Here is a 57,671-nt window from a genome sequence, read left to right as displayed (position 1 = left end):
CGGGGTCCAGCTCCAGTTGCTGCATGCAGGCTACTGCCTGCGCTGCAAAGGCCTCGTTCAGTTCAATAAGGTCGATGTTCTGGATGGTCAACCCTGCCCGTTTCAGGGCTTTGCGGGTGGCTGGCACCGGGCCCATGCCCATACAGGCCGGGTCTACGCCTGCTACTGCCATGGCTACCACGCGGGCCAGGGGCTTTAGACTCAGTTGCTTCAGCAGGTCCTCTCCTACCACCAGGGCGGCGGCGGCACCATCGTTTATGCCGGAGGAGTTGCCGGCAGTTACCGTGCCTCCTTCCCGGAACGCGGGCTCCAGGGAGGCAAGCTTCTCCAGTGAGGCCAGCCTGGGGTGTTCGTCGGCAGAGAAAACATGCGGCTCGCCTTTGAGTTGTGGCACCGGCACCGGCACAATCTCGGCGCTGAACCTGCCTGCCTGGGCCGCTGCCCTGTATCTAAGCTGTGACTGGTGGGCGAACTTATCCTGGGTTTCACGTGAAATAGCGTATTTTTCTGCCACATTCTCGGCTGTTTCGCCCATGCTGTACGGGTAATGCAGTGCCGACAGCCTGCCGTTGGTGAAGCGCCAGCCAATGGTGGTGTCGTACACTTCGGCGGTGCGGGCAAAGGGTGCGGCTGCTTTTGCCATTACGAAAGGGGCCCGGGTCATGCTTTCTACGCCTCCTGCCAGGTAGGCTGCACCATCGCCGCAGGCTATGGCACGCGCAGCATCTATAATAGCCTGCAGGCCGGAGGCGCACAGGCGGTTTACGGTTACGCCCCCAATCTCCTGCGGAAGCCCAGCCAGCAGCAGCGCCATGCGCGCCACGTTGCGGTTGTCTTCTCCGGCCTGGTTGGCGGCGCCCAAGATAACATCTTCCAGCAGGTGCGGGTCCAGGAGCGGGTTGCGGAGCAACAGCTGCCGGAGCACATGCGCCGCCAGGTCGTCGGGGCGGACGGTGCTCAAGGAACCTGCAAACTTTGCGACGGGCGTGCGGACCACGTCTATGATATAAGCCGTTTTCATCAATATAAAACCACAGGTAACAGGACACAGGACATATGCTTCCGGAAGGTCGGAAAACACGTTTTCAAGACTTCAATAACTTACTTACACTGATTCATATATCAAACTAATTTGGCCTCTGCCGTTAATTTTATTTTCCGGTTAAGACCTTCAGGGGAATTTTGTCTACTTTTGCGTGATTTTGAAAGTTAAGTTTACGCTATTATGATCCAAAGAATCCAATCTGTTTTTCTATTCCTGCTGGTGCTGTCCATGATCTCTATATTGTTTATCGACATCTGGTCTAAAACAGACACTACATCCGGCCAGACGGTTACGCTCACTGCCTTTTCGATAGACACCCATTTCCTGAATAACGAAGGTGAGCCTACCAACACCGGCAGCACACAGTCGCAGGGGGCTATTGCCATTGGTTTGCTGGCTATTGCTGCCGCCGTAATTGCACTATACGAGATTTTCCAGTTCAAGAGCCGCCTTACCCAGATGAAACTTGGCCTCTTTAATACGCTGGTTCTGGTGGCGCTGTTTGGCACAACCTTTTACCAGGCCAACTATGTGGCCAACACCATGGTAGCCTCCGATGTTTCGGGCACCTACGAAGCGGGTTTTTACATGCCTGTGCTGGCCCTGCTGCTCAATGCGCTCTCGAACCGCTTCATTAAGCGCGACGAAGACCTGGTGCGCTCTGTAGACAGGCTCCGGTAGCCTGCCGTAGTGCCACATAAGCCTTGCTTTAAAGGGCTGGGCTGAGCCTGGTGATTTCTGAATTATTCTAATGAAATTGCCCCTCCAGCTGATCTGCTGCTATCATAAAACAGGAAAGGCCTCTGCTCAATAGCGGAGGCCTTTCCTGCTTTACCCGGATGTAAAAGCAGCTGTTTCTGAAAATCCTACGACCTATGTTCTGCTTTACCGTCTGCTGTTGATGAATTTTTCCATCTCCTGTATGCTGGTATCAAATTTAAAGGCGTCGTACACATAATAGAACCGCTCTTTGTCGCACACCTGGCTGTAGGCAAACTTGGCAAATTCTAAGCGGGAGCTTTCGTACTCAAACTCGTCGAGCAGCAGCTTCAGGTCTTCTGCGGTAATGCTGTTGCTGCGAACAGCCTCCCGGGCTATGGCCAGTTTGGTGCTTTCCTGGCTTCTGCCCCTGATGGATTCTACCAGCTTATCGAAATCGTAGCGTGTGATGACGTTGTGGCAGTAGTCCTCTTCCTCCTGGTTTTGGGCTGGGGGATCCGGCTGCTGCGGTCTGCTATATTCCTCGGGGTAGGTATCTGGTTGGTCGGGCTGTGGCGGCACCGGGTTGCTCAGCGGGGGCCTGAGCGGTACATCGCCTAACTTCCGTATGCGCACTCTGCCACTGCGCCCGCCTACCAGCAGCACAAAGCTGGACTCATAGCCAGCGGGCAATATAACGGTGGTGCCGGTCCTGTAAATACCAAAGCGACCTCTTATCTTAAACTCCACCAGGTGCTGCCCCGGCTGCAGGTTTGCCACCCGCACCACGTTCCGGGCCACCGGGTTCACCAGCCTGCCGTTCAGGTACATCTGGAACGGCTCTCCCTTTTGGGTGCTGAAGGTTACAGCAGAGGCCTGCGCCCATACCGGCAGCGCCAGTAGCGCAAGCAGAAGCGGAAGTAAAAGCTTTTTCATAGCAGTACAAGGTTTTAACTCATACTGATAGCAAGCCAATTATTATGCCAAATCAGCCCTGGCTATTTCTTCCGCTTCAGCAGAAAAGCGGCCTGGTCGCCCCTGTTCTCGGCGTTCAGCTTATTGGCTTGCCTGCTGTATTTTATTTTACGGTATTTTCGTTTAAAAAAGGTGGAGAACGTGCGGCGCTGCTTCTCCTGAAGCGGAATATCCTGCCTGTATTTCTCGCTATGCAGAAATTGCGCGGCCGTAGAATCGTACACCACATCCACTAACTCCAGCCCTGCTTTCTGGGCCAGCACCTTTATGCTTTCGGTGGAGTGCAGGAAAAAGTGCCGGGGAGCATCGAGCTGAAACCAGTCGGTGCGGTAGTGCTCCCAGGCATAAGACGAAACAGTAGGGATACGAATTACGCAGGTGCCCTCAGGAGCCAGAAGCTGCTCCACTGCCTGCAGGTTATCGAGTGGGTCGGGTACGTGCTCAAAAGAATGGTTGTAGATAATTACATCCCACTGGCCTTCTATGTCGCCGATAAAGCTTTTCTGAACCCTGAAGCCATTTGGGTATACAATGGTAGCGGGAATAAACGGATCGGCCCCCATCACGTTTTTCATGCCGAGTTCATACAGCGGGTAAGAATAGCCTCCGGTGCCGCAGCCCATATCCAGCAACCTGGTGTGCATATGCATGGAGAGCATACCCAGCACCTCGTACTGACCGGCCGGAAACATGGCTTTAAATGCCTGATTAAAAGAATCTTGTGTAAACAAAGTGGACTGGAAACGCTTTTTTCTAAACTTTCCTTTTATGCCACTATAATAATTATTTTCGGGCCTTACGTGGCCATTGTAATCCTGCGGATAGTAGGAGGCAATGTCGGCGGGAATTTCTGCGATCTGTAAGCATTTGCAGGCGGCGCACTGAAAATAAGTAAAGGTGGTCCGAAGGCCAAACATCATCTCACGGGCCTGATAAGTGGTGTTATTTTCTGAGTTATCGCAAATCCTACAAGTCATTCTCTTCCACATTAGTCTTGATAATCGGCACAAGGTATGGATTAGTGAAGGAATTTATAGCCTCGGAGCCAGTATTCCTGCTAAGGGAGCTTAGATTTAAGTCTTACCCTATGCTTCTGACCACAATTACAAAGGGAGCCAACCTTGCCACAAAAAGCCATCTTACATGGCAGGGTATTAATTATTTGATTGAATTAGGCACTTAGTTAATAGCCAATAGTGCCTTCTTTAAAAAATTACCAAACTACTGGTTTTGAGGACCACCCTCAATGTGTATATTGGTTTAACACTGGCTCTGAGATTTTATGTTAAATATTTGATTTATAGCTATTTGAATCTTATTAAACAAGTGCCTAATTCAATTATTTGAATTGAAATGGTCCTTCAGAGATATTTTCACCTGCTGCTGCTCCTCGATCTCAAAAGCTATAATTAGCACCAAAATTCAAGGAATTAATAATCCTTCTGAACCTGGGAGAGGTTTGATCCCAATCATGCTCGAAGGAGTTTTTGCCTGTGATGTTATGCTTAAAGGGAAGATACTCCACATAACCCTGTATGCGCTGGCTTATTTTGTACCTGAAGCCAAGCCCTGCCGTAGCAAACACATCCATTCCGGCTTCCTTTACCCAATATGTTGTGGTGCCTGTGCTACGTGTTTCCTCGGTTTTTGCTTTCGACATACCGTAGGCGGGCATTAAGGTAGCAGTAGCATATACGGGGAAACGCCTGAACGCCTGAAACAAAATGTGCTGCATCGACAGTGATAAAGCCACTACATTTGTGCGTGCATAGTAGTTATACTTTACAGAATCCTGGGGTTGCCTAAACAAGTCATTCTTGCTTGTGCTGCCTCCATAACTAAGCCCCACTTGCAGGTTTATCTTATCATTCACACTATAACCTAAATTCAGATACACAGGGGCAAAATAACCCGTGTGCACATTACCTGGCGATTTTTGCTCCTTATAATAAATATGGTAGTCGATGGTGGTGAGCCCGAGGCCTGCATAAAAGCGGTGTGGTTTGGAGCTAGCAATATTGGATTGGGCCGGGGCCTGGAAAACAAAAGAAACCAAAAATAGGACAAAGGAAATAACTTTCATTGCTGCTTGAATCCAAGTAATCTTATAAAACCTAAAAGCTCACGGGCACTACAGATCCGTGAGCTTTTAGGTTTAAAATGGAGTTATGAGTAGCCGTGCAGGCTGCGGCTATGGGTAATAAAACTCGCCGTGGCTGCTCCTGATGGTTAGTTCGTTGATGGTGCTGCCTTCTACGCGTCCTATTACCTGAGCTTCCACGCCAAAAGATTTGGAAATGGCGATCAGGTCGTTGGCATACTGCTCCGGCAGGTATATCTCCAGCCGGTGGCCCATGTTAAAGACTTTGTACATCTCTTTCCAGTCGGTGTGGCTTTGCTCCTGTATCAGGCGGAACAGCGGTGGCGTTGGAAAGAGGTTATCTTTAATAATATGCACATTTTCGGTGAAGTGCAGTACCTTGGTCTGGGCGCCGCCACTGCAGTGCACCATGCCATGTATGTGCTGGCGGTAGCCCTGCAGTATCTCCTTCACAATAGGCGCATAGGTGCGCGTTGGCGACAACACCAGTTTGCCGATCTCCAGGCCTGTTTCTTCGTTTACGTCGGTAAGTCGGTAGTTTCCGGAATATACCAGGTCTACAGGAAGCTCCGGGTCGTAGCTTTCCGGGTACGATTTGGAAAGGTAGCGGTGGAACACGTCGTGGCGGGCCGAGGTAAGGCCGTTGCTGCCCATGCCGCCATTGTACTCGTCTTCGTAGCTGGCTTTGCCATAAGACGCGAAACCTACAATTACATCGCCTGCCTGTATGTTGTGGTTCGAGATTACTTCGTCGCGGCGCATGCGGGCTGTTACGGTGCTGTCTACAATAATGGTGCGCACCAGGTCGCCTACATCGGCGGTTTCTCCCCCTGTGCTGTAGATGCCAATGCCATTGTCGCGGAGCATCTGCAGCACTTCTTCGGTGCCGTTTATGATGGCGGCAATCACTTCGCCGGGTATCAGGTTCTTGTTCCGGCCGATGGTGGACGACAGCATGATGCGATCGGTGGCGCCCACGCAGAGCAGGTCGTCAGTGTTCATGACCACGGCATCCTGGGCTATGCCTTTCCAAACGCTCAGGTCGCCGGTCTCTTTCCAGTACATGTACGCCAGCGATGATTTGGTGCCGGCACCGTCGGCATGCATAATGGCGCAGTAGTCCGGGTCGCCTGTCAGAATATCAGGTATAATTTTACAGAACGCTCTCGGGAAAAGGCCTTTGTCAATGTTTTTGATGGCGTTGTGCACGTCTTCTTTAGATGCCGAGACGCCACGACGCAAATATCTATTTTCCATAGTGCTGCATGGTTTGCCTGTAAATTTAACAAATCCTTTGCAGGAGAGCGGTAATTAAGTTAAAATTTATGACGTTGCCACCACTAGCAGGCAAGTAACTTACTCCTGAATTATTTGAATGAAAATGCCCCTCCGGAGCCTTCTGCTGCTTCTGCTCCTTGTTTGCCTCCGTTATACAAGCTACTGCATCGCACAAAAGCAGATCGGCAGCCTGGGTTTGCCGGGCTGCCGATCTGCTTTTGTATAGAATTGTATCGGGAGTTTACTCCGCTATCCGCACTACCTTAAACTCGGTGCGGCGGTTGCGCTGGTGGTCTTCTTCGGTGGTGGCATTTTTTTCAACCAGCCTGCTCTCGCCGTAGCCTCTGGCTGTAATGCGCTCCTCGTCAATTCCCTTAGAAACCACGTAAGCCACCGCAGACTCAGCCCTGCGCTGCGACAGGTCCAGGTTATAGGCATCGCTGCCGCGGGCATCGGTGTGGGAGCTCAGCTCGATGGAGATACGGGGGTTGTCGATCAGAATCTGCACCAGCTTATCCAGTTCCAGAGCGGCATCTTCCCTGATCTCAGCTTTGTCGAAGTCGTAGTAGATGTTTTCGAGTACAATCGGCTTTTCGCGCACGATCTCGTTCAGCACCAGCGTCGCCGTCAGACGCACTTCGTTTACCTCCTCAGTCAGTTCGCTTTGCGGCGGCATTTTGCCTACCGTGCTAATGCGCTGGCGGGCCGTAAAGAAGCCTGATTTCTCGGCCACCACAGCGTAGGTAGAGGCGCTGTCGAGGCTGAAGGTAAATTTGCCGGCGGCGTCGGTGCTTGTTTCGCGGAGCCTTGTACCGCTCTCATCCTGCAGCACTACAATATTGTCGGGCACGGGCACTTGCTGGCGTGCTCCCTCGCGGCGCAGGAACAGGGTACCATCCACAAAGAAATCGACCCGCTTCTTAACCGACCTGCTGAAGGCATAAATATCGTCGCCACCTTTGCCACCCTCACGGTTCGATGTGAAAAACCCGTTCTCCACGTCTTTGAAAACAATGCCGAAATCGTCGCCGGTAGAGTTGATGGGTGGCCCCAGGTTTACGGGCTTGCCGTCTACGATCCGGAACAGATCGAGCCCTCCCAGGCCGGGCAGGCCATCGGAGGCGATGTATAAGGTGCCATCGGGGGCTACGTGCACAAAGCTCTCGTTGCCCGGCGTATTGATGTCGGGCCCCAGGTTTACGGGCGCTGAAAACCGGCCCTTCTCGTCGAGGGTAGTTTTATAGATATCGGTACCGCCCTGGCCGCCTCTGCGGCTGGATGAAAAGTAAAGGGTTTTGCCATCCGGCGAAAAGGCCGGAGAAGAGTCCCAGGCGCGGGAATCGTTGATGCTCAGTATTTTGGGTTCCGACCAGGCACCTGACCGGAACGAGGAGGTAAAGAGGCTCACGTTCCGGCGGCCTTTGCGGGTACCTTCGTTGCTGCGGGCGAACACCATAATCTGTCCGTCGGCCGTAAAGGCAGGCAGGGCATCATGCATGCCATCCAGGTTCACGCCTTCGAACTTCCGCACTGAAGTACCGATGCCAGCCAGCGAATCGCTCAGGTTGGCCGCATAAATATCGATAAAGCCTTCGCCGTTGCCCATGTAAACCTTTCCGGCGCCTCTGGTAGAAGAGAAAACCAGCTCGTTGTTCAGGATCAGGGGGGCAAACTCAGAGCCTTCAGTGTTCAGCGTCTCCAGGTGCTCAATCTCAAACTCCGGGTGCTTTTTAAGGATGTCGGATAAAGCAGCATAGTTCTCCACTTCCTGCGTGGCCAGGGCTTTTAAGGGGGCGTTGCGTGCCACCTTCAGGTATTCCTGCAGCTGCCGCTGCGATTCCTCGTACTTGCCGTTGGCTTTCAGGGCCATGCCGTAGTGGTAGTTAAGGTCTTCTTTCCGGAAATTGGCTCCCTGCGCGGCTCTGTAAAAAGGCTCTGCCTGCTGGAGCCGGTTCGACAGCCGGTAAGCCTCCGCTATTTTGTAGTTTACCTCACCCTTCCTGTCGGTCTTGTCCAGGGCCTGCTTATAATACTCAATGGCCCGCTCGTACTGCTCCTGCTCAAACCGCTTATCGCCCTGGCTCAGGTAGCGACCGGTTCCACAGGCGCTCAACAAAAGTAGTAGCAGCACAAAAACAGGCAGTCGCTTCAGGCCGGAAGCGGACAACAGGAATGATTGTATCTGAAGCATGAACAAGTCCGTTTGAATTAAAAATACCGGGAAAGCCAACTACTGCTTGCCGGGCGTGGCCAGGCAGACTGGAGGTCTCCTAAATTATTCACTAAAGTATCGAAGTATAATGAATTTTCACTTATCTCGCCAGCAGATACTTTGTCTTTTATCTGGCTGAGCGGCACGAGTTGTACCTGGCCGTCCTGTAAAAAAGCAAGACGCGTACGGTCAAAAAATGACACCCCAAAGTGCTGTTCCAGTTCGCGCACAAATTTCACGGAGCTGTCTATGGAGCATCCGCTGGCAGAGGTGGCACTCTCGTTGTTGGCCAGCACCAGGAACTGGTTGTGCAGCAGCGTAGCCGATGCTTCGAGGCCTGCGCCATGGCTACTCCACTCAGTAGCAAAACGTTGCAACATGGGTTTTATTTCAGCCTGCTCTTGTTCTGTAAGCGGCCTGTCGGCCTGGTAAATCCAGAGGCGGGCATGAGTTGGCAATTGGTCGAATGGGATATACATATTACTTGCTTATACTACTATATATTAATACCTGTTGCAAATTTACCACAGGTACCTTGTTTTGTTTTGTGTTACCTGAAATAACGAAAATTTTACGTGGCGTCGTTTATGGCCAGGCTATTTTTTCAGAGATTCTCCAGATAGTTTTTTGATACCAGATGTCAGCTAACAGACTTTTCCGGAAGCTGGTTTTCAAGGTTTGATCTGCTTCGCTTAGACGCTTGCAGGAGCTGCGCACGCTGTGAGGTCTTACCTGATTTCAACAATCAGCAACTAACAATCTGCAATTAAATTATTCTAATGGAAATGTCCCTCCGGAGCTTTCTGCTGGTGCTGCTGCTTAGCGGCTCAAGCCTTCTGCCTGGGCAATAAGCTCTGCGATGTCGAACACCTTTACCTTTTCTTCCTGTTCTTTGTTCTTTACGCCGTCTGTCATCATCACCATACAGAAGGGGCAGGCGGTGGCAATTACACTGTCGCCGGTACCCAGCACGGCCAAGGCTTCTTCGGTGCGCTCTATGTTCACGTCTTTTTTGCCGGGCTCCGGCTCTTTAAACATCTGGGCGCCACCGGCTCCACAGCATAAGCCATTGGCGCGGCTGCGCTTCATTTCTACCAGGTCGGCATCGAGGGCGGCGAGCACGTCGCGGGGAGCTTCGTAAATGTCGTTGGCGCGGCCCAGGTAGCAGGAGTCGTGGAACGTGATGCGGCGGCCCTGGAAGCTCTCGCCCTTCGCCACGCGCACCTTGCCCTCGTTTATGAGCTGCTGCAGGTACGTAGAGTGGTGAATGACTTCGTAGTTGCCGCCCAGGTCAGGGTATTCGTTTTTGAGCGTGTTGAAGCAGTGTGGGCAGGCCGTAACGATCTTCTTGATGTTGTACCCGTTCAGCACCTCGATGTTGGTGAGGGCCTGCATCTGGAACAGGAATTCGTTGCCGGCCCGTTTGGCAGGGTCGCCGGTGCAACTTTCTTCGGTGCCCAGTACCGCGTACTTAATGCCCACATGCTCCAGTATCTGCACAAAAGCACGGGTTACGCGCTTGTAGCGGTCGTCGAAAGCACCTGCGCAGCCTACCCAGAACAGAATCTCCGGCTCCTCGCCATTGGCAGCCATCTCGGCCATGGTAGGCACTTTTACTAGTCTTTTGTTTTCCATTTTTCTTGAGATGCTAGATACTAGATTTTAGATTCTAGACTCTTATTGTATCTAACTTTAACTTTCATACATTTTAATTGATATTTACCTCCTGCTCTTTTACACCCACTAGCCCTAAAGCCGCAAACAAGACGGTGAACTTACATTTAAAGTTATACTGTAACAGACTCAGACAAAAATCTAAATATCTAATATCTAGCGTCTATAATCTATTTAGGTACATACAGCTCTTCGGCCCAGTTAAAGCGGTCGGATGGGGAGAAGGCCCAGGGGGCGCCGTTGTTCTCGATGTTGGTGAACATGGCGTTGAGCGAGGCTGGTGCGGCAGACTCCTCCAGCACTAGGTAGCGGCGCAGGTCCATGATCGTGGACACCTGGTCTATGTTTACGGGGCACGACTCGGTGCAGGCGTTGCAGGTGGTACAGGCCCAAAGCTCTTCGGGTGTAATGTAGCCGCGCAGCAGAGTACGCTCCTCTTCAGTGGTTTTTACACGTTCTGTGCCGGCGTCTTTGCCGTATTTTGCCGGATCAAAAATTACCGGCGACTCGCCTTTCTCCTCCACCCGGTCACGGGTATCCATTATGATTTTGCGCGGCGAGAGGAGCTTGCCTGTAATGTTGGCCGGGCACACGGAGGTGCAGCGTCCGCACTCGGTGCAGGTGTAGGCATCCATGAGCTGCTTCCAGGTGAGGTCCTCCACATCTTTGGCCCCGAACCGTTGAACGATGGGGTTGCCGTCAGCATCTGTTTCAGGGGCTGGTGGCTGGTAGCTGGGGTCCAGCATAGCTTTTATTTCGTGCGTAATGGCCGGGTTGGTGGTGAACTTGCCTTTGGGTAGCAGCTTGGAGTAGTACACATTCGGGAAAGCCATGATGATGTGAAAGTGCTTGGAGCTGGGCAGGTAGTTCATAAAAGCCAGGATGCCAATGATATGGAACCACCAGCCTGCCCGCTCGATCACGTGCAGCGACTCAGGGTTACTTCCGAAGATATTCACAAACATTTGGCTGATCGGGTAGCTGCCTGCCACTTCGCCGCCTTCCAGCTGCACCAGCTTCAGGCCGGCTATGTTGAAGGTGAAGAGCGCCAGCATCAGCACAATTTCTATCACCAGAATCGTATTGGCATCCATCTTAGGCCATGCCCGCATCTCCACACCACTAGCCAGCCGGGGAACTTTGGTAACGTTGCGCCGCCACAGGAACATAACGCAGGCTACAATCACAAGCGCTGCCAGTATCTCATTGATGAACATAAGAGCACTGTAAAGCCCGCCCAGGAAACCAAAGGCCCGGTGCGTACCAAACACCCCGTCTATCAGAATTTCGATAACCTCGATGTTGATGACCAGGAACCCGACATACACGAATAGGTGCAGCACAGCCGGCAGCATGCGCTTGAACATTTTCTGCTGCCCAAACGCCACCAGCAAGGTCTTGTTGATCCGCTCGGAGGGATTATCGACTAGGTCGGTATCACGCCCCATCAGGATGTTTTTGCGGATCTTACGGATCTGCCATATAAACAGCCCTATGCCTAAGCCTGCAATAATAATGAAGATGATGCTCTCGATTTTAAACACGGCAAATTATTCGTTATGCATACTAAGTTAGAAATAAATATGACCCGATCTTTACAATAAACCGGCAACAGCCACTTTTTTAAAAATTTTTCAGCCGATTGTTTGCAACTTAAAAGTTCCTTGCTACTTTTGCATACCCTTACGGAAAAGGGTGACACAACAAGAGCTGGTGATGTAGCTCAGTTGGTAGAGCAAAGGACTGAAAATCCTTGTGTCGTTGGTTCGATTCCAATCATCACCACAGAGACCCTTGTCAGAAATGGCAAGGGTTTTTTGTTTTTAGGCCCTCTGCGCGCGCTACCGGGCTATTCTACCTCTTCAGACATCTTATACGAGACATTTTGCCATTGGCAATACCGAGGATAAATGCAGCTACTTTGCCCCATTCTAACGCAGCTGCTGTCTCGCTGGTTGTCTCAGGAAAAATGTTGCGCGGGCTGTTGCAGCAACTTATTATTAGGAACCAGAATTCCCGGCGCATAAGGGTTGCTTCGCCATCGCCTCCGTCTTTCCTGCCGGGCACAGGGTAAGGCCGTTTTAATGGCAAACGCAAACATCAACAGCAGAAAACACCTCCGGAGGACCTTTTTTATTCTGATAATTGAGGAGCAATACGCTAACAGCTTTCAGACTCGCTACAACAGCAGCGCATCTATGCGGTGGGCGTGCACCATGTTTTCGCAGGGCGACCAGGCGAAGATCGTAAAACGGCCGTCCTGTGAGGCTACCAGGGCCAGGGCATCCTGCTGGTCGTGCACAAACTGCGCCGCCGACAGATGGCGGGTGCCGCCGCTCAGCGTTGGGTTAACCACTACGGCTTCGCCACCCACAATGGGCTCGGTCATGACGATCTGCTGTACAGGCTCTTTGCCCTCCGGCCGGCCGATTTTAGCTCCGAAGGCAAGCAACTCGTAGGCATCGCTGATGATGGTAGCCCCATCTACCGCCGTTAGGCCTGCCACTCCGTCTATAGCACGGCGGAGGGTGTCGTACCAGGTAGCGCCATCACGGCTGTCTTTGTCCTGGCGGGTCAGGTCGGTGAGGGCAGAAAACGCAGGGGTTACCGAATAGCTGATCGGGTGCATAATGGACTTGCGCCAGGCCTCGGTGCCGGTCGGCACCACCAGCAAAGAACCTCCGCGCCCATGGCTCCGCATGGAGATGGCCAGCTGCACCAGCACGTTTACGGAATCGCTCCACGAGGCAGCCGACGACAGGTCGAGCAGCGAGGAGAGCAGGTTGGGGCAGTCGGGCAGGGTGGCGCTCTGCTCGTCTATCACTTTTACCTCCTCCCCTCGCAGCACCGCCACATTGGCAAACTTGCTGAACCCATCGAGGCGGCGGTGCTTTATAACCAGAAGTCCCGGCTCCACCACCTCCAGCACAAAACAAAGACTGGGAATATAGCGCGTGGCTCCCCAGAGGTGCAGCCTGCCCTCCGCGTGCCATACGCCCAGGTGGATACCAGGCCGCTCTACTGCCGGCGCCAGCTTTGTAAGAATATCAGGGGTAAGCGGAAAGGGCTTCTCGAACAGCAGCGGCTGGCCGGCTTGCTCAGGCGACAGGTAAGCCAGCGAAATTATAGGCGAAATACCTTCTTCGTGGCGGAGACTTGCCCAAAAGGCAGCATTGGCCAGCGCCTCTATCACGGCTGCCTCGGGGCCATGCGCCAACTCCCGCTCCTCCTGCTGCTGAGCTGCCCCAATGTGGTTGGCAAAGTGCTTCTCGATGGTTGCTGCCACTGTTCGGGCCGCCTGGTAGGTTATGTATTGCGCCATATGGTTTGTTTTGCTGCTTGCAGATGCGGGATCTCAGATACCATACTTTTTTCTGAACCAATAAGTTAGTTCAATATTAATTGATCATGCATGGTCTTCTCTCTCAGCGTCTTCAGATTTCCCGGACAACTATCTAACCATTAAACCAATTTAAGTAAACAATGCATCCGTACATTCACTAAATTCTTCTAATCAAAATGGCCCTCCAGAGGCATTTCAGGCCTCAGAACACAGGACACAGGATTTTCGTATCACGCGTAGCACGACATAAGGCTATTAATTAACTGTGTTTACTCCCTTAAGCTCCCGGTCTCCAAACCAACAATCGGCAACCTACAACCAAATTATTCTAATCAATACGCCCCTCCATAGGTGTCTGCTGCTGTTTTTATTCGGCGGACTTTACTAGGATGCACTTTACATACTACCTGTTCAGCCCACACGATGCGCATTTGTCGTTAATGAGTCTTAGCTATTTGCTCAGGTAAGCCGCCGCTGTCATTACCCGTTTAGTTTATAATAAAAATGGACGACTTGCTCTTCGTTTGCAGGATTGGTTGAGCGGTAAAAATCAATAGCATAGGCATCGACTTTGTCTGCCTGAACAAAAACTTCTTCAAATCCATTTTGCCGGCAGTAAGTATTGGTAAATTCTATTAACCTTTTGCCAATACCTTTTCTTTGATACTCCCGCAATACGGCAAGGTCGTAAATGTATGCCAGCGGTTTTTCAGAGTAATATTGCTCCAGTACATACACTGTCAGGCCGGCAACAATCTTGTTGTCGGCTTTTGCGATAATGGCCAAAAAATTGTCCTTCAGCAGGAGGTTCTGAAGGTGAGACAGGTTGGGCCGCTTGTAGCTTTCCATTTCAAAAACGTTCTCAAAAACTGAAATAAGCTGATTCAGTTCGTCCACGTTTCCGTGTTGTAATATCTGTATTTCTGTTTCCAACATGAGCTCCCCGTTTTACGATATGTTCTTCGTCAGTCTTCTATGGCTTCAATACCTTGCTCTTTCAGTTTAGCTAATTCGTTTTTCATTGCCTTAACTTGCTCTGCTGGGTGCCCTTGCCAAATAGTAATTTCGCCAACCACTTTAAACGGGTGTTTTGAGCGGTAAGACAAGGTCGGATTACCCGGGAATTTTTTATTCGTTAAATTGGGGTCATCTTCCATAGGGCCTGATGCCTCTACCAAAAATATTCTTTCGCGCCCCTCGCCCAGCGCAAGTTCTGCTCCCCAAATCGCAGCATCTAAAGTTGCTGTCAGGTAAATATAGTTGGCTTTGCGCTGTTGCCCATAGTTCGAGTTGACACCAATTTCAATATAGTCCCCGATTTTCAGGTCTGCCTTTGTTCCGTGGAAATAGGTCTGAACAAAAGGACTTTGAGCGTTCCTGTAATCACTTTCGATATGTCCCACTTTCTATATTATTTATGATGGTTGATTTGCCATATCTGCTAACACCTGCTTACAGGCAGTGTGCCCGCAGCTCCAGCAGGGCGGCTGAGTAGCCCAGGCGGTAAGCTTTGTTAAAGTGCATGCAGGCAGAGTCCTGCTGCTGCTGCACCATCTCTGTCTGCCCGAGCAGGTAAAACACGCGCCCGTTGCTCTGGTCTTTCTGCAGCACCTCCCGGTAGTCGGCCACCGAGGCCTGGTAATCGCCCAGTTTGTAGTACCCGAAACCACGATAGGTAAGGGCGGTCGCCCATTTTTCGCCACTGCTGCTATGGCTGAGAAAGGCGTTAAAATCCTTTATGGCGATTTCCGGCTCTTTCAGGTAGAACAGCCGCACCTCGCCCAGCTCCAGATGCGGGGCGTACAAGGTGCTGTCCATGTTCAGGGCCTGCAGCAGATCGGCCTCTGCCTGCCGGTAGTTCTCCAGCTTCAGGTGGCACTTGCCGCGCATATAAAATGTCTCGGCCTTTACGTCTTCCTGAAAAAGAATGGCGCTGTTGATGTCCCGCACCGCTGCCCGGTAGTTCTCGTACACGTTCATCTCCAGGCTGGCCCGGGTCAGGTAGGCGTCTGCGTGCTTGGGCAGGAAATGGATGGCATCGGTAAGGAGGCTGTGGGCGCTGCTGTACTTCCCGCCTTCTATGTAGCTCAGGGCTGTTTTGTACTTGTCTTCGCCTGTTACGTGGTCCATCACCACTTTCAGCAGCAGGCTGAAGAGCAGGATGCAGGCCGTGAACGTGATGGTGATGTAAAGGTCTTTTCTGGAGAAGCGCCTGCTGTGCGCCGGCCTGTTATGATAATGCCGCTCCGACACAGAGGCGGGCGGCCTGGTATAATGGTAGCGGGGGTTGTAATACGGGTGTTGCCGCTGCGCCATTCGCTCCCGATCGCGCTGGTACTGCAGCTTCTGGTCGTACCGGGCACGCCTGGTGGGGTTAGAGAGGGTCTGGTAAGCCGCACTGATCAATTTAAAACGCTCTTCGGCCTGTGCATCGCCCGGGTTCTTGTCTGGGTGGTACAGCACAGCGAGCCGTTTATAGGCCAGTTTGATTTCCTGGGCCGTGGCAACGGGACTCACCTCTAAAACCGTATATAAATTGAAATCCAATGAAGTATGTCTAGAAAAGTTTAATCTTAAATTTAATATATTCGGTCAATATAGCGCAAAATCCGTACTACAATCAAACTGACTAAAGTTTACGGAAAATTTTTAAATCTAATCGCGTATACTGATACAGCATCAAAAACAGCCTGACACTATGATTGATAAAGACAACGGCACTCGAGAAAAAAATCCGAACCTCATCGAAAACTTAATGGGCTATATCGATACCAGGATCGATATAATCAAGCTTGAGATACAGGAAAAGCTAAAAGCGTCTTTTGTAGGCTTACTACACGCCGTTCTATTAGGTTTTGCCGCCTTTATGAGCCTTATTTTTGTGAACATCTTTATAGGGCTCCTGCTCAACCACCTGCTCAACAGCTCGTTCTGGGGCTTTGGCATCGTAGCGCTTTTTTACATCATCATACTGGTAGTGCTCGTAATTGGCCTCGACAAGAAAGTGTTCACGAGCTTAGCCGACAAGACCTTTGACAATACCATTTACAAAACTGATAAAAGAGAAAATTCAATATGAGCGAATCAAGCAATCCATTGTTTAAAAGTGAGCGGGAGCTTTTGGAGCGGCAGAAAGAAGAGTACAAAAATGCCCTGATGGGAGATGTAGATCATCTGAAAACACAGTCGCAGGAGATTGGCAGGAAAGTAGCGCTGGCCGGCGGCGTGCTGGTGGCCGGGCTCCTGCTGAGACGCATCTTCGGCGGCGCTAAAAAAAAAACTAAGAAACTGAAGACCGGCTATGCAGAGCCATATGCTGCCTACAGCGCCACTCCGGCAGCTGGTGTTGCAGGCCCCGGCACCATGCCCCCTGCCGGCGAAGCTGATGTATATAGTATGCCTTCTGCACAAATGCTGCAAGTGCAGCCACAGACCCCACCAAGCACTGGCATGGCCAAATCTTTTCTAAACTCAGAGCTGGTGCAGGTTATCACCCAGCAGCTGGCAGCCCTGCTCATGGTTTATATCTCTAAAAAGGTGGAAGAATACTTAAGTAGTGTCTCTGAAAATAACGATATTGCGGCTAAACCCATTGAGGTGACTGAGATCGAAACTACTGAGTATATTTATCCGGAAAAGGATGCCCTTTGAGAAACTTCAGAAAGCAAAAATAAACACATCGGGGAGAAAGCACTTTGCAGTGCTTCTCGACCCTGATAACCTGGACGAATCATCCTGCCTGCACCTGCTGGCTTTAAGCGAGGCCAACCAGGTAGACTACTTCTTTATGGGTGGCAGCCTGGTTACTACCCAGAACCAGGCCTCGCTTATCAGGCTGATAAAGGAGAACAGCTCCATACCGGTTATACTTTTCCCCAGCAACAGCCTCCACATAGATCAACAGGCCGATGGCATTCTGCTGCTATCGCTTATCTCGGGCCGCAACCCCGATTTCCTGATCGGCCAGCATATTCTGTCGGCCCCCATTCTTAAAGCCAGCCAGCTACAGATTTACCCCACCGGCTATATGCTCGTAGACACGGGCCGCCAAACCACCGCCTCCTACATGAGTGGCACCACCCCGCTCCCCTACGACAAGCCTGCCATTGCGGCCTGCACGGCCATGGCCGGCGAGATGCTGGGCCTGCAGTACATTTATTTAGACGGTGGCAGCGGTGCCCAGCAACCAGTCAGCGCTGCCATGATAGCAGCCGTGCGCGAGGCAGTAGATATTCCGGTGATTGTGGGTGGCGGCATTAACACGACCGAAAAGGCACATGCCGCCCTGGCAGCCGGTGCCGATGTGCTGGTGGTAGGAAACTACATAGAAAAAAACCCCGGCTTTTTGGCCGAGGTTTCTGAAGTTGTCGCTTCTTATAACAAAGTCGCCTTAAACGCTCATAGCTGATTCGCGACGACGCATCTTACCGGCTGGGATACCGAACATCATTTTAAAGCGACGGCAGAAATAGGCGGTGTCTTTGTAGCCTACATCCTTACCAATCTCCCGGATGCTCTTCTTGGTAGTACGCAGCAGGAACACGGCACGCTCCATACGCTGGTACTCGATATAATCCTGCGGATTGATACCTGTCAGCATTTTGAAGTATTGCCCTACGTAGTCTTCCGAAACGTTTGCTACGTTAGAAAGCACCTTGTTGGAAAGATCTCCTCCCAGGTTCTCTTTAATGTAGTTGAACAGATCGATCAGGCGCGGATCTTTGAAGTACGTGCTGTTTGTTGCCAGCTGCTCCACAAACATCTTGTTGCGCAGAATATGACGGATGATCTCTACTACAATGTTCTCGGTGTAGATGTTGATCAGCCTCTCTTTTCCAGGCAGGTCCTGCATGTTCTCTTCCACCACCTTGATGACCAGGTTGGCCAGCTTGTTGTTGTTGGAGATCAGGAAAGCAGGAACGTCTAAGGAAGCAAAGAAGTTAACGGAATCAAATACCTTCGCTTCAAAGCTTACGTAGCTGTGGCTCTCTTCGGCATCACCGATCAGGTCCAGATCGTTATTACTCTTAAAGAATTTCTCTCTGTTGGTAATCAGGTCGTCGTTAGAGATCGTACGTCCGTCTGTAGAACCATACGTTACTCTTGTGCTACGGCCTCCCGGAATAAACAGCAGTTCCCCTTCTTCTACCATTTGCTCTTCGTTACCGAAAAAGATACTTCCTTTATGAAGTAATATTAAATTGTTGCCGACATCGTAGGCGTTGCGGACCGTAAAAGGCTGCTGCAACACCAGATTCTTAGCTTTAATAAATCGCACCCCAAGCGATTCAATAATTTTATTGTAATCTTCCATGTGTGTTACCAACTAACTTTAATACTATAAACCCTTATATTATGGGGTAAAGCTAAGATTTATCTTTATAAAATTCAAAACAATTTTTATTATTTTTAAAAAATAATTTTAAATTCAGGAAACACTATTTATGCGTTAAATATAGCGAAAACGATGTTTTGACGTTATATCTATTTTAGCAATTCTCTCGAAATTACTATTTTCTGAATCTCAGAGGTCCCTTCGTAAATTTGTGTAATTTTAGCATCCCGCATCAGCCGCTCCACATGGTATTCTTTTACGAAACCATACCCGCCGTGCACCTGCACTGCCTCTACTGTGGTTTCCATAGCCACCTTAGAGGCAAAGAGCTTTGCCATGGCCCCGGACGTGCTGTAATCCTGTTGCGTATCTTTATGGAAAGCCGCCTTCAGGCATAACAGGCGAGCGGCCTCAATGTTTGTGGCCATGTCTGCCAGCTTAAACTGTATGGCCTGGTGCCGCGCAATTTCCACCCCAAACGCCTTCCTCTCCTTGGAGTACTTCAGGGCCAACTCATAGGCTCCCGAGGCAATGCCCAAGGCCTGCGCCGCTATGCCAATGCGCCCGCCAGCCAGTGTAGACATGGCAAACTTAAACCCAAAGCCATCGTCGCCTATCCGGTTTTCCTTTGGCACCTTCACATCCGTAAACATAAGCGAGTGCGTGTCGGAGCCGCGAATACCCAGCTTGTTCTCTTTTTTTCCTACTACAAAGCCCTCCACATCCCGCTCCACAATAAAGGCATTGATGCCATGATGCTTTTTCTCGGGGTGGGTTTGTGCCATGACCAGGTACACCGAAGCGGTGCTGCCGTTGGTGATCCAGTTCTTGGTGCCGTTCAAGAGATAATGATCGTCCATTTCTATGGCCGTGGTGTGCTGCGAGGTGGCATCGGAGCCTGCCTCCGGCTCCGACAGGCAAAATGCCCCGATGATCTCGCCGGTCGCCAAGCGCGGCAGGTACTTCTGCTTCTGCTCCTCTGTGCCATACTTTTCAAGGCCCCAACACACCAGCGAGTTGTTTACCGACATCACGACTGAGGCCGAGGCGTCGATTTTAGAGATCTCCTCCATGGCTAGCACATACGAGATCGTGTCCATGCCACCACCACCGTACCTCGGGTCTACCATCATCCCCAGAAAACCCAACTCCCCCATTTTGCGGATTTGCTCAGCCGGGAACTTCTGGTGTTCATCGCGCTCAATAACACCGGGCAGCAACTCCGATTGCGCAAACTCACGAGCAACAGCCTGTACGGCCAAGTGCTCTTCTGTTAATTGAAAGTCCATACCTGTGTAACTAGTTAACTATCATTAATTCGTTTTCGAGAGTAATATCCTACAACAGCATACACTTGATCTGCGCCATTTGTTATGCAAGCCGAGTAATTAAAGTTAAAAAATTATACGCTTGCATACGCAATTACAGCCTAGTGTTTTTTACGACTGCACAAAAAAAGCGCCTTCTGCTCGGGGCAGAAGACGCTTAAACTTAAAGCTAAGACTGAATTCAGTTACTCGCGCCGGCCAAGCAGCAACGAGGCGTAGTAAAGCAGCGTTGCCAGCGAACCCAGGGCAGCTACCACGTAGGTCATGGCGGCCCACTTCAGCGCGTCTTTCGACATGGCGTACTCCTGCTTAGTCACGATGTTGTTGGTCCCGATCCAGGCAAGCGCCCGCTTACTGGCATCAAACTCCACTGGCAGCGTAACAAAACTGAAAAGCGTGGTGAGGGCGAAAAGGCCCACCCCAATGGCCAGCGGAATAGGGGTTGTCTGCAGCATGAAGATACCGATCAGAATGATCCACTGCATGTAGCGTGAGGCAATGCTCAGGGCAGGCACCATAGCGGAACGAAATTTCAGGAAGCTGTAGGCTTTGGCGTGCTGCACTGCGTGGCCACATTCGTGCGCCGATACAGCGGCGGCGGCGGCGCTGCGCGCCTCGTACACATACTCGCTCAGGTTCACGGTTTTGTCGGCAGGGTTGTAGTGGTCCGTTAGCCGGCCGGCCACTGATATAACGCGCACATCGGTAATGCCATGGTCGGCCAGCATCATCTCAGCGATCTCACGGCCGGTGTAACCAGACTGCAACGGAATTTCAGAGTACTTCTTAAACTTGCTCTTTAAACGCCAGCTAACCCACATACTGGCCAGCATAAAGACGATTACGATCACATATATTCCCATAACTTTCTTTAATCTTTATTTAATTTTACTTGATCCTCTATTTTTTTAACGATGCTGGTGGTGGAGTAGCCTTTTACCAGCGGCACGGTTTCAACCGCCCCTCCTCTGGCTAGAACGACCTCGTGCCCCACTATATTTTCAATGCTGTAGTCGTCGCCCTTCACCAGTATATCAGGCTGCACAGCCTCTATCAGTTTGAGCGGCGTATCATCATCGAAAAGCACTACAGCATCCACAAACAATAAAGATGCCATAACCCGCGCCCGTGACATTTCGTCCTGCAGCGGGCGGCCTGGCCCTTTTATACGGCAAATAGAAGCATCTGTATTAAGGCCGAGCACCATTTTATCGCCAAGTTGTCTGGCTTTCTCCAGGTAATCTACGTGGCCAAGGTGTAGGATATCGAAGCAGCCATTGGTGAAAACTATTTTCTGGCCCTGGTCGCGCCAGGTTTGCAGCAGGTGCTGCAACTGTGGGAGAAGCACTATTTTATCGCTCGACTTCATGAATTGGTGTGTTCGTTTCGTTTTTTTGTGCTGCCGGCCTTACGCGCTGCAGCATCGTGACAATAAAACTAAGCACTCCCATCAGAACAACCAAAAGTGTTTGGGAGGTATGGGCCAGCAGGGCATAGGCCATGCCTGCCTCCTTGGGCACGCCATATAAAAGAAGCGTTGTCTGCACGGCCAGGTGGTATACCCCGATGCCTCCCTGCACGGGCGCAGCCATTCCTAAGGTGCCTGCCACCAGCACCGAAAGCCCCGCGGTGGCCGACAACCCGGAAGTGGCCGGCAAGGCATAGAAAACAATAAGCGTGGTGCCATAGAACATGAGCCAGATAAAGAGGGTGTGGCCCCAGAAAACGGGCTGGTTCTTTATCCTGGTTATGCTGAAGATGCCCTGCAGCATACCTTTCACAAAAACCACTGCCTTCTGAAAATAGAAGTTGTTCCGCAGCCTGCTCAGGAATAAAACCCCCACTACCATGGACCCTAAACCTAGCACCAGCAAAAGCAGGAGCAGGTACCAGGAATCCAGACTTCGCTCCAGGCTTTGATACTGGTCTGTAAAGAGGCCTATAAAATAATGAACTACTTTGTCGAGCTCGAACAGAAACGTGAGCCCCACACATACCAGCAACATGAGCATATCGATAAAACGCTCCGCGATCACCGTCCCCAGGGCTTTGTTTACAGGAAGGTTATCTGTCCGCTTCAGAATACTGCATCTGATGACCTCTCCCATTCTGGGCAGCACCAGGTTTGCCAGGTACCCCACCATCATGGCGTGGTAGGTGTTGGCGAAAGACGGGGAAACGCCTGTAGGCACGATCTGGAGCTTCCAGCGGTGCGCGCGGCTCATATAGGCGGCCGCCCCCATCGCCATCGACAGCACGATCCAGATATAGTTTGCCTGCTGCAGCTCCACCCACATCCGTTCAAAGTCCAGCTCCCGCAAGGCATACCACATCAGAAAGACAGATATACACAGAAAAGAACTGTACTTTAAGATGGACAACAGCCTGTTCATGCAGTGGGCTTATACGATTCGGTTGTGCTGGTCAGGAAACACCAGGGTAGGCTTATGACTTTTGGCGTCAGAAAAGTTTATGGAACAATACGATATAATGATAACCACATCACCTACCTGTACTTTGCGGGCAGCAGGCCCGTTTAAACAGATAGTGCCAGTGCCTCTCTCTCCTTTTATAACATAAGTTTCGAAGCGCTCGCCGTTGTTGATATTAACGATTTGCACTTTTTCATTTTCCACGATATTGGCGGCATCCATCAGGTCTTCATCTACTGTGATGCTGCCCACGTAGTGCAGCTCGGCCTGTGTAACCCTACAACGGTGGATTTTAGACTTTAAAACCTCAATTTGCATGGCTTTATCTTTAATAAAATCCAAAGGTAGGGATTATGCCGGAAAATTACTATCAGACAGCAGCTCCGTCTGCAAGACAATATTCACGGCTTCTCCTGAACCGGGGTAGCCCCGAGGCATCCGTAAAAACACCTCCGGAGGGCTGTTTTCATTCAAATAATTGCCGGTGGCTGGTTTTCAGCTGTTAATGGCTTAATGGCTGGTTTTTTGATTTGAAGATTTGAAAATTTAGGAATGGAATCTCCAGATTCTTAAAGACAACTCTTACCTCTTAGAAGATCTCTGCATCCTGCGTCTTTTTTGCCTCTGGAGGGGCATTTTCATTAGCATAATTTTTTCAGGCCAGTTGCTGGGGCTTCACTATCATGTTGTCGATCAGCCGTACCGGGCCCACGTGGGCCGCAATGCAGAGGGCCACTTCGGCGGCGGCAGGGTCAGGCACAGGCTGGAGCGTTGCCGGGTCTGCTATCTCGAAGTACTCGAGCTGCAACTCAGGCACCCCCGCCAGGTAAGTCTGCACGTCGGTTTTTATGGCAGCCACAGATTTTACCCCGATCTGCTTCTGCGCCAGTAGCAGGGCCTGGTGCAGTTGTGCGGCATGCTCCCGCTGCTGCACATCCAGGCGCTTGTTGCGCGACGACATGGCCAGGCCGCTCTCCTCGCGGATGGTCGGGTAGCAGACCACCTCCAGGTCAAAACTCAGCGCCTTTACCAGCTGCCGCACCACCGCCACCTGCTGCAGGTCCTTCTGCCCGAAATAAGCCTTGTGCGGCTGCACCAGATGAAAAAGCTTGCTCACCACCATGGCCACGCCGTTAAAGTGCCCCGGCCGGTGCGCGCCCTCCATTACCTCCTCCAGCACGCCGAAACTAAAGTGCAGCAGCGTTTGTTCTGGATACATGTCGGTGGCGGTGGGCGCAAACAAATAGTGGCACCCCACTGCTTCCAGCGCGGCTATATCCTGCTCCAGCGAGCGCGGGTATAGCTTATAGTCATCGGGGTTGTTGAACTGGGCGGGATTAACAAAAACGCTGCAGATGGTAATGTCGTTTTGCAGGGCTGCGGCACGGATCAGTTGCAGGTGCCCTTCGTGCAGGGCCCCCATGGTAGGCACGAAGCCTATGCTTTTACCGCTGCAGCGCAAGGCCTGCACAATGGAGCGAATAGCGCTACCCTGCTTTATAACTTGCATATAAAATAGTATTTTATTTTAAAAACGGAAATAACTTCAAAAGTAAGTTGCAACAGATAAAATTGAATATTAGAATAAAATTTGCTAATTTTGCACGTCCCATTTCTCTTGCATAATAATTTTTAACCATATACTCATGTCTAAATTGCGAATATTATACGCCGCCACAGAAATCCTTCCTTTCTTGCAAACCACCAAAGTAGCAGAGTTTTTAGAGACTTTGCCACAGGGTATGCAGGAGCGGGGAATGGAAATCCGCATTTTTGTTCCAAGGTTCGGCATTATTAATGAGCGCAAAAACCGGTTGCATGAAGTCGTACGTCTTTCCGGCATCAATATCGCTGTCGGCGATGACGAAAAACCACTTGTAATTAAAGTCGCTTCCATTCCGAATGCCAAATTACAGGTTTATTTTATTGACAACGAAGACTATTTTCACAGAAAATCCGTTTTTGTTGACAAGAATAACAAATTCCATCAGGATAACGACGAGCGGGCCATTTTCTTCTGCAAAGGCGTGCTGGAGACGGTGAAGAAACTGGGCTGGCAGCCCGACATTGTGCATTGCAACGACTGGATGACGGGGCTGATCCCGATGTACCTGAAAACGACGTACAAGAAAGACCCTATCTTTAAAGATGCCAAGTCTATCTTTACAGTTTATAACCACGAGTACAAGCACAAGTTCAGCGCTAACCTGATGGATAAAGTGAAAATGCTGGATATCGATGAGAGCATGCTCACCAACCTGCAGTCCGGCGACCTGGACAGCTTTATCAAGGTGGGGATGGAGTACGCAGACTCTGTTATCAAGACAAACGAGAATTTCAGCGAGAATATAGATGCCTTGTTCACTGAGTTTATGCTTACCAAGGACATCAACACCATCAGCGCCGACGACAACTTATTAGACTCTTACTTCAACTTGTATAATGAACTTAGCCGTTAATAGGTACCTTCTTTTCATTTTATCCTTAGTTGCTTTTACTGCCTGCGAAGACCCTTCTGAAATTGGGCTTGAACTGCAGGACAACAACCGGATCGGAACTGATTTCACAGATACTATCACCATACATTCCGGCACAGTTCTTTTAGAAGACTCTATTTCTACCTTCAGGCTAGCACCTTTTCTGGCTGGTTACTATGCCGATCCGGTACTGGGCACCACCAGGGCTACCACTTATACTGAGGTAGGCCTGGGCGGCACGGATCTTACATTTGGCTCCAACCCGCAGCCGGTATCGATGGTACTGACACTGGACTACACCTTAATATATGGCAACCCGAACAGCGACCTGACCCTGAACGTGCACAGGCTAACGGATGGCTTTAGCAGCAGAGGCTCCTATTATACCAATACTACATTGGCGTACGAAGCCGCTCCTGTTGGCACCGGAACTTTCCGGCCCCGGATTTTCAATCTGGAGAACAGAGACTCGGCAGAAGTGGTGCGGATCGAGATGTCGCTGGATTTTGCCCGGGAGATCTTATCCAAATCCGGCACCAGTGCGCTTTCTACACGAGAAAATTTTATCAACGAGTTTCTGAAAGGCTTTGCGATTGTCTCTCCCAACACCGAGGGGGCCAGCATTATTGCCCTGAACCTGAGCTCATCCCGCACCAGCCTGGCCTTACGCTACAAAGTAGATGCTGACACAACGGTCAAAGAGCACCTGTTCCCCCTGGCCGGCGCCGACAACAGAAACTTTTACAACGTGACGGCAGACCGCTCCGGTACCACCATTGCTTCTCTTGCAAAAGAGGGTTACGTGCCATCTCACGAGACAGATGGGGTAAGCTTTGTGCAGGCAAACACGCAGTTGCTCACCAAACTCACGTTCCCTTACCTGGAGGAGTTCAAGGCACAAACCAGCAATGTTGTTATAAACCGGGCAGAACTTATCCTGCCGGTTCAGAATGCCTCAGCGGCTACATTCCCATTGCACCCTGGTTTTGTGCTGTATGAGACAAACCATACTAACCGTATTCTCAGGAACACAAGCGGGGTAGCCTTAACAGTTCAGGACTCCTATTATATAAACACGACCAGTGCCCCTTCCTTTGCAAGTTATATAACTACCAAAAACCACTATACCCTGAACATAACGCCCTATATACAGGCGCTTCTGCTGGATAAAAAACCGAATAACGGCTTATTACTGGCCACAGGAAGAACCAGCGCACCGGACCCTCAAACCGGTGCACGCCAGATAGTATCTGACTCCCGCCCTTTCAGAACTATGATCAGCAACACTGACGCAGCTCCTATTAAGCTGTTGGTCTATTATTCAAAACTTAATCAATAATTTGTTTGAACACCGGATTTACGCTTGTAAATTTGGGCTGCTTTTATTTAAATTTATAAGAATTCATGTGTGGAATTGTAGCATATGTAGGGCATAGAGAAGCTTGTCCTATCATTATTAAAGGCCTGAAGCGCCTGGAGTACCGCGGTTACGACAGTGCAGGCATCGCCTTAATGAACGGAACCCTGAGCGTGTATAAAAAGAAGGGGAAAGTAAGTGAGCTGGAGGCATTCCTTCAGGACAAAGACGTTCACAGCAATATCGGGATGGGCCACACACGCTGGGCAACCCACGGTGAGCCGAATGATGTAAATGCGCACCCACACTTTTCAACCTCCAAGAAGATTGCCATCATCCATAATGGCATCATCGAGAACTACGCAGCGCTCAAGACGCTGTTAATCAGCAAAGGGCACACATTCAAAAGTGAGACTGACTCAGAGGTTTTTATAAACCTGATCGAGGATATCAGAGAGAACAACCATTGTACGCTGGCCGAGGCCGTAAGGCTGGCACTGCACGAAGTGGTGGGCGCTTATGCCATTGTGGTCCTTTCTAAAGATGACCCGCACCAGTTAGTGGCCGCCAGAAAAGGGAGCCCCCTGGTACTTGGTATTGGAAAAGGCGAATACTTCCTGGCCTCCGATGCCACACCAATCATAGAATACACCAATGACGTGGTTTACCTGAAGGACTATGAGCTGGCGGTGATCAAAAACGGCGAACTTGACATACGCTCCAGAGAAGACGTAAAGCAAACGCCTTATGTACAACGCCTGGAAATGGCACTGGAGTCTATTGAGAAAGGCGGCTACGAGCACTTTATGCTGAAAGAGATTTTTGAGCAGCCCCGCTCTATCTTAGACAGCATGCGTGGCCGTATGATTTCAGCCAGCAACCACCTGATGATGAGCGGCATACGCGAATTTGAGAACAAGTTCGTGAATGCCGAGCGGATTCTGATAGTAGCCTGCGGCACTTCCTGGCACGCCGGCCTGGTGGCAGAGTACCTGATAGAGGACTTTGCCCGTATTCCGGTGGAGGTAGAATATGCCTCAGAATTCCGGTACCGGAACCCCATCATTCGTGAGACCGACATTGTAATTGCCATTTCCCAATCAGGTGAAACAGCAGATACGCTGGCGGCCATAGAACTTGCTAAATCAAAAGGAGCTACTATTTTCGGCATATGCAATGTAGTTGGTTCTTCTATTGCCCGCACCACCGATGCAGGTGCTTACACACATGCCGGCCCCGAGATTGGAGTAGCCAGCACAAAAGCCTTTACTGCGCAGGTAACGGTGCTCACGCTGATTGCCATGATCATAGGGTCTAAGCGAGGCACCCTGGAAACATCCAAGCTTCATGGGCTGATGGCCGAGCTGGAAAATATCCCGGCAAAAGTAGAAAGAGCCCTGAAACTTGACCAGCAGATACAGGAGATAGCGGAGAAGTTTAAGAACGCGACCAATTTTATTTACCTGGGCCGTGGCTATAACTACCCTGTAGCCCTGGAAGGCGCCTTAAAGCTTAAAGAGATCTCTTACATCCATGCCGAGGGATATCCGGCCGCCGAGATGAAGCACGGCCCGATTGCCCTGATAGATGAGCAGATGCCCGTAGTGGTAATTGCCACCAAAGATGGCTCTTATGAAAAAATCGTATCGAATATACAAGAGGTGCGGGCACGTAAGGGTAAGGTTATCGCTATCGTGACAGAAGGCGACACCACCATTCCTGCCATGTCTGACTTCGTAATAGAGATACCGGAAACCAGCGAGCACCTGGCGCCACTACTCTCTGTAATTCCGCTTCAGCTTTTATCCTACCATATTGCCGTATTGAGAGGCTGCAACGTAGACCAGCCACGCAACCTGGCTAAGTCTGTAACAGTTGAGTAAAGCTTAAAATTATTTATGTGAAAAACGGATACCTGAAAAGTATCCGTTTTTTTTATGCCTGCCTCTGATGAAATTCAAGGCAGAAGTTGAAACGATAAGACAGGAAACCTGCTTTTCTCTATACCAGCATCCGCTGAAATTATTCGAGTGTATAGCAGATGTAGGAGTAGAATATTCTGATACCTGTTGGCTTCAACTGTCTTTGCTGCTGCTTGATCCGGTGCCCTCAGGCCGCATTGTTTCATTAGCAGTAGTCTTGCGGCTGGGGAAGACGCCTCAAGCCAGCGACTGGGACTTACTCGATAGCTAGTTCTAATACCGGGCAATTGCTAATGAATGAAACCAATAGTGGCCCTAAACATGCCCTTTATATGTTATGCTATCAAATTATTCTAATCAAAAGTGCCCTCCGGAACTGCCGCCGCTAGGACGGGTAGCACAACGGCACCTCCCTGCCACACTGCCTTGTTGCTTCGGCTAACTCGAAATCAGAAATACATTCTAATGCCCTGTTATACCACCAGCAATTGGTTTATTTGCTATAAGTTTTCGTGCGCTGTCCCCCGACCAGCGCACTTCGGGTAAATCAGCAATTGGTCTGTTTCATATAAAGAGGGGTTGTCAGGGGGCAGCCCCGGGGATAGAGGCTAACAAATGAAGCAATAGCAGATTAATACATCGGCATCTAAAACCCTGGCCGGAGGCATACCAAGCACATGTAAATACAACCAGTCGCATTAGAGACGGAGCCGGACAACAGCCGAAGAACTCGCTGGAGGGCAATTTTGATTAGAATAATCCGGAAAGCCACGAGTCTTCTATCAGCCCCGGCCTCCATTGCCTGCTTCAACTAAGTGCAATCAGGATTAACGGTCGGCCCCTTTAGCAGCAGGAATACGCTCTGGAGGGGCATGCTGATCTGAATAATTGTCCCGAAGCCAGACAAGCTACCCACTATCGGACATCAGGCCGTTTTTGCCTGATGCAGCACCATCGTTTTAAGTAAAGGGCATATCTTATACCGCTCATCTTTTGTGTCTGCATACAGGGCCTGCAATATTTGGTACACATTTGCCAGCCCAATCTGGTCTGCCCACTCAAAGGGCCCTTTGGGGTAGTTGGTGCCCAGCCTCATGGCGAGGTCAATGGCATCTATAGTGGCAATGCTTTCCTGCAGTGTGTAATAAGCCTCGTTTATGATCATGCAGAGCACGCGCGGTGTAGCCATTCCTACCCTATCAGTAGTGAGCAGAAATGGTGTTTTCAACCTTTCACAGGTTCTCTTAAGCACATCAGCATCAGCTGGCCGGAAGAGCATCACCTCGAGCGAGGGCCTGTTGAACAGCGAGGGCAGCCCATTGAACCCGATGACCGTATTTCGTAGGGCCTGATTCTGAAGCAACTCTGCCAGCTGCACTGTAACGGCATGGCAGAAAACGACCAGGCCCGGATGTGCCGCATAAACTGCCAGCTGCTCTCTGTCATCAGCCAGCAGGAAATCAAACACCACCTCAGCCCGCTCCAGAAGAGGTGCCAGCCTTTCGTAACTCTCAACAAAAATTGGCTCGTGCCCGGCTATCGGATCCGGAAACTTTGCTTTGAATTCTACTGCCATTTCAGGAGTAGACAGAACCAGTACCTGCATAAAGATCAGAATAGAGTTTAAATATGGTGTGCACTTTGAGTCGGGTTAAGGCAGGAGCATTAAGGCAAAGAGAGCAGCGTCCCTGGCGCCTTGCCAAATTAAAAATCAGAAAGATGGAACACAAAGATGGAACACTTTTAATGCTGCTAAAAGGCATATCTGCCATAACTCCTAATTTTCAATTTTGATAAGCACAAGTATCCTGCCTGCAAGCAGCAACTACTAAAACAGGAGGCTTGCGTTGCACCAGCAATTATCTACAAACACTGAGTCTCAGCACCAGATCAGCCAAAAACCCGCAGCTTGGCTGTCCATTTTTGGGAAGCAGCGAGCCACATTGGCACTCATAAAACATATTATTGAATTATCAAAACATCCTCGCAATAATATTTTACCATGCCATACTCGAAATAAGTTAAACATTTATATGAATTAACCAATTATCGATTAAAAAAATGATTTGTGGCACTATTATGCTAACCACCTACAGCGGTTGCTTATGCTGCTACAGGCACAGCTTCCGGTTTAAATGTCGTAAACCCTAAAACCGTTTTCATCATGAAGAAATTATGTTATGTTTTTGCCATGCTTTTATGCTTTAGCACAGCATCTTTGGCGCAGGAGACCGCTAAAAAGCTATCTGCCGAATCTGCAAAACAATGCACAGAATTGACTAAACTGATGGCGAAAAACCTCTACCTGTATGACGCTGAGTATCTAAAGCTAAAGGATTTGAATGAAAAAACCATGCTGAAGGTGCAGGAAATTTATGCGCAGTACCTGGATGCGCCACTCCGGCAGGAAGCCAAACTAAAAGAAGCCACCACCGAGTTTGAAAACGAGATCAGGCAGATGCTGGATGAGCAGCAAAAGGTTGCGCTGGCCAGTTACCAAATTGATGCCTCGTTATGGCTGAACACGCCTGCAGCTATAAAAAGCATGATGACTGCTTCAGAGGAAAGATAAGATTACACCAGCTTAACTGTCAGGCCTGTTTTCATGCTGATTTACTGGCTTATGCCCTGAACAAGATCCTCCTACATAAAGCACTGGTGCGCCTGCAGGTGGCTTGGTGGTTATTGCTCATCTGCCCAATGGAATAACAAGGTCCTTAGAACGGCTGCGCCCAGGGGCCATGTGTCAAAACCAGCTGCTCTTAGTAAGCTTGTCTGCAACAGGTACCTCTGGAGGGGCTTTTTGATTGGAATAATTGCCTCAGACGGCCCCTTCTCTATCTTATCCGGAGCAGTTGCCATACGGCTAGGCTGTCAGAATGAATTTCTGTACATTTGGATGAACGTGATTTTAAAACCTCCTATTCAACTATCATGGCACACCAAATTATTAACTCCTCTAAGGCTCCTGCTCCCATTGGTCCTTACAGCCAGGCAACATTGGCAAACGGAACCCTGTATATTTCCGGACAAATTGCGCTTGACCCTGAAAGTGGTCAGCTCATAAACGACACGATTGAGGCCGAGACCCACCAGGTAATGAAAAACCTCAGCGCTATTTTGCAGGAGGCCGGATTTGGTTTTGAGCATGTGCTAAAATGCTCCATTTTCGTGAAGGACTTAAACAACTTTGGTCGCATAAATGAGACCTATGGCAGCTATTTCAGAAGTAACCCGCCTGCCAGGGAGACTGTAGAAGTGAGCAGACTCCCTAAAGATGTGAATGTTGAGATTTCCTGTATAGCCGCCAAGTAGGCTATGCCAACTTTCGCTCTTTCACTAATAAAGCTGGAGGCAGCCATGGCTGCCTCCAGCTTTTACTGTTACGAACATCCGCAGCTGCTTCACAAACCGGCAGTTCAGCTGTAACGTTCGCCAAATTAGAAATGGTGGCAGTGAGGCTTTCTGGCAGCCTTACAAACAGTATACCTTTCAGTCAAACTGGAGGAGCACCAGGGCACTGTTGCCGTCAAACCCGGCTTATTTAAAAGAGAATACCCGCTATAACTGTTGCTGCAAATTAGCCTGAACTCACTTCCATGGCCGGGCCATAGAGCAGCACGCTATGAGGTTGGGATACCTATTCTGAACCAGGAAGCTATCTGAAGACGCGGGGATGTGCTGTACTAAATCCCCGCCTGTAAGTTACTCACCAGCACAATTAACAGGTCGATTTCCTAGTTAAAAGAGAATTTGTGGCAAGCCAGAAAAATATACTCCTGATTACGCCTAGAATATTCCAAAAAAAACCTATCTTTATCATATCTATAAATATGGTATCGAAAGAGTGCCCCCGTTATTAATTTTTGTGTTATGCCAGTAATTAACGTTAAATGGGATTGGGAGATTAACAGCAAAACTAGTTTCTGGAGTCATGGCATAAGGGAGCTCTGGTCCTACCGGTATCTATTGGCAGGATTGGTCAGGCGCAATTTCCTCGTGAATTACCAGCAAACAATCCTGGGGCCCTTATGGATACTGATCCAACCACTTATTACGCTGGCCACCTATTTTTTCGTTTTCAATAAACTGGCAGGTATTTCAACGGGCTCGCTGCCCCCTGTTTTATTTTATTCCGCTGGCATTATTCTCTGGAACTTCTTTAATGACAGTTTTTCAGGCACATCCGGCACCTTTAAAGACAATGCCAATATTTTCAGCAAAGTTTATTTTCCGCGGATAATAATGCCCGCCTCTGTTATCTGCACACAGTTCTTACGATTTCTGATACAGCTGTTAATGCTCCTGGCCCTAATAGCCTTCTACTATATTTTTTTGGATTTGCCCTTGTCGCTGAGTATCTGGTCATTGGCTTTTCCGGTAGCTATAATAGGGGTTGGCGCTTTTAGCTTAGGCCTTGGCCTGCTTTTCTCTGTATTCACCGCCAAGTACCGCGACCTGGTTAATATTGTTGCCTTAGGCATACGCATGTTCATGTTTGTAACACCCGTTATATATCCTTTGGGTTTTGTTTCGGAGAAGGTGCGCTGGATCGTTCAGCTAAATCCATTGTCCTCCTTATTTGAACTGTTCCGGTTGTCCTTGTTGGGAGAAGGCTTCGTTACAGTTCCGCAACTACTCTACAGCTTCGCCATGATATCACTGACTTTAGCAGGAGCTATCCTATTTTTCAACAAACAGGGCGATAAGCTCATAGATATAGTTTAATTAAAAGTTACGCTACCTGACCAGGTCTCTGAGAGCCATGGTCTGCTTATTTTTTACAGACTAAAGTCTCTTTCCAAATTTTAGCATCATTATGTGGCAGCCTTGCAAGTGGCTTGTACACCGTTTTTTAACATCTGGACATTTACTTTTGCGGCGTTTAAATTTTATATTTTTAATCGAACACCCCATAACTATATAAAGATTTATTATATTGTTTATAATTTTACTGCTTTCAACTCATAGCTTTATATATAGCTTTATCAAATAACCGTTTTTTAGAGTAAAACACCCGGGGCCTTTCTTAAACAGTTACTTGTAGACCAGCGTGCTTTTTAATTTGCGAACTGTACATGAAATTCTATTTGTCCGTGCGCACTTACGTGAACGCGTGTACACGATATTAACGGCTCACATAAAAAGACAATCTGCTGCTAACCTGGCAGGCAGAGCACACTCGGGAGAAGGGGCAATAAACTGCAGATACCCCTATGGTGACAATTTTGGCAGAAAAGGCACAAGAAAAGTTCCTGCCTGCACAAGGCGTTATTATAATAACTGGCTACTAATTACAGGAGAACACAGGGGCACCTCTAATTTATTGAATACATAGCTTATGAAACTTGGTATAACAGTAGTTATTTGTACCTACAACGGAGCAGCGCTCCTGCCTGAAACAATACACCATATTGCGCGCCAACGTGTACGTCCTGAGATTTCATGGGAATTCATTATCATAGACAATGCCTCCACAGACAATACCTCCGAAGTTGCAGCCTCTGAATGGGAGAAAACCCAAAGCCAAGTTTCCTTCTCTCTACTGTATCAGCCCAAACAAGGCCTGACGTATGCCCGGGAGCTTGCCCTCGAAAAATCTCAATTTGAGTTCATCATCTTCTGCGACGATGATAATTGGCTGGCACCGGATTATATCAACAGGGCCTATGACCTGATGCTGCAACACCCTTTAATTGGTGTGCTGGGCGGTTACGGCGAACTGGTGTTTGAGACTGCCCCTCCCCCTTGGGCCGCTAAATTTAATTTATTTGCCAGCGGCCCTCAGGCACCAGCGTCCGGAAAAGTTTCCCGCAATGTGGTGTATGGAGCTGGTTGTGTTATACGCAAGTCTGCTTACAACATCCTCATCAGATCCGGATTCAGATCTATGCTGACAGACCGCTTCGCCAAAACCTTGTGTGCAGGCGGCGACTATGAGCTTTGCTATGCCATAGCCCTGGCAGGATACGACATCTGGTATGACCACAGCCTCAGGTTTAAGCACTTTATGCCCAAAGAGCGCGTATGCTGGGATTACCATATCCGCTTTTTCAGAGACGGGGCGCAAAGCTTCGAGGTATTAATTCCATACCGGATAAGGGTTAATAACGGCAGTGAAAGCCTGTTATCCTTTAACCTTAAATTTTTGGCAATATTTTTTTCCTATATCAGGAAATTACCACCCCTGCTCCTAGAACAGATAAGAGTACCAGCAGCATCTGAGGAAGCCAAGGTCAATAAGTTGAAGCTGATCTCATTAAAATCAAAGATCATGACCCTAACAAGATATGCTGCCATGAAAGAGAATTTCTTTAAACTCCTGAAATTTGAGCAGGCGGAACTTAACCTGTTTAGAATAGAGAGGAATAAATGGGACTCTGCCCCAATAAGAGCACACAATATAAACAAAGCAGATCAAGCTGAGCATTTTTAGATTAAACCTATGGCACATAAAACTGCAGCAGCAGCAGCAGAAAATTTCTCTGGAGGGCCTTTTTTATTGAAATAATTTAGAATCAGGCTATCTAACCCTCTCAGGCCGCCCCCGCACTTTTCACTTGACCGCACTTGGTGCAGCAGCAGAAACCTCATGAGGGCCATTTTGATTGGAATAATTACTTTGATGTTCGCCATGGCCCGTTTGGCTAACAGCCATTTTTAAGTGCTCCCTGCTTACATACTAAATTGATCGGACTATGTATGCCTGAAAGCGAATTAACCGGTTGCTGCCGTTCCACAGCTTTCATTTCGCAGAACCTTATAGCGCACCATCCTATACAGGTGGTTTACTGGTATCTAACCCCGGTCACATCCTCTGTCTGCAGCTAATTTGGCACTTTGTATAATGCACGGCCTAAGGCTTTCAGGAATGTTTCCCCGGCCATAGCGCGCTGAATCCACGAGTAAAAACACCTGCAGGTGGCAGGTTTCTGTCGCAAGCCTTTGCCGAAGAAGACCTTAGCAGCTGATCTACTTTATCTTGAGTGTATTAAAGGTTCGCACATCAAGTTTGCGCTCACAAAAAGTACAAGCCTCAGCGGCCCAAGCTACGTTTTATGATTTTACAATATTTCTTCTCAAATATAACATACACACAGAAACTTTTTCCAACATTTTCGTTTAATAAGATACTTAGATATAATTCTTCTATATCAATAATACTCTATCTACTCCTCTGCTCTACTGGCATGTGGAAATGTCTTGCAAGTTGAGTTTATACATTGATTGCTCGATCTTAAAAATTGCTCTTACTACTACCTCACCACTATGAAAAGAATAATAAACCTGATAGCCCTACTATGGAATACCCTTAACTTGGCAATTCATAGTCAGTTTTCGCATTTACTTTTCCTTAGTCTTCTATATCCTCCCTACAATATTTTTATAAACTTTGCTTAGTCAGAACACCAAATTTTCTTGTAATCCTGATTAGAGAATACCAGGAAAGCATATGTTCCGATAGTAGGTTTATAGTGCACGTTTATAATAATCCTGAACAAAAAAATGATAACCGTCAACGCAAATCGCTTATAACCTAGCTTTAATGACTAGTGCGCATACTGGCTTAACCAGTGTACAATTAACATTTATTTAATTATTTCCATAATTATTTTTGTTAAATTCATATCATTTTGCTATATTCATATTTAATATCTTTTTTTTCTGATTTATATTATGAAAAATGTTTACTCGATTACGATGGCCTATGGGCTACTAGGTTTTCTGATTTTTTCATCCTGTACCAGTTCAAAAAATGCTATATATTTTAACAATATCCGGGATTCGGAATATTCAGACAATACAGAAATTTTGGAGCCTGTTATTCAACCAAACGATCTGTTAAACATATCCGTTAATAGTCTGAACCCAGCCGCATCGGAGATATTCAATGTATCAAGCACTTCAGTTATCCGGAATGCCAGTGCCACAAGCTCCATGTCGCAGGTTGCAGGCTATCTGGTTGATCCTGAGGGCTATATCCAATTTCCTTTTCTGGGAAATATTAAAGCGGCAGGCCTTACAAAAAAAGCTTTTCAGAATGTCATAAAGGAGGCTATTGTTGATAGGAAGCTATTGCTAGACCCCATTATAGATGTCCGGTACCTGAACTACAAGGTCTCTGTGCTGGGTGAGGTCGGTCGCCCTTCGGTGCTCACCGTTCCAAACGAAAAATTAACCCTGCTGGAAGCTCTTGGGCTGGCAGGCGACTTAACTATTTACGCAAGCCGGAACAACATTCTGCTAATAAGGGAAGAGGGGGGAATAAAAAAGCTTACAAGGCTCGATCTGACATCTGATGAGCTGTTTACGTCGCCCTACTACTACCTGAAATCCAACGACATCATATATGTTGAGCCTAATAAAACGAAAATTGCAGGTGCCAGCGCTGCCAGGCAGTGGCTTCCTATTGTGCTGAGCAGTTTAACACTAGTGGTAGTAAGTATAGATCGGTTGAGCAGGTAAATTTTAAAGATATGATCAAGGCTACTCCAGATAATCCGCATTCTGAAAACAACTTCTTCTCCGAACTGGTCTATAAGTTTATTCCCTACTGGCCATTATTCAGCATACTTATAACACTGGCTGTAGCAGGGGCATGGACTTACCTGAACTACTATGCGATCCCGGAATACGAAGCATCAGCATCATTATTAATAAAAGATGAGAACAAGGGAGTTAGTGACTCAAAAATGGTAGAGTCGTTTGATGCATTTATTACCAACAAGGTGGTTGAGAATGAAATTAACGTGATCCAGTCGCGCACGTTAATGAAGCAGGTTGTAAACCAACTGGCACTTTATGCGTCAATTTATGAAGATGGCAAATTTAAGCCCACCAGCGCTTATATGTCCTCTCCGATAAAGATAAAGCATCAAAACCCGGAAATCATCCAGGACACACCACCTGTATACTTTTCCTATAATAGTGAGACTAAGCGGGTCCTGATTGATAACCAACAGTACCCGCTTGATGAGTGGGTAGAAACCCCTTATGGAGTCCTGGAATTTTCAGCAAATAAAAACTTAGCAATTCCGGTTGAGAACCCGCTTTATTTTCTGCTGAAAAACCCCAGAGATGTCACAGATCAACTGGTTGGCAGGATCAACATATTAACATCAGGAAAGCTCTCTACCGTTGTTGATTTAAGGCTGAGGGATGAAGTGCCACAGAGAAGTGAAGATATATTAAACCACCTGATACTTTCTTATAATGAGATGGGAATTCAGGACAGGAATGAGCTGGCATCTAACACCCTCGACTTTGTGGAAAGCAGGATAAAGGATGTAGAGAAGGAATTAGAAGAGTTGGAGAATGAGGTCGTAAAGTATAAATCTAATAAAGGAGCAGTTGACCTGAGTGAACAGGGAAAATTGTTTTTGAGCACCCGGGGAGAAAATGACCGGAAAATTGCTGAGATCAGCAACCACCTGTCCGTGCTGGATAAGATAGAAAAGTTCGTCCTCTCCAGAAACAATACATCAGGCAACATCCCTTCTACATTAGGTATTAACGACCCTGTTTTATCTCAGCTGTTACAGAAACTGCAGGATCTGGAAATCCAGTACGACAAGCTGAAAAACACGACAGCAGAAAACAACCCCATTCTTATTGCGCTCAGAGAAGAAATAGGAAAAGTAAGGCCCGGCATTTTAGAAAATATACGAACACAGCGTGTTAACCTGAAAACAAGCCTAGGCAACTTAAATTCCTCCAATAAGATATACAACTCAGCTATTCAGTCTATTCCTCAGAAAGAACGTGAGTTGCTGGAAATAAGCCGGCAACAGCTTATCAAGAACAACACTTATAGCTTCCTGCTGCAGAAAAGAGAAGAAACGGTACTGGCCTATGCACCTACTGCAGGAGGAAGCAGAGTTGTAGATATGGCCCAGTCTTCTTCATTGCCCGTAAGCCCAAACCCTTTGTACATATACTTAACGGCTTTTATCCTGGCAAGCACCCTTAGCATAGGTTTTGTGCTAGGAAAAGAGTTTCTCAACAGCAAGGTACTTTTCAGGTCTGAAATTACCGAATGCACAAGCGCCCCTATCGTTGCTGAACTTGCAGAAGTAAAGTTTAAGAAAGGTGAGTTTTTTAAAGCCTCGGCAGAACCTTCTATTGTGGAGCAATTCAGGCAACTCAGAACCACCATGGGGCTGTATGGGCGCAACTTTACCAAAAAGAAAATTCTGGTTACCTCCAGTATACCAGGCGAAGGGAAAAGCTTTGTGAGTGCAAACCTGGCACTGAGCCTGGCTGCTTCCGGGAAGAAGGTTATCCTGCTTGATTTCGATTTAAGGAATCCGAACACCTCGCTGTTATTTGAGGTGTTTAAACAGCAGGGTATAATAGAATTTATAAAGGGATCGGCAGAACTACAGGATATTATACACGACACGGCCTTTAGTAATCTAAAAGTAGTATCCGCAGGAGCTAACATAGGAGATCATACAGAGGACTTACTTAATGGAAAACTGGAGAACCTGTTCTCCTATCTGGAACATGAATTTGATTATGTTATTATAGACACTCCCCCAATTTACCTTGTTTCTGATGCTTATTTACTTACGGAGTACTGCGATGTTTCGCTATTAGTGATTCGGCACGGCTTTACTCCGAAAAGTGTCGTGCAGCGCCTGGCCCAAAACAATGTACTACAATCGCTGCACCAGGCAGCCATTGTCTTTAATGGAATTAAACCCAGAGGCTTTATCTATCGAAAATACGGGTATGGCTATGGTTACGGATTTGAGAACAAGTATGGAGACAAAACTTACAGAATGAGCAACAAGTCCTTAAGTGCAAATTAATAATAGTTTATTACCGATCTCCCACTGTTTCTATTAAAATAATAGATAACATACAATTGATAAGGCCACTCCTCTTACATCCGGCAAAGGTCCGATAAAGCAACTGCTTTCACCTTGAAGGTTGTACTCTCTGATTTCCTTCAAAAATTCATGTCCCGCCTACAGTATGTGAGTGAGATAGGCGAAGCCGTATCCGAATGCCAAATAATACATAATCTTTAATGTATGAGCCAAAGATGGTATGCTGTTTATACAAAACCTCGCTGGGAAAAAAAGGTAGCTAAAACACTTTCCGTTAGAGACATAGAAAATTATTGCCCGCTAAACAAAGTAGAACATCAGTGGAGCGATAGAAAAAAAGTGGTTTATCTCCCGCTTTTTACCTCCTATGTATTTATCCGGATTACAGATAAGCAACTGAGTCTGCTAAAAAGTATAGATGGCATTATTAGCATAGTTACCTGGCTGGGAAAACCTGCCATAATTAAAGATGAAGAGATTATTGCCATTAAACAGTTTCTTAAGAACCATAGCAACGTGCAGGTAGAAAAAAACAACGTTGCGATAAACGATAAAATAAAAATAACGAATGGTTCCCTTGTAGATCAGGAAGGCACTATTGTAGCCCTGAAGAATAACCTTATTGTGGTTTCGCTGCCATCGCTGGGGTATGTCATGTATGTAGAAGTAGCGAGAGAAAGCGTAGAAAAAGTAACGTCGGCACCTACATAAAAAATTCAGTAATTATCTAAAAAGCGCTCTTTTACGCTTTTAATAAGTTATCCGGTAAGAACAAGCCGTAGCGTATGCTTCTTCTGGTATCGCAAAATGCGTTTAACTTTTACTTTCCTCAATCTAAATAATCATGAAAATAGGGTTCTTTTACAGAAGGCTGGATCAGGGGGGCATCCAGCGTGTCATCATTAATTGCGCAGAGTACTTTTCCAGAAATGGACATGAAGTGAGTATCATCCTTATGAAAAATGAAGGAGAATATTTAAACACTATTGACCAAAACATTAAAATAATTCCTTTTAGAAGTACCAAAAAAGCCTTATTATTTGATTCTTTTAAATACATCTTAATAAAAGAAAAATTTGATATACTATTTACAGCCTCACCTCCATTTAATATTCTTGCTGTAATATTCAAGCTTTTAGTTAGCACGAAAACAAAGATTGTTATTTCAGAGAACAATAACACTGTATCCTTATTTAAGAATGGACACAAGGTTACCGTCTCTAAACTTTCCTTTTTTGGCATTCCGATATTTTATAGATATGCCGACTGTATCGTTTCTGTTTCGAAAGGACTTTCCTCCAATTTATCATCTTTAGCACTAATTCCTGAGAGCAAAATCAAGACAATTTATAATCCTGCGTACACAAATCAGCTCACACAGCACATGCATGATGAAGTTGACCATCCATGGATTCTGAAGAAGGAGATGCCCGTACTAATAAATGTTGCGAGATTGGCGAATGCAAAAAATCAAAAACTATTAATCCATGCAGTTGCCAGAGTTCTGAAGTTCAAGAAAGTAAAGTTGTTGATAGTTGGAGAAGGTCCATTAAGAAGCATGCTGCAAGAGGAAATCGACAAATTGGGCTTACAGGATAGCATAGATTTAGTGGGTTTTCAGCTTAACCCAATAGCATGGATAGCTAAATCCGATGTATTTGTTCTTTCTTCCGACTATGAAGGCTTTGGGATGGTTGTAGTCGAAGCCTTAGCCACGGGCATTACTGTTGTCACAACTAAATGTGATTACGGGCCTTCCGAAATTGTCAACGAAGGTGAATTCGGTTATTTGGCCTCAGTAGGAGATGAAGAAGATCTGGCTAACAAGATAATGTACGCACTCGAGAACCCGCTGGTAAAAGAAGATCAAATAAGGAGAGCAAAAGAATTTCATGTAGACACTATTATGCTTAAATACGACGAGTTGTTCTCAGATTTAACCGCCACTCAATAATTATTATAGATAAAATATTTTCAATCAATCAGTGGACATGAAACTCTATAAAAATTATACTGTATTGATTTTACTTCTTGCTATTGTTTTAAACTGGGTAGTGGAAGGCAACAATTTCATGGGTAAGGTAGACATGAACCTGGGACTACTTCCTAAGTTTTCTATTGTTGTAATTGAGTTCCTCCAGGTTGCAATTCTTATTAGGATCTTAGTATTGTATAGTAAGGTCAGGTTTATAGTATCTACTCTGGCAGCAGTTACCGCTTTCTGCATTTTACAACTAGTTATCAATAAAGCCATGGGGGCTGAGGTATCTGTTTGGATATCCGGCATAAGGTATTATTTTTCATTTTTGCCGCTTTTTCTCTTAAGTTATCTGTTAGCCTACAAAAACTGGCCTATAAAAAGAGAGTTTAACTGGTTATTAGTTTTAATTGTTCTCCAGATTCCTGTTACTATTTACCAATATCTAAATGCCCCCAAAGTTACTATCCTGATAGACAGGCAACTATTGTTTGACATGATCTCAGGTACAATGGGAGGCACTGCCTCTAACCTGATGTCACTCCTGATAGGTTTTGGCCTGTTATACGCCTTAATCAAGCTTGTAGAAAAAAAGGAAATCAAATACTTACTTCTTTCTCTCCTGTTGCTTGTTCCTTCAATTCTGGCAGAGGCAAAGGGTATGCTAATTGTAATACTTATTGCCTTAGGCTATCTGGCTTTCATATTCAAATTTAACATTACCAACATTCTTGCATTGGGAGTGTTAGCAGCGGCGATGGTAATTGGCTTTTCTTATATCTATATCATACTTGGATACGGCAACACCTTAACAGCATCTTTCCTAATTGATTACGCCAGTAGTGAGTCAGGCAGCGGCCGGTTATCAAGAATAGACTCTGTAGTACATAGCTTTAACCTGCTCTTGCAGAATGACACACTACTTTTGGGAATGGGAATCGGGAATGCCAATAAAAGCCCGTTAGGCCATGATGGACAGTTCTTTGATTTCTATACAATCAGACATAGCGTTGATATCCTAATTGCGGAGACGGGGTTACTAGGCATAACATTCCTAACCGCTGTACTGGTAAAGCTGATCTGGATATCAATGCATTTATTGAAAACAGAGACTATAAATCAAAATAAAGATCATTTACTAATCGTGAGAATTTTTCTGGGCTCCATCTTCATTTTTATTTATGGCCTTTTTTGGGTGGATGTTCTTTTCCGTGTCCAGTTTATGTATCCCTTTGGAATGCTGGCTGGTTACATTATCGGCTTGTACCACAAAGACCGCTTTGACCGGAAAGCAGCTGCGGCCGACAACAACCAGGCGCAGGCTAAGCGCAACAGACCGGCTATCGCACCCTTAGAGCAAGTGCATTAAAGTATTTTACGCATTACCAGCTACATCAGGGGGAGCAGCAGAGCAAAAAGCCTCCGGAGGGCCATATTCATTTGAATAATTGGCAGCTGGTTGCGATTAGATCCTAACCAGACTAAAAGGCAGGAGCATGGGGTTTCCCTCTAATAGCTCAGCACCTCACTGCCTCGCACTACACAGACTTCTAAGTTAACCAGGAACATGAGGCTTTTAATAATTACTCCATTCAAGAATGAAGAAGGATCGATAGCTAAAACGATTGAGTCTATATGTAAACAGACATTAAAACCTGAGGGATGGATATTGGTGGATGATCAGTCAACAGATACTTCACCCACTATAGTAAAGGCTTTCAGCCAGCAGACAGCATACATACATTACTTTTTAAAAGCTGATGAGGGGGCCAGAGCTACGGGTAAAAACGTGATTGACGTTTTCAACTTCGGACTATCAAAGGCAGAAGCACTCGGAATAGAATGGGACGTTGTTTTAAAGCTCGACGCTGACCTGATAATAGAGCGAACAGATTACCTGGAGTTTATCTTAAATAAGTTCTCAAGTTTTCCAGCCTTAGGCATAGCAAGCGGGGCCACCTATATTCTGAAAGAGGGCAAAAAAGTAATAGAGTCCAAACATAAATGGCATACCCAGGGTCCTAACAAATTCTACAGAAAGCAGTGCCTGGAAACCATGGGAGGCCTCAAACCCTTTAAAGGATGGGATGGCATAGACGATGTTCTGGCCAGGCACCACGGATTTATCACCGAAAAATTTTTTGAGCAACTTATCTGGCACCTTTACCCAACCCAGACTCGAAGTGTGGAAGGCGGTGCAAAAAGCGGGGTCAGGCGGGAAGCTGCCAGTTACCAGAACAGGAACTACCCGGTTTACATGTTTCTGCTCAAAGCGGCTAAACTCACTAAAGCGAAGAAGTTTCAGGAAGCCTTTATCTTTCTTTTCTATGGCTTTAAACTCAAGCTCCTTACAAAGCCATTGGTTACCAAAGAAGAAGGGGAAATAATCAGGGAATTTCTAAAACAGAGGTTTTTTGGCGGTTTTAAATACACCTCCTGACACACGAGTTCACTTTGTTGTGCTGTAAACCAGTCATGACCCGTTTACATACTTATAATTTTTTTCACTCCACTGCATGTAACAGAGCTATCCTGCAGCCAGCAGACAAACTCTGTTTTCCTAATCGCTTGCTTTAGTATTATTTTCTTCACACTTGGCTCAATAAATTATGCTATTCGGATACAACGTTTACCTGAAGAATAGAAACCACCTGATAGAAGAGTTAAAACAAAGAATTGCTGAAGGGCAGACATCTACTATTATTTCTCTGAACACGCTCAAACTGCACCAGGGCTCTAAAAACAAGGAGTTGCGGGACCTGTTTCAGGCAGGCACATATACCATTCCCGACGGGCAGTCTATCGTGTTTGCTGAGTACCTCGTCCATGGCAACAAGATCTCCTCTATTTCTGGTGCAGAACTAATGGTTGAGCTAATAAAGGAGTCGGATAAGGAAGGGCACAGAATATTTTTCCTTGGATCTCCTGAGGCCTTACTTGGCAAGGTAAAAGATAAAATCGGCCGTGAGTATCCGGGGCTTACAAATAAGGTTTGCTTCCAGCACGGGTATTATGCCAAGGAAAATGAGGCGGAAGTCATCGAAAAAATTGCTGCGTTCCGACCTGATTTCCTTTTTGTGGCCTTCGGTTCTCCCAGAAAAGAAGAGTTTATAGTGAAGTATAGCAGCATGCTCCATGCAAAAGTAATTATGGGTGTGGGCGGAAGCTTTGAGTACTTCGTCGGCGATGTAAAATTAGATCAGCTTTCCAAGAAGCTAGGTTTAAGATGGTTTATCAGAACACTACAGGACCCGCGAAGATTGGCAAAACGATACGCTGTCTGCAACACGTACTTTCTGTTCGCTCTTCTGAGAGAGATATTCAAAAACAGAATTCTACACATAAAGGCCTGAGACTTTTAAAACCGAAGTCAGAGCTCTGTTCCAGTAAATCCAGGCACCAGGATATTTTGTTCCGCACCACCCAAAAGTTGCTGATCAATTATTCTAATGAAAATGGCCCTCCGGCAGGGCTCAGAGCTCCTGCTGCAGCATATAAAAAACTTACTCTTACATGAATTAGAATAACAGCGCTTTATGGAAATCACGATCGTTGCAGGAGCACGCCCAAACTTTATGAAAGTTGCTCCTATCATCAAAGCTATTACCAGGGCTAATCATACCGATAAGCTAATCTCATTCAGACTAGTACACACAGGGCAGCACTTTGACAACAAAATGTCTGGGAGCTTCTTTGAAGAGCTTGGTATTCCGGAGCCAGACACCAACCTGGAAGCAGGAGGAGGCACTCAGGCAGAGCAGACTGCTGCTATCATGGTTAGGTTTGAAAAAGAGCTTCTGGAAAACCGTCCCCAAGTTGTGTTAGTAGTAGGAGACGTAACCTCTACAATGGCTTGCTCTATCACAGCCAAAAAACTGAACATAGATGTAGTGCATGTAGAGGCAGGAATTCGTTCAGGAGATTTAACTATGCCAGAAGAAATAAACAGAATGGTTACAGACAGCATCACGGATCATTTTTTTACAACCTCCAGCCACGCCAACGAAAACCTGCTCAGGAGTGGTGTTCCCGTTAACAGAATTCATTTTGTCGGGAATACCATGATAGACACCTTGCTATCAAACTACGACAGGTTTAAAAATCCGGAAATCAGTGTAAATGGGGTAGATCTAAAAGCTAACTCCTATTTCGTCCTGACTTTACACCGGCCATCTAATGTAGATCAGGAAAGCCAGTTTATAGAGATCATGAACGCTATTTTAGATGGAACAGGAAACTTCCCTATTATTTTTCCCGTGCATCCGAGAACAGCTAAACTTCTGGAAGGGCTACACATAAAAGACCCGCGCCTGTGCTTTGCAGAGCCACTCTCTTATCTGGAGTTCAACTATCTGGTAAAAAATTCAAGAGGCGTTATTACAGATTCTGGCGGAATAACAGAAGAAACAACCATAATGGGCGTTCCCTGCCTTACCCTCAGGAACAATACAGAAAGGCCGGAAACTATTACGATCGGCACAAATGAACTGGCCGGAACAGACCCTGAAAAGATTAAGTTCTATTTAAACAAGATGGTGAACGGCGAATGGAAGAAGGGTATAGCCCCACCCTTATGGGACGGAAAAGCAGCAGAAAGAATTATTGCCAGCTTACTTGAAATTTACGAAAAAGAACTGTCGCTATCGTACTTGTAACTCTTTCAGAAACTGCCTATCAGGATAAGGTCAATTTTAAACAATAGTCCTGTAAACAAAAGACCGTAGCTTTATGGCAGGCTACCGCAGGTCGTTACTCCAACCAGCCACGAGCATTTCGACATTTCTAACATACAACACCAGGTAAATGGAACTTCGGCAATTAAAAGGGAAAATAGTCAGCGGATTATTCTGGAGTTCTTTACAGCTGCTCATAAGCAGGGTTTTTTCTTTCGTCATAAAGCTGATCCTGGCCAAGCTGCTGTTTCCTGAACAATTTGGCATAGTTGGTATGGCCACTGTGTTCACCAGTTTTGTGCAAGTGTTTAATGATTTGGGCATAGGTGCTGCGCTTGTGCAGCGAAAAGAGGAGAACCTTCGGGAAGAACACTACAACACGGCATTCTGGACGGGTGTACTCTGGGCAATAGGCGTTTACCTGCTGATCTTGTTTATAGTAGCCCCTATGGCGGCGGTTTTTTATAAGGAGCCAATACTCAGGTCCATTATTCCGGTATTAAGCATAGGAGTGCTCTGCAGCCCGGTTAACCTTGTTCACAAGGCACAGCTCAACAAGCAAATGAGCTTCAAAAAACTGGCCTTGATAGACAATTCCTCTTCCATACTTTCGGGCATCCTCTCGGTGGGGCTGGCTTATATGGGGGCAGGTGTTTGGGCCCTAGTATTTCATACGGTGGCGACAATTGTTATAGCCATGCCGCTGTATTTTAAGGCCACCCGATGGCTGCCAAAGTTTCAGTGGGATAAGCAAGCCTTTAAAGATGTCTTCGGCTTTGGTATTTATACAACTGGCACCAACTTTTTTTCAGTGCTTATGCTCAACCTCGATTACCTGCTTATCGGAAAGCTGTTGAGCGCCTCAGCCCTTGGTGTGTATACACTCGCATTTGTGCTGACAGACACCTTCAGGTACCAGCTAACGAAAATGATCAACAAGGTGATGTACCCGGTATATGGCAAGAAGCAGGATGAGCCGGATCTACTAAAGCTTATCTATTTTAAAGTCGTAAAGTATAACAGTATTTGTCTGTATCCGATCATGACCTTCCTGATTGTGCTGGGAGAGCCTTTTATTCTAGGGTTCTTTGGCGTAAAATGGGTGGGTGCCATCTTGCCCCTGAAAATCCTGGCCCTGTCAGTTATGATCCACTTGCTGGTAAACAGCCATGCAGTACTAATACGAGGCTTGGGTAAAGCAAGAGTGGAAATGCGCATGCAGTTAATAAAGTCTGTGCTGTATGTGCCAACTATTGCCATCGGTGTTATTTATTTCGGCATTGTAGGGGCTGCCTGGGCCTACGTAATAAACAAGGTAATGGAAGTGGCCATTGCCCAGTATTACCTGAAGAAATTCCTGAATGTATCGCTGACAGAACTTCTCACAGCCATAAGCCCCCCCCTGATAGCAAGTCTTGTAGCATTTATGGTTACTTACCTGCTGTATACAACGGGCATGCATTATTTCATATGTGCAATGGCCTTGGCTCTTAGCTACAGCCTTGTTATCTGGCTTATGATGAGAGCCGAACTGACACAACAGCTAAGAGGCTTAATGCGGTTATCCAAAAAGAAGGCAGTAAGCTAATAGTTTGCATTTTCTATCCGTTTACAAAAGAAAAGGTAACCATACCTCACTACAGGCCTCAAAATGAAAAAATATAAGCGCAATTAAGCCTGGGTTGTACAGGTGCCTCGCAATGAAATAGGCAGCCAGGAAATTTACTGGCAGAAGGAATAGTGTTGAGTTGATTAACCAATAATCATCTTTTGCTTTTTGCTACCCATGGCCTGCCCTGCAGCTGTCATTGGCGAGCCGCTCACATTCCAGGTCCAAGAAAACTACCGAACACTTAGTACCATAAACTTTATGATTATGAATCAGAAATTTTCGGTTATAATACCTGTTCACAACAAGTTACCACATCTTGATAGGTCAATCCTGTCAGTCCTGAATCAAACTTATCCTGATTTTGAATTAATACTGGTAGATGATGCCTCCACAGACGGATCTTCTGAAAAGCTCCTGCAGTTTAAGGACCCCAGAATAAAACTGCTGAAACGAAACGTGCCCGGACCAGGAGGCTATGCTGCCCGTAACCTCGGCATAGCGCATGCTGCCCAGGAACGGATTTGCTTTCTTGACGCAGATGACGAGTGGGAGCCAAATGTTCTGGAGACATTGGCTGAAATTATTCGTCATGTTGCTGATGTGGAGATTCTGTGCTGGGGATGGACAAACATAAAGAAAGGAGTGAAGGTGGTTGATGCATACTCAAAAAAGTATAAGCATGAACCCATAAGGAGCTTTACCATGACTGACTTCTTCAATCCACCTCAGCCAATGTGGACAGGCGGCATCTCTTTAAAGAAAGAGCTGATCATGAAAGCTGGAGGCTTTCCAGAGCATGGGTTCCAAAGAGGGGGCGACATGGATACCTGGATCAGGTGCCTGTGGCATAGCAAAAAAAACCTCAGAATCACCAGGCCCATGACATACTACTACCTTGACTCAGTAAACATGGTGACAAATTCTGCAGAAAAAAATATCGCTTTTTCATTTTCTGATTTTGTCATGAAAGTTTTACTGAACACTAATGACAAACAATTAATTAAGGCAATTCGCTATTTCCAGAACAGGCGGATTTATACCATCCTGAGAGAAAGAATAAACGAGGGCAAAAGCATAGACTATGACTTATTGTTTAAGATGAACACCAGCATGTCTTTCTACTATTTAGCCTTAAAATTACACGTTAAGAAGCTATTAAGCTTTAACTACATTAAACACCCCGAATGAAGGGCAGTTGCTGGCGTTATCCGGAGCACAAAATACTAATGCGGTTGCAGCAGCAATAGTAAAATAATCTCCGGAGGGACAATTTCATTAGAATAATTTGAAACTGCCCCTCTTTGCCCAATGCCATATTGAACATAAACTACAGTGGGGCAATGAATTATCATATAAAACAGCAACAATCGTTAACCTGCAGCCTACAGCGCTAACCTAAAAAAACTGATCAGCTCAGATTCATATACTTCATATTATCAAAAAGCAGGAAGCAAACTAAGTTCATTCAAGCAAATGTTGCCGGGTCAGTTTGAGAAAAGACAGAAGTCTGTATGCAGGAATTATTCTAATCAAAACAGCCCTCCGGAGATCTCTGCCCCTCCTCCTGCTGCTGATCCGGCCCACATACGGCAGATTTTGCTTGAAGCACTTAGCACCCTTCCAATTTAATTCTTAGAAAAGGTTAATGCTTTTAAAGCTGCCAGAAAGCCTGCCTGCCATCATTTCTGATTTGCCGATGCACTAGTTGCCGGTAAGTTGTAACAATTGTCGCTACGGTTAATAAAAAATTCTCATACTTATTTAGTTATGATTAAGTCGAGGCCAAAATTATCGGTAATACACCTGGGAGGAGAAATAGTATCCCTTGTACTTGTAGTTAGTTTCCTGTTCTTTCTGGTTATAAGTAACATCCGAAAAGAAACTGACTGGATTTTATTTTCCGGATTTTTAATGGCATGGCTCCTGATCGGGTTTTGGAAAAAGCTATATAGCCAAAAGCAGAACAGAAGCATAGGCTTGCAACTAACTAACTTTTTTAAAGGATATATCCTGCTTATAGGCCTGTCTTCGCTACTATACTTTCTTTATCCGGAGTTAGTGCCAGACAAAGATCTGATAGTAGGCTTTGTCTTAGGATTTCCAGTTTTTGGCATACCCGTTAATTTTTTGGTGATTAAAATAATTAACCAGATAAGTAGTGCCGATGATAAGAAGAAATACATACTGGTTGCTGGTGTAGGTCGGCTGGCCGCAAATATCGAGAAGGAGTTTATGGGCCATGAAATAAAAGGATATATTAAATGTTCCGGGGAAGAGTGCCATGTAAAGAAAGATCAGATAGTAGGAGAGCTAAACAGCATCCATCAGTTCCTGAGAGACAACCCTGTAGATGAGATTGTAATCGCCTTTCCTGTAAAATCAGCAAAAAAGGTTCGGAACATACTGGCTACCGCCGATTATTTTGGTGTAAGGGTGAAATATATCCCTGATTATCAGCACTTATTTGGGGAGCATTACAAAACCAAACGCTATGGCCATATCGAAGCCGTACATGTGCGCCAGCTTCCGTTAGATGAAACAAATTCATCGTTAGCAAAAAGTGCCTTCGACAAAATCTTTTCTTTCGTGGCCTTGCTAATGTTGCTGCCGCTGTTTCTTGTTCTTGCTATCTTGATCAAACTCGACTCTCCCGGGCCAGTAATTTATTGCCCTGTCAGGATAGGAAAAGGCGGCAAACCATTTAAGGTGTATAAATTCAGAAGCATGCGCGAGAATGAGGATGCTGCAAGAGGAATACTTTCTACTACACTAAATGATCCCAGAATTACCAAAATTGGCAAATTCATGCGGAAATACAGCCTGGACGAGCTGCCACAGTTTATTAATGTGTTCTTAGGAAATATGAGTGTGGTAGGGCCCAGACCTCACAGATGTTTTCTGAACCAGCAGCTTCAGGAAAGCGAGGACAAATACATGATCAGGCATTATTATAAACCAGGTATTACGGGTTGGGCGCAAGTAAACGGCTGGAGAGGCCCCTTGGAAACAAAAGAGCAAAAGAGCCAGCGAACAAGTCATGACATCTGGTATATGGAGCACTGGTCGCTGGCGCTCGATCTTAAAATCATCTTTTTGACTATTTTCAGCAGAAAGGTACATAAGAATGCCTTTTAAGCTAGATGCCGACCAGCTAAAGCACTAAAGAATTTCAGGAAACTCATTTGATGGCAAAATTATTTACAAATATTCTAATTCCGGCATCTCTGTTTTTTCTGCTGGCACTTAATCAGCAGAAAGAAGCACCTAAATACCATACCGAGACGGTTTCTCAACAGTCAAGGCTTGTAAAGCTGACTGCGGAAGGCCGCCTGACTTATGGCTTATATGCTAATGAGGGAGAAGAAGAGAAAATAAACAGACTGCCCGATTTTTCTTATGCGGGGTATATGGGTGGAGGGGTCAGGTTGCCTGACATAGCAGTTAAAATAACCCTGAGTCCCTTACGCGGCGACAACAGGAGCCACCTACAGGATGCCATCGATAAAGTCAGCAGCATGCCTGCTGACCGCAACGGCTTTAGAGGAAAGATTCTTTTAAAAGCGGGCACTTATCCTATAGAGGGCAACATTAAAATTTTTGCCAGTGGGGTAGTCTTAGCAGGTGAAGGGCAGGACGAGCGGGGAACCATTTTAAAAGCTACCAGGCAGGCAAAACACACCTTCATAACAATAGGCAAACGATCAAAAGAAGCTTTTGTCATAAAGTCTGCTGCTACCCGCATCACTTCTGATTACGTTCCCACCGGAAGCGATAGCTTTACTGTTGCATCTGCGGTTGGTTACCAGCCAGGAGACACCATCATTATCCAGAAAACGCCTGATGTGGCATGGGTAAGAGGCCTGGGCATGGAACAGTACGGATGGACTCCAGCATCATATATGATCTCGCACGAACGTGTTATTACTGCTATTAAAGGAAACCAAGTAAGCATTAATATACCTGTTGTGGATCCGGTTAAAGTAAGGGACGGGGGTGGGCAAGTATATAAAGTAAAAAGCAACAGAAGGACGAAGCAATCTGGCATAGAAAATTTAAGGGTTGTTTCCAGCTACAAGCACGAGGAAGATGAAGAACATGGCTGGTGCGGGATAATCTTGCAAATGGCTGAAAACTGTTGGGTAAAAAAGGTTTCGGTTCAACATTTTGGTTTCTCGGCAGTTACCATAGATAAAGGCTCGGCTTTTAACACAGTGGAGGACTGCGCCATGCTGGATCCTAAAGCCAGAACAATAGGCATGAGAAAGTACTCCTTTAATATACAGTCCGGCAGCTTTAACCTGATTCAGCGCTGCTATACCCGGGGCGGGCGGCATGATTATGTTACGGGCCCGAAAGTTACAGGCCCAAATGTGTTCCTAGACTGCTATGCAACAGAAGCTAAGTCTGACATAGGGCCACATCACAGGTGGGCTACCGGCACTCTGTTTGACAATATACAAGGGCGGGATATCCGTGTGATAAACAGAAAAAGCAGTGGAACAGGCCATGGTTGGGCAGGGGCCCAAACCATGTTCTGGAATTGTATCAGTACTTCAGGAAAAGGCATGACTATTGAGAACCCGCCTGGGAGTATAAACTGGCAGGTGGGCGGAATGGCCAGAAACTTATCTGGAGATGGCTATCAGGAACTCTTAGGGCAGCAGGTTACCCCAAGAAGCCTGTATCTGGCGCAGTTACAAAACCGGCTCGGACAGGAGGCGCTCTATAGTATTACAACAACAAGCCAAAGAAATGGGGTATTATATGATGATTTGGAAAAGTGGGCAGGACAAAAATGATTGTTAACATATCGCAATAGAATATGTCCAGACCTTCCGGAATTCAAGATTTTAAAAATCCCACAGACAGGAGCTAAGCCGCAATACCCGGAAGTGTAATCAAGCCTCAGTAAAGCATTAAGGTCCTAAGGGAAGCCAGAACCTGGCCTTGCTACATTCAAACTCAACTTCCTGCCGAATTATTTCAATAAATCAGGCCCTCCAAAAGTTACTGCTGCTCTTGCTGACCAAGCTCTCAACCAGCCTTCTCCTCAATATGATCAAAAATAAGCATGCTATCGTTGATACGATATGTTAACATCTGTATACTGCCAATAATATATCATTCGCCAAATTTTATAATTATAAAGCATATTAATTAAAATTAAACGCGAGCAAAATATTGCACTTTACGTACATAAAATTTAAGAAATCATAAAACTCATAGAGCAACTATGTACGACAGGTATCGAAAATTAGTGCCTGATTAAAAAGCTAGTAATAGTATAATCCCTTAATCACACTGCCCTAACTTGTGTAACCACCTCGACTCCCATTAACAGAAAAGCTGAAAACTCAATTACAAGGCTTCTGTGATTCAATCACATTAAAGTATAACTTATTAATCGCTATCCGCTCGTTACAGGAAGCCACAAGACATATTTCTTATAAAGGAGTTCTGACTCCTCATGTGCTACCATAGAGAGCTACACCTGTTAGTACTTCCTCAGGTCCACTCATAAATCAAATTATAACTTTTAAGTCATATAACATAGAGGTCGTTTTTTTGGTCAATTTTAGACAACCCCTTAGATCATAACTTGCTGAAAATCATAAGATTACTGATAAAACAAAAAAGCAAAATGAAAAATACATATACTTCAAGCTCTCATTCCCTTTTATTACGGATCAAGTATTTAACCTTATTACTGATCAGTATCTTATTTTGCTTGGATATCCATGCTTTTGACAACGCAGAAGAGTCGTCTTCTATAAAAAGTGCGACCTTCAGCAAGCAGTCATCTGCATTAATAACAAACATTACGGCCAGTTCCGGGAAGGTCTATAGTCAGACAGTTTTGGCGGTCGGAGCAAAAGCATACACAGACCGAGCCTACGAAGTTACGAGTGTGCCATCAGTATTAACGGGCTCCTCTCTGATACAAACCGCTAACGACGATAAAAAGAGCACCACCACCACGGCGCTTTCTTTTGACATAAGCCAAACTGCTACCATTTATGTGGCCTACGATCCACGGGCTACCACCCTACCCTCCTGGTTGAGCACCTGGCAAAAGCTCACAGATAAATTAGGGATTAATGATTCCAAAATCAGTACTATGGACCTGTACAGCAAGAGCTACGCGGCAGGTACTGTAAGACTGGGGGGGAACTGGGCTGGTACGGCAGTTGGAGCAGAGAACAATTACTTCGTGGTAGTAAAAGGCGAAGGAACAAGCACGCCTCAGTTCAGCCTCACCGTCTCCACCTCCGGCAGCGGCAGCGTAACCAAGAACCCGAACCAGACCAGCTATGCCAGCGGCACAAGCGTAAGCCTCACGGCTACGCCAACCTCTGGCAACCAATTCACGGGTTGGAGCGGCGATGCCTCCGGCACTAGCAATCCGCTGTCGGTTACCATGAACAGCAGTAAAACCATTATCGCTAACTTTGCGCCGACACAATCATCTACCAGTCTTATAACCAATATCACCTCTACCACCGGCAGGAGCTACACCCAGGCTACCCTGGTGGCAGGTGCTAACCTATATACCGACCGCACCTACCAGCTTACCGGCGTGCCCGCCTCCTTAAACGGAGAAGTCTTTATCCAAACTCCAAACGATGACAAGAAGATCACCAGCACCTCTGTGATTTCTTTCAGTTTGAGCCAGAATGCCACCGTATATGTTGGCTATGATCCACGTGCCACTGCAATACCCACCTGGTTAAGCAGTTGGCAAAAGCTTTCCGACAAGTTAAACATCAATGATCCGGGAACCAGCACACTGGATCTTTACAGCAAATCTTATCCGGCCGGAACCGTAACCTTAGGAGGCAACTTGGCCAGCCCGGCCGCTGGCACACAAACAAATTATGTTGTGGCAGTCAAGCAGGCAACTACCACCTCCAATTCACTCTCCTTTTCACCAACTACTCTGAATTTTAATGTAGTTAAAGGAAGCTCAGTAAGCTCACAATCAATTGTATTATCGGCCAGTACAGGTGCTCCTTCGGTAACTTTGAGCAAATCAAGTGCTAGTTGGCTCACGCTGCCAGCCGCCTCACTTGGCACACTTACCTTCGGAGCCTCTAATATTAACTCCAACATTAATGCAGGCACTTACCAGGCTACCGTTACAGCCTCTGCTACTAATTACCAGCCTGCCACAATGCAGATAAACCTGACAGTAACGGAAGCAGGCTCAGCACAGGAAATCAAGGTTAACTTCCAGGCCGGCACGACCAATACACCCTCCGGATACCTGGCAGATACAGGACAGCCATTCGAGACTGGCCGGGGCTATGGCTGGGTAGACCCTTCCACGAAACAGCCTAAGGACCTGTCTTCCAGTATGCGGGTGCGTAGTACTACCGATGAGTTCCGCCTGAGGACACTGGCCCAGATGCAAGCCCCTACCCCGGGAAGCTGGGAGTATGTATTACCCAATGGATCCTATAATGTATCGGTGAGTGTAGGCGATCCGAGCTATACAGACAGCAACCATGCTATAAATGTGGAGGGAGTCTCGGCTATTTCCAATTTCAAGCCTAGCTCTTCACAGAAATTTCAGTCGGCTACCGTTCCTGTGGAGGTGAGGGATGGCAAGCTAACCATAGACGCGGCAGGTGGCACCAACACTAAGCTTAATTATGTAATTATTAGCTCCACAACCCCAGGAGCCGATATTACCCCACCAGTAGTCAATGTTAGTTTTGCAGGCACCCAGGTATCTCCCAATACTTTTAAAGATGAAGCGCAGGTGTCTGTCAATGCCTCCGATGCTGGCGGCTCGGGCCTGGCCTCTGTGCAGTATAGTCTTAATAATGGCCCTTACACTAACTATACTGCACCATTTAAAGTCACTACCTTAGGCAACCATACTATCAGGGCAAAAGCTCTGGATGGCAATAATAACCAAACTATTACAGATGTTTTTAGCTTCAGTGTTACGAATGCGGCACAGAGCGACGCGTATATGGTATTGGAGAACATGGACAAATTCCTTGCTCCTGATATATTGACCTTCTCGCGAATTGAAATACCATGGAGGCGACAAAATGACGATGGTACCTATACCCCCTATAATACCAACCATGATAAAGTCAGGCTGCGTATCCACAACAAAGGCACGGGCATACTTATTATTAATAATCTGGCCTTAACCAATACTACAGCGTGGAAAATAACTATGCTGAATGGTGGAAATTATAATACATCAGCACTGCCTCTCTCAATAAGCTCCAGGGCGTCTGCAGAACTGGTAATTGAGTTTATAGCTCCCGACCAGGGCACCAGGGTTTCAGTGCTTCAAGGCGCGCTCAATATTTCTTCAAACGATGATTTGGCACCCTTTAAGAGTGTAAAACTAATTGGCCTGTGGCAGAAAAAAGGAGAAGGAAGTTCAGAGCCTTGGGCGAAAGAAATTATAAATGCCTATGGTTTGAAAACTAACGTAGGGTTTAATGCCAACGACGGCTCTACTAACAGAGGGACTAAAATAGTTGCTAACTCTGATGAAATTATATCCCCCTATTTTGTAAGAGCTGACCCGTCTAAACCGGTATATGTGATACAGATAGCTGCCTACCACGGGTGCTGTAGTCAATCAGAAACGATCAAGTGGCATAATAAAGGAAGCGGCACTAACACCTCCATATTTACGCATATTGGATTGGACGGTCAGACGCTTTTACCGAGAAAGGGCAACACGAACCCAGTGCCTGCAGATGGTTCATTTGCACCATCTGGAGCCTTCGGCCTTAGTATTCAGCAATCTTTTACCGACAGGGCCAGAAACTTTGAAGGTAAAATTGGTATCCGCATCTGGAAGGCTAAAGACGTTAACGGCAATATCATCCCGAATGCATACCTGATGGGCATGGATTATCTGACATCCCCATTTGTAAATTACGATTATCAGGATAACATCTATTATGTAAGTAATTTAAGACCAGAAGGAGGCGCTGTGCATTATTCTGAACTGGATGCAACCCCTTCAGCGGTTGAATTTGGGGCCGTGCTGGCCGGAAGCAGTAAAAACTTATCAGTAAATCTGAAAAATCTTGGCAGAACCTATGCTGATGGCAGTAGCGATCCTTCTATTACTATAACAAGCGTAGAGTTGATAGGCCCTAACAGCAGCGAGTTTTCTGCAACCATGCCTTCTACTACAACATTAGGCCCCCAGAGTTCTGCCAATACCTCAGTCAGCTTCAGGCCAACCAGCCTCGGCATTAAAAACGCAGCTTTACTGGTCCATTACAGCAGTGCAGCGTCCCCACTTCGTGTTCCGCTTTATGGTATCGCCAATAATGGATCCTCAACCATTAGCATTGTAAAACGAGTAAAAGGGGCAGCCGATGCAGGCATAACAATAGCGGGCAAAGCCTGGGAGGCAGACATGAGCTACCGGTCAGGCTCCATAAAACTTGACAAACAGGTGGTGGCAGGCCCCATTGCCGCCACAGACGAGGATGTCCTGTATCAGTCGTATCTATCAGCCTCCACTGATCTGGCAGAAACACGCTATGCAATTCCAGTACCCAATGGCAACTACATGGTGCGCATGCACTTTGTAGAGAATTTCTTCTCCGCAACAGGGGCCAGAGTTTTCGACATCACCATGGAGAACACTAAGAAGCTGACCGCCTTAGATATTTACAGCGAGGTAGGCTACAGAACTGCACTGGTAAAGGATTTCGATATCAGCGTGAGCGATGGTACACTCAACATCAAGTTTAACCCTACGGCTAACCGCCTTGCTATAGCCGGCCTTGAGATTTTCAGAGCAACTTCCGGCATAGTCTCTCCGTCATCCTCAACCGAGTCTTTGCAGATCGCCCCAGAAGGCCTGAAGCTGCAGGTGTACCCGAACCCGAACTCCGGCGACAGAATGCAGATGGCATTGGAAGGCTTCGGGCAGCAGGAGAAAGTTGACATCAAAATTTACGATGTAACCGGTCGTGCAGTGGAATCCCTTGAGGTAATTGTTGATGAGTTGGGAACTGCCAGCACAGACATAGCTGTAAGCAAGCGCTTAAGCAGGGGCCTGTATATTATTAAGGCACAGGCGGCATCTGGTGAGGTGCGGACAAGGCTGCTCATAGAATAAAACTCTTATACTATTTTGAAGGGGGGCTGCAGGTTTCCCTTCAAAATAGTATATAATTATTCTACAGCAACACTGTCTTTTGGCATCACCACTTTCTCAAACTTTTATCAGGTATTGGTATAACCGTTAATCCCCGTTTTACAGGTCGATAAAATATTAGGCACTATGAGAAAAAGCTCTAATTTCACGCTTGAACAACCCGCTCCAGCAGGCTGGTTATGGCGGGCAATTTTGGTTGTTGTACTGGTTTGCAGCTTCTCGGCTTTAGCCCCGGCGCAGGG

46 protein-coding genes and 1 tRNA gene (1 of these 47 running past the window's edge) are annotated in these 57,671 nt (G+C 46.9%); 25 read left to right on the top strand and 22 right to left on the bottom strand.

Annotated features, from left to right (window positions below):
* Positions 1 to 1,021 carry the 5' portion of an acetyl-CoA C-acyltransferase gene (locus tag FJM74_RS11840; protein WP_187262819.1) on the bottom strand. It extends 179 nt beyond the left edge of the window, so the window shows 1,021 of its 1,200 coding nt (coding positions 1–1,021); the start codon lies at positions 1,019 to 1,021; its stop codon lies beyond the left edge, outside the window.
* 204 nt (positions 1,022 to 1,225) lie between these two features.
* Between FJM74_RS11840 and FJM74_RS11835 the strand changes: the two genes are divergently transcribed.
* A complete protein-coding gene (locus FJM74_RS11835; RefSeq protein ID WP_187262818.1) occupies positions 1,226 to 1,726 on the top strand; it encodes a DUF4293 domain-containing protein in 501 nt (166 codons plus the stop codon).
* A gap of 204 nt (positions 1,727 to 1,930) precedes the next feature.
* On the opposite strand, the gene FJM74_RS11830 is transcribed toward FJM74_RS11835, so the two are convergent.
* The 8 genes from FJM74_RS11830 to FJM74_RS11795 form a co-directional block, all read right to left on the bottom strand.
* Entirely contained in the window at positions 1,931 to 2,680 is a 750-nt protein-coding gene (locus FJM74_RS11830) for a DUF4476 domain-containing protein (protein WP_187262817.1), read from the bottom strand.
* Positions 2,681 to 2,742: 62 nt separating this feature from the next.
* Positions 2,743 to 3,696 (bottom strand): class I SAM-dependent methyltransferase, encoded by a 954-nt coding sequence (locus FJM74_RS11825; RefSeq protein WP_187262816.1) that lies wholly within the window; start codon positions 3,694 to 3,696, stop codon positions 2,743 to 2,745.
* A 419-nt stretch (positions 3,697 to 4,115) separates the two neighbouring features.
* Positions 4,116 to 4,802: an outer membrane beta-barrel protein gene (locus tag FJM74_RS11820; RefSeq protein ID WP_187262815.1), complete on the bottom strand. Its 687-nt coding sequence runs from the start codon at positions 4,800 to 4,802 to the stop codon at positions 4,116 to 4,118.
* A gap of 108 nt (positions 4,803 to 4,910) precedes the next feature.
* Complete coding sequence (locus FJM74_RS11815; protein WP_187262814.1) at positions 4,911 to 6,077, bottom strand: AIR synthase related protein; 1,167 nt, start codon at positions 6,075 to 6,077, stop codon at positions 4,911 to 4,913.
* A 262-nt stretch (positions 6,078 to 6,339) separates the two neighbouring features.
* The gene (locus FJM74_RS11810; RefSeq protein ID WP_187262813.1) at positions 6,340 to 8,289 is read right to left on the bottom strand and encodes an OmpA family protein; all 1,950 of its coding nucleotides are present in this window, start codon (positions 8,287 to 8,289) and stop codon (positions 6,340 to 6,342) included.
* A 17-nt stretch (positions 8,290 to 8,306) separates the two neighbouring features.
* The gene (locus FJM74_RS11805) at positions 8,307 to 8,789 is read right to left on the bottom strand and encodes a hypothetical protein (RefSeq protein ID WP_187262812.1); all 483 of its coding nucleotides are present in this window, start codon (positions 8,787 to 8,789) and stop codon (positions 8,307 to 8,309) included.
* A 340-nt stretch (positions 8,790 to 9,129) separates the two neighbouring features.
* On the bottom strand, positions 9,130 to 9,912 hold the full coding sequence (locus FJM74_RS11800; RefSeq protein WP_187262910.1) for a (Fe-S)-binding protein: 783 nt from the start codon (positions 9,910 to 9,912) through the stop codon (positions 9,130 to 9,132).
* Between the two features lie 242 nt (positions 9,913 to 10,154).
* Positions 10,155 to 11,528 (bottom strand): 4Fe-4S dicluster domain-containing protein, encoded by a 1,374-nt coding sequence (locus tag FJM74_RS11795; RefSeq protein ID WP_187262811.1) that lies wholly within the window; start codon positions 11,526 to 11,528, stop codon positions 10,155 to 10,157.
* Positions 11,529 to 11,696: 168 nt separating this feature from the next.
* Here FJM74_RS11795 and FJM74_RS11790 point away from each other — a divergent pair.
* Positions 11,697 to 11,769: transfer RNA gene (locus tag FJM74_RS11790), tRNA-Phe, on the top strand.
* A 394-nt stretch (positions 11,770 to 12,163) separates the two neighbouring features.
* On the opposite strand, the gene FJM74_RS11785 is transcribed toward FJM74_RS11790, so the two are convergent.
* The 4 genes from FJM74_RS11785 to FJM74_RS11770 all read right to left on the bottom strand — a co-directional run bounded on the left by FJM74_RS11785 (position 12,164) and on the right by FJM74_RS11770 (position 15,874).
* Positions 12,164 to 13,306 (bottom strand): putative sensor domain DACNV-containing protein, encoded by a 1,143-nt coding sequence (locus FJM74_RS11785; protein WP_187262810.1) that lies wholly within the window; start codon positions 13,304 to 13,306, stop codon positions 12,164 to 12,166.
* A gap of 501 nt (positions 13,307 to 13,807) precedes the next feature.
* Entirely contained in the window at positions 13,808 to 14,263 is a 456-nt protein-coding gene (locus tag FJM74_RS11780; RefSeq protein ID WP_187262809.1) for a GNAT family N-acetyltransferase, read from the bottom strand.
* A gap of 29 nt (positions 14,264 to 14,292) precedes the next feature.
* A complete protein-coding gene (gene arr / locus FJM74_RS11775; protein ID WP_187262808.1) occupies positions 14,293 to 14,730 on the bottom strand; it encodes an NAD(+)--rifampin ADP-ribosyltransferase in 438 nt (145 codons plus the stop codon).
* A gap of 49 nt (positions 14,731 to 14,779) precedes the next feature.
* Positions 14,780 to 15,874 carry a J domain-containing protein gene (locus FJM74_RS11770; RefSeq protein ID WP_187262807.1) on the bottom strand — a complete coding sequence of 365 codons (1,095 nt, stop codon included), beginning with the start codon at positions 15,872 to 15,874 and terminating at the stop codon, positions 14,780 to 14,782.
* A 151-nt stretch (positions 15,875 to 16,025) separates the two neighbouring features.
* On the opposite strand from FJM74_RS11770, the gene FJM74_RS11765 reads away from it, so the two are divergent.
* From FJM74_RS11765 to FJM74_RS11755, 3 genes are read left to right on the top strand one after another with little or no spacing between them, the layout of a single operon-like run.
* Positions 16,026 to 16,406: a phage holin family protein gene (locus FJM74_RS11765; protein WP_187262806.1), complete on the top strand. Its 381-nt coding sequence runs from the start codon at positions 16,026 to 16,028 to the stop codon at positions 16,404 to 16,406.
* On the top strand, positions 16,403 to 16,978 hold the full coding sequence (locus FJM74_RS11760; RefSeq protein WP_187262805.1) for a hypothetical protein: 576 nt from the start codon (positions 16,403 to 16,405) through the stop codon (positions 16,976 to 16,978). The genes FJM74_RS11765 and FJM74_RS11760 overlap by 4 nt, the downstream gene beginning before the upstream one ends.
* Positions 16,968 to 17,735 (top strand): geranylgeranylglyceryl/heptaprenylglyceryl phosphate synthase, encoded by a 768-nt coding sequence (locus tag FJM74_RS11755; RefSeq protein ID WP_187262804.1) that lies wholly within the window; start codon positions 16,968 to 16,970, stop codon positions 17,733 to 17,735. The genes FJM74_RS11760 and FJM74_RS11755 overlap by 11 nt, the downstream gene beginning before the upstream one ends.
* On the opposite strand, the gene FJM74_RS11750 is transcribed toward FJM74_RS11755, so the two are convergent.
* The 7 genes from FJM74_RS11750 to panC all read right to left on the bottom strand — a co-directional run bounded on the left by FJM74_RS11750 (position 17,718) and on the right by panC (position 23,932).
* On the bottom strand, positions 17,718 to 18,641 hold the full coding sequence (locus tag FJM74_RS11750; protein ID WP_147923157.1) for an AraC family transcriptional regulator: 924 nt from the start codon (positions 18,639 to 18,641) through the stop codon (positions 17,718 to 17,720). The two genes, FJM74_RS11755 and FJM74_RS11750, sit on opposite strands and share 18 nt — an antisense overlap.
* Before the next feature lie 170 nt (positions 18,642 to 18,811).
* Positions 18,812 to 19,951 carry an acyl-CoA dehydrogenase gene (locus FJM74_RS11745; protein WP_187262803.1) on the bottom strand — a complete coding sequence of 380 codons (1,140 nt, stop codon included), beginning with the start codon at positions 19,949 to 19,951 and terminating at the stop codon, positions 18,812 to 18,814.
* 224 nt (positions 19,952 to 20,175) lie between these two features.
* On the bottom strand, positions 20,176 to 20,853 hold the full coding sequence (locus tag FJM74_RS11740) for a zinc metallopeptidase (protein WP_187262802.1): 678 nt from the start codon (positions 20,851 to 20,853) through the stop codon (positions 20,176 to 20,178).
* A gap of 8 nt (positions 20,854 to 20,861) precedes the next feature.
* A complete protein-coding gene (gene rfaE2, locus FJM74_RS11735; protein ID WP_187262801.1) occupies positions 20,862 to 21,359 on the bottom strand; it encodes a D-glycero-beta-D-manno-heptose 1-phosphate adenylyltransferase in 498 nt (165 codons plus the stop codon).
* A complete protein-coding gene (locus FJM74_RS11730; protein WP_187262800.1) occupies positions 21,343 to 22,383 on the bottom strand; it encodes a lysylphosphatidylglycerol synthase transmembrane domain-containing protein in 1,041 nt (346 codons plus the stop codon). Before FJM74_RS11730 ends, rfaE2 begins: the two co-directional genes overlap by 17 nt.
* A gap of 9 nt (positions 22,384 to 22,392) precedes the next feature.
* A complete protein-coding gene (panD, locus tag FJM74_RS11725) occupies positions 22,393 to 22,740 on the bottom strand; it encodes an aspartate 1-decarboxylase (RefSeq protein ID WP_187262799.1) in 348 nt (115 codons plus the stop codon).
* Positions 22,741 to 23,077: 337 nt separating this feature from the next.
* Positions 23,078 to 23,932, bottom strand: coding sequence for a pantoate--beta-alanine ligase (panC, locus tag FJM74_RS11720; protein ID WP_187262798.1), 855 nt, complete (start codon positions 23,930 to 23,932; stop codon positions 23,078 to 23,080).
* A 136-nt stretch (positions 23,933 to 24,068) separates the two neighbouring features.
* Between panC and FJM74_RS11715 the strand changes: the two genes are divergently transcribed.
* The 3 genes from FJM74_RS11715 to glmS all read left to right on the top strand — a co-directional run bounded on the left by FJM74_RS11715 (position 24,069) and on the right by glmS (position 28,139).
* Positions 24,069 to 24,881: a glycogen/starch synthase gene (locus FJM74_RS11715; RefSeq protein WP_187262797.1), complete on the top strand. Its 813-nt coding sequence runs from the start codon at positions 24,069 to 24,071 to the stop codon at positions 24,879 to 24,881.
* Positions 24,865 to 26,238, top strand: coding sequence for a DUF4270 family protein (locus FJM74_RS11710; protein WP_187262796.1), 1,374 nt, complete (start codon positions 24,865 to 24,867; stop codon positions 26,236 to 26,238). The genes FJM74_RS11715 and FJM74_RS11710 overlap by 17 nt, the downstream gene beginning before the upstream one ends.
* A gap of 65 nt (positions 26,239 to 26,303) precedes the next feature.
* On the top strand, positions 26,304 to 28,139 hold the full coding sequence (gene glmS, locus FJM74_RS11705) for a glutamine--fructose-6-phosphate transaminase (isomerizing) (RefSeq protein WP_187262795.1): 1,836 nt from the start codon (positions 26,304 to 26,306) through the stop codon (positions 28,137 to 28,139).
* Positions 28,140 to 29,103: 964 nt separating this feature from the next.
* Here glmS and FJM74_RS11700 read toward each other — a convergent pair.
* A complete protein-coding gene (locus FJM74_RS11700) occupies positions 29,104 to 29,784 on the bottom strand; it encodes a 3-hydroxyacyl-CoA dehydrogenase family protein (RefSeq protein WP_187262794.1) in 681 nt (226 codons plus the stop codon).
* A gap of 681 nt (positions 29,785 to 30,465) precedes the next feature.
* On the opposite strand from FJM74_RS11700, the gene FJM74_RS11695 reads away from it, so the two are divergent.
* The 4 genes from FJM74_RS11695 to FJM74_RS11680 all read left to right on the top strand — a co-directional run bounded on the left by FJM74_RS11695 (position 30,466) and on the right by FJM74_RS11680 (position 34,614).
* Positions 30,466 to 30,750 carry a hypothetical protein gene (locus FJM74_RS11695; protein ID WP_187262793.1) on the top strand — a complete coding sequence of 95 codons (285 nt, stop codon included), beginning with the start codon at positions 30,466 to 30,468 and terminating at the stop codon, positions 30,748 to 30,750.
* Positions 30,751 to 31,112: 362 nt separating this feature from the next.
* Complete coding sequence (locus FJM74_RS11690) at positions 31,113 to 31,493, top strand: RidA family protein (protein ID WP_187262792.1); 381 nt, start codon at positions 31,113 to 31,115, stop codon at positions 31,491 to 31,493.
* A gap of 558 nt (positions 31,494 to 32,051) precedes the next feature.
* Positions 32,052 to 32,906, top strand: a complete 855-nt coding sequence (locus FJM74_RS11685; RefSeq protein WP_187262791.1) for an ABC transporter permease — start codon at positions 32,052 to 32,054, stop codon at positions 32,904 to 32,906.
* 613 nt (positions 32,907 to 33,519) lie between these two features.
* Positions 33,520 to 34,614 carry a glycosyltransferase gene (locus tag FJM74_RS11680; protein WP_187262790.1) on the top strand — a complete coding sequence of 365 codons (1,095 nt, stop codon included), beginning with the start codon at positions 33,520 to 33,522 and terminating at the stop codon, positions 34,612 to 34,614.
* On the opposite strand, the gene FJM74_RS11675 is transcribed toward FJM74_RS11680, so the two are convergent.
* Positions 34,611 to 34,814, bottom strand: a complete 204-nt coding sequence (locus FJM74_RS11675; RefSeq protein ID WP_187262789.1) for a hypothetical protein — start codon at positions 34,812 to 34,814, stop codon at positions 34,611 to 34,613. The genes FJM74_RS11680 and FJM74_RS11675 overlap by 4 nt on opposite strands.
* 1,041 nt (positions 34,815 to 35,855) lie before the next feature.
* Here FJM74_RS11675 and FJM74_RS11670 point away from each other — a divergent pair.
* The 13 genes from FJM74_RS11670 to FJM74_RS11610 all read left to right on the top strand — a co-directional run bounded on the left by FJM74_RS11670 (position 35,856) and on the right by FJM74_RS11610 (position 57,390).
* Entirely contained in the window at positions 35,856 to 36,644 is a 789-nt protein-coding gene (locus FJM74_RS11670) for a polysaccharide biosynthesis/export family protein (protein ID WP_241739093.1), read from the top strand.
* 11 nt (positions 36,645 to 36,655) lie between these two features.
* On the top strand, positions 36,656 to 38,992 hold the full coding sequence (locus tag FJM74_RS11665; RefSeq protein WP_187262788.1) for a GumC family protein: 2,337 nt from the start codon (positions 36,656 to 36,658) through the stop codon (positions 38,990 to 38,992).
* A gap of 225 nt (positions 38,993 to 39,217) precedes the next feature.
* Positions 39,218 to 39,724: a transcription termination/antitermination protein NusG gene (gene nusG / locus FJM74_RS11660; protein ID WP_187262787.1), complete on the top strand. Its 507-nt coding sequence runs from the start codon at positions 39,218 to 39,220 to the stop codon at positions 39,722 to 39,724.
* Positions 39,725 to 39,857: 133 nt separating this feature from the next.
* Complete coding sequence (locus FJM74_RS11655; protein ID WP_187262786.1) at positions 39,858 to 40,967, top strand: glycosyltransferase; 1,110 nt, start codon at positions 39,858 to 39,860, stop codon at positions 40,965 to 40,967.
* A 37-nt stretch (positions 40,968 to 41,004) separates the two neighbouring features.
* Positions 41,005 to 42,360, top strand: coding sequence for a hypothetical protein (locus tag FJM74_RS11650; protein ID WP_187262785.1), 1,356 nt, complete (start codon positions 41,005 to 41,007; stop codon positions 42,358 to 42,360).
* Between the two features lie 198 nt (positions 42,361 to 42,558).
* On the top strand, positions 42,559 to 43,431 hold the full coding sequence (locus FJM74_RS11645) for a glycosyltransferase family 2 protein (RefSeq protein WP_187262784.1): 873 nt from the start codon (positions 42,559 to 42,561) through the stop codon (positions 43,429 to 43,431).
* A 169-nt stretch (positions 43,432 to 43,600) separates the two neighbouring features.
* Positions 43,601 to 44,344 (top strand): WecB/TagA/CpsF family glycosyltransferase, encoded by a 744-nt coding sequence (locus tag FJM74_RS11640; protein WP_187262783.1) that lies wholly within the window; start codon positions 43,601 to 43,603, stop codon positions 44,342 to 44,344.
* Positions 44,345 to 44,527: 183 nt separating this feature from the next.
* Positions 44,528 to 45,646: a non-hydrolyzing UDP-N-acetylglucosamine 2-epimerase gene (wecB, locus tag FJM74_RS11635; protein WP_187262782.1), complete on the top strand. Its 1,119-nt coding sequence runs from the start codon at positions 44,528 to 44,530 to the stop codon at positions 45,644 to 45,646.
* Positions 45,647 to 45,794: 148 nt separating this feature from the next.
* Positions 45,795 to 47,252, top strand: coding sequence for a lipopolysaccharide biosynthesis protein (locus tag FJM74_RS11630; protein WP_187262781.1), 1,458 nt, complete (start codon positions 45,795 to 45,797; stop codon positions 47,250 to 47,252).
* 288 nt (positions 47,253 to 47,540) lie between these two features.
* Positions 47,541 to 48,464, top strand: coding sequence for a glycosyltransferase family 2 protein (locus FJM74_RS11625; protein ID WP_187262780.1), 924 nt, complete (start codon positions 47,541 to 47,543; stop codon positions 48,462 to 48,464).
* Between the two features lie 579 nt (positions 48,465 to 49,043).
* Positions 49,044 to 50,411, top strand: coding sequence for an exopolysaccharide biosynthesis polyprenyl glycosylphosphotransferase (locus FJM74_RS11620; RefSeq protein WP_187262779.1), 1,368 nt, complete (start codon positions 49,044 to 49,046; stop codon positions 50,409 to 50,411).
* A 50-nt stretch (positions 50,412 to 50,461) separates the two neighbouring features.
* On the top strand, positions 50,462 to 52,075 hold the full coding sequence (locus tag FJM74_RS11615; protein WP_187262778.1) for a hypothetical protein: 1,614 nt from the start codon (positions 50,462 to 50,464) through the stop codon (positions 52,073 to 52,075).
* 1,109 nt (positions 52,076 to 53,184) lie between these two features.
* A complete protein-coding gene (locus FJM74_RS11610) occupies positions 53,185 to 57,390 on the top strand; it encodes a malectin domain-containing carbohydrate-binding protein (protein WP_187262777.1) in 4,206 nt (1,401 codons plus the stop codon).
* Positions 57,391 to 57,671: the final 281 nt, after the last annotated feature.

The sequence above is a fragment of the Pontibacter beigongshangensis genome, assembly GCF_014332515.1.
GTDB classification, from domain to species: Bacteria; Bacteroidota; Bacteroidia; order Cytophagales; family Hymenobacteraceae; genus Pontibacter; species Pontibacter beigongshangensis.
This window is presented reverse-complemented; position numbering and strand designations above follow the sequence as displayed.

Coding starts and splice junctions, on each gene's coding strand:
- FJM74_RS11710 (WP_187262796.1), top strand. CDS start 24,865: ATGAACTTAGCCGTTAATAGGTACCTTCTTTTCATTTTATCCTTAGTT.
- FJM74_RS11690 (WP_187262792.1), top strand. CDS start 31,113: ATGGCACACCAAATTATTAACTCCTCTAAGGCTCCTGCTCCCATTGGT.
- FJM74_RS11730 (WP_187262800.1), bottom strand. CDS start 22,383: ATGAACAGGCTGTTGTCCATCTTAAAGTACAGTTCTTTTCTGTGTATA.
- FJM74_RS11805 (WP_187262812.1), bottom strand. CDS start 8,789: ATGTATATCCCATTCGACCAATTGCCAACTCATGCCCGCCTCTGGATT.
- FJM74_RS11780 (WP_187262809.1), bottom strand. CDS start 14,263: ATGTTGGAAACAGAAATACAGATATTACAACACGGAAACGTGGACGAA.
- panC (WP_187262798.1), bottom strand. CDS start 23,932: ATGCAAGTTATAAAGCAGGGTAGCGCTATTCGCTCCATTGTGCAGGCC.
- FJM74_RS11835 (WP_187262818.1), top strand. CDS start 1,226: ATGATCCAAAGAATCCAATCTGTTTTTCTATTCCTGCTGGTGCTGTCC.
- FJM74_RS11745 (WP_187262803.1), bottom strand. CDS start 19,951: ATGGACTTTCAATTAACAGAAGAGCACTTGGCCGTACAGGCTGTTGCT.
- FJM74_RS11685 (WP_187262791.1), top strand. CDS start 32,052: ATGCCAGTAATTAACGTTAAATGGGATTGGGAGATTAACAGCAAAACT.
- FJM74_RS11765 (WP_187262806.1), top strand. CDS start 16,026: ATGATTGATAAAGACAACGGCACTCGAGAAAAAAATCCGAACCTCATC.
- FJM74_RS11825 (WP_187262816.1), bottom strand. CDS start 3,696: ATGACTTGTAGGATTTGCGATAACTCAGAAAATAACACCACTTATCAG.
- FJM74_RS11640 (WP_187262783.1), top strand. CDS start 43,601: ATGCTATTCGGATACAACGTTTACCTGAAGAATAGAAACCACCTGATA.
- panD (WP_187262799.1), bottom strand. CDS start 22,740: ATGCAAATTGAGGTTTTAAAGTCTAAAATCCACCGTTGTAGGGTTACA.
- FJM74_RS11810 (WP_187262813.1), bottom strand. CDS start 8,289: ATGCTTCAGATACAATCATTCCTGTTGTCCGCTTCCGGCCTGAAGCGA.
- FJM74_RS11655 (WP_187262786.1), top strand. CDS start 39,858: ATGAAAATAGGGTTCTTTTACAGAAGGCTGGATCAGGGGGGCATCCAG.
- FJM74_RS11665 (WP_187262788.1), top strand. CDS start 36,656: ATGATCAAGGCTACTCCAGATAATCCGCATTCTGAAAACAACTTCTTC.
- FJM74_RS11645 (WP_187262784.1), top strand. CDS start 42,559: ATGAGGCTTTTAATAATTACTCCATTCAAGAATGAAGAAGGATCGATA.
- FJM74_RS11680 (WP_187262790.1), top strand. CDS start 33,520: ATGAAACTTGGTATAACAGTAGTTATTTGTACCTACAACGGAGCAGCG.
- FJM74_RS11615 (WP_187262778.1), top strand. CDS start 50,462: ATGGCAAAATTATTTACAAATATTCTAATTCCGGCATCTCTGTTTTTT.
- FJM74_RS11700 (WP_187262794.1), bottom strand. CDS start 29,784: ATGCAGGTACTGGTTCTGTCTACTCCTGAAATGGCAGTAGAATTCAAA.
- FJM74_RS11625 (WP_187262780.1), top strand. CDS start 47,541: ATGAATCAGAAATTTTCGGTTATAATACCTGTTCACAACAAGTTACCA.
- FJM74_RS11715 (WP_187262797.1), top strand. CDS start 24,069: ATGTCTAAATTGCGAATATTATACGCCGCCACAGAAATCCTTCCTTTC.
- FJM74_RS11755 (WP_187262804.1), top strand. CDS start 16,968: ATGCCCTTTGAGAAACTTCAGAAAGCAAAAATAAACACATCGGGGAGA.
- rfaE2 (WP_187262801.1), bottom strand. CDS start 21,359: ATGAAGTCGAGCGATAAAATAGTGCTTCTCCCACAGTTGCAGCACCTG.
- glmS (WP_187262795.1), top strand. CDS start 26,304: ATGTGTGGAATTGTAGCATATGTAGGGCATAGAGAAGCTTGTCCTATC.
- FJM74_RS11675 (WP_187262789.1), bottom strand. CDS start 34,814: ATGGCGAACATCAAAGTAATTATTCCAATCAAAATGGCCCTCATGAGG.
- FJM74_RS11670 (WP_241739093.1), top strand. CDS start 35,856: ATGAAAAATGTTTACTCGATTACGATGGCCTATGGGCTACTAGGTTTT.
- FJM74_RS11630 (WP_187262781.1), top strand. CDS start 45,795: ATGGAACTTCGGCAATTAAAAGGGAAAATAGTCAGCGGATTATTCTGG.
- FJM74_RS11650 (WP_187262785.1), top strand. CDS start 41,005: ATGAAACTCTATAAAAATTATACTGTATTGATTTTACTTCTTGCTATT.
- FJM74_RS11620 (WP_187262779.1), top strand. CDS start 49,044: ATGATTAAGTCGAGGCCAAAATTATCGGTAATACACCTGGGAGGAGAA.
- wecB (WP_187262782.1), top strand. CDS start 44,528: ATGGAAATCACGATCGTTGCAGGAGCACGCCCAAACTTTATGAAAGTT.
- FJM74_RS11815 (WP_187262814.1), bottom strand. CDS start 6,077: ATGGAAAATAGATATTTGCGTCGTGGCGTCTCGGCATCTAAAGAAGAC.
- FJM74_RS11785 (WP_187262810.1), bottom strand. CDS start 13,306: ATGGCGCAATACATAACCTACCAGGCGGCCCGAACAGTGGCAGCAACC.
- FJM74_RS11695 (WP_187262793.1), top strand. CDS start 30,466: ATGGCGAAAAACCTCTACCTGTATGACGCTGAGTATCTAAAGCTAAAG.
- FJM74_RS11800 (WP_187262910.1), bottom strand. CDS start 9,912: ATGGCCGAGATGGCTGCCAATGGCGAGGAGCCGGAGATTCTGTTCTGG.
- FJM74_RS11740 (WP_187262802.1), bottom strand. CDS start 20,853: ATGGGAATATATGTGATCGTAATCGTCTTTATGCTGGCCAGTATGTGG.
- FJM74_RS11830 (WP_187262817.1), bottom strand. CDS start 2,680: ATGAAAAAGCTTTTACTTCCGCTTCTGCTTGCGCTACTGGCGCTGCCG.
- FJM74_RS11820 (WP_187262815.1), bottom strand. CDS start 4,802: ATGAAAGTTATTTCCTTTGTCCTATTTTTGGTTTCTTTTGTTTTCCAG.
- nusG (WP_187262787.1), top strand. CDS start 39,218: ATGAGCCAAAGATGGTATGCTGTTTATACAAAACCTCGCTGGGAAAAA.
- FJM74_RS11760 (WP_187262805.1), top strand. CDS start 16,403: ATGAGCGAATCAAGCAATCCATTGTTTAAAAGTGAGCGGGAGCTTTTG.
- FJM74_RS11750 (WP_147923157.1), bottom strand. CDS start 18,641: ATGGAAGATTACAATAAAATTATTGAATCGCTTGGGGTGCGATTTATT.